Origin of the sequence: Bartonella sp. TT119HLJHH, assembly GCF_042193385.1 — a bacterium.
GTDB lineage: Bacteria > Pseudomonadota > Alphaproteobacteria > Rhizobiales > Rhizobiaceae > Bartonella.
On the sequence record NZ_JBHILS010000009.1, the window covers coordinates 1 to 57,671 of the forward strand.

Annotated in this window: 44 protein-coding genes, 2 tRNA genes and 1 pseudogene; 34 read left to right on the forward strand and 13 right to left on the reverse strand. The window is 37.8% G+C overall.

Annotated elements, in window-relative coordinates:
• Together ACFIJL_RS06015 and ACFIJL_RS06020 are read left to right on the forward strand one after the other, a co-directional pair.
• A pseudogene (locus ACFIJL_RS06015) lies at positions 1 to 179 on the forward strand (exonuclease); the annotation flags it as partial.
• A gap of 72 nt (positions 180 to 251) precedes the next feature.
• On the forward strand, positions 252 to 455 hold the full coding sequence (locus ACFIJL_RS06020) for an AlpA family transcriptional regulator (protein WP_273790351.1): 204 nt from the start codon (positions 252 to 254) through the stop codon (positions 453 to 455).
• Between the two features lie 99 nt (positions 456 to 554).
• On the opposite strand, the gene ACFIJL_RS06025 is transcribed toward ACFIJL_RS06020, so the two are convergent.
• A tRNA-Phe gene (locus ACFIJL_RS06025) sits at positions 555 to 630 on the reverse strand.
• Between the two features lie 399 nt (positions 631 to 1,029).
• Here ACFIJL_RS06025 and ACFIJL_RS06030 point away from each other — a divergent pair.
• The 3 genes from ACFIJL_RS06030 (at position 1,030) to ACFIJL_RS06040 (ending at position 5,493) form a co-directional block, all read left to right on the forward strand.
• Positions 1,030 to 2,193: a phosphoserine transaminase gene (locus ACFIJL_RS06030; protein WP_375623464.1), complete on the forward strand. Its 1,164-nt coding sequence runs from the start codon at positions 1,030 to 1,032 to the stop codon at positions 2,191 to 2,193.
• A gap of 353 nt (positions 2,194 to 2,546) precedes the next feature.
• Complete coding sequence (locus tag ACFIJL_RS06035) at positions 2,547 to 3,836, forward strand: adenylosuccinate synthase (protein ID WP_375623466.1); 1,290 nt, start codon at positions 2,547 to 2,549, stop codon at positions 3,834 to 3,836.
• Positions 3,837 to 4,071: 235 nt separating this feature from the next.
• Positions 4,072 to 5,493, forward strand: coding sequence for a hypothetical protein (locus ACFIJL_RS06040; protein ID WP_375623468.1), 1,422 nt, complete (start codon positions 4,072 to 4,074; stop codon positions 5,491 to 5,493).
• A 197-nt stretch (positions 5,494 to 5,690) separates the two neighbouring features.
• Here ACFIJL_RS06040 and rpoH read toward each other — a convergent pair whose 3' ends face one another.
• The 3 genes from rpoH to ACFIJL_RS06055 form a co-directional block, all read right to left on the reverse strand.
• The gene (gene rpoH, locus ACFIJL_RS06045) at positions 5,691 to 6,575 is read right to left on the reverse strand and encodes an RNA polymerase sigma factor RpoH (protein WP_375623470.1); all 885 of its coding nucleotides are present in this window, start codon (positions 6,573 to 6,575) and stop codon (positions 5,691 to 5,693) included.
• Between the two features lie 148 nt (positions 6,576 to 6,723).
• A complete protein-coding gene (locus ACFIJL_RS06050; RefSeq protein ID WP_375623472.1) occupies positions 6,724 to 7,728 on the reverse strand; it encodes an RluA family pseudouridine synthase in 1,005 nt (334 codons plus the stop codon).
• Between the two features lie 29 nt (positions 7,729 to 7,757).
• A complete protein-coding gene (locus tag ACFIJL_RS06055; RefSeq protein ID WP_375623474.1) occupies positions 7,758 to 9,188 on the reverse strand; it encodes an aldehyde dehydrogenase family protein in 1,431 nt (476 codons plus the stop codon).
• Positions 9,189 to 9,648: 460 nt separating this feature from the next.
• Here ACFIJL_RS06055 and ACFIJL_RS06060 point away from each other — a divergent pair, with 460 nt between their 5' ends.
• Entirely contained in the window at positions 9,649 to 12,216 is a 2,568-nt protein-coding gene (locus tag ACFIJL_RS06060) for a DNA translocase FtsK (protein WP_375623476.1), read from the forward strand.
• 823 nt (positions 12,217 to 13,039) lie between these two features.
• Complete coding sequence (locus tag ACFIJL_RS06065; RefSeq protein ID WP_375623478.1) at positions 13,040 to 14,746, forward strand: ATP-binding protein; 1,707 nt, start codon at positions 13,040 to 13,042, stop codon at positions 14,744 to 14,746.
• Positions 14,747 to 14,764: 18 nt separating this feature from the next.
• On the opposite strand, the gene mscL is transcribed toward ACFIJL_RS06065, so the two are convergent.
• Positions 14,765 to 15,172: a large conductance mechanosensitive channel protein MscL gene (gene mscL / locus ACFIJL_RS06070; RefSeq protein WP_026500234.1), complete on the reverse strand. Its 408-nt coding sequence runs from the start codon at positions 15,170 to 15,172 to the stop codon at positions 14,765 to 14,767.
• Between the two features lie 1,307 nt (positions 15,173 to 16,479).
• Between mscL and ACFIJL_RS06075 the strand changes: the two genes are divergently transcribed.
• From ACFIJL_RS06075 to ACFIJL_RS06125, 11 genes are all read left to right on the forward strand, one after another.
• Entirely contained in the window at positions 16,480 to 17,562 is a 1,083-nt protein-coding gene (locus ACFIJL_RS06075) for a quinone-dependent dihydroorotate dehydrogenase (protein ID WP_375623480.1), read from the forward strand.
• A gap of 138 nt (positions 17,563 to 17,700) precedes the next feature.
• Positions 17,701 to 17,777: transfer RNA gene (locus ACFIJL_RS06080), tRNA-His, on the forward strand.
• A gap of 706 nt (positions 17,778 to 18,483) precedes the next feature.
• Complete coding sequence (locus ACFIJL_RS06085; RefSeq protein ID WP_375623482.1) at positions 18,484 to 18,987, forward strand: DUF6622 family protein; 504 nt, start codon at positions 18,484 to 18,486, stop codon at positions 18,985 to 18,987.
• Between the two features lie 855 nt (positions 18,988 to 19,842).
• Entirely contained in the window at positions 19,843 to 20,157 is a 315-nt protein-coding gene (locus tag ACFIJL_RS06090; protein WP_375623484.1) for a hypothetical protein, read from the forward strand.
• A gap of 199 nt (positions 20,158 to 20,356) precedes the next feature.
• Positions 20,357 to 21,148, forward strand: a complete 792-nt coding sequence (locus ACFIJL_RS06095) for a hypothetical protein (protein ID WP_375623486.1) — start codon at positions 20,357 to 20,359, stop codon at positions 21,146 to 21,148.
• 591 nt (positions 21,149 to 21,739) lie between these two features.
• Positions 21,740 to 22,051, forward strand: a complete 312-nt coding sequence (locus tag ACFIJL_RS06100; RefSeq protein WP_375623488.1) for a hypothetical protein — start codon at positions 21,740 to 21,742, stop codon at positions 22,049 to 22,051.
• Positions 22,038 to 22,277, forward strand: a complete 240-nt coding sequence (locus ACFIJL_RS06105; protein ID WP_375623490.1) for a hypothetical protein — start codon at positions 22,038 to 22,040, stop codon at positions 22,275 to 22,277. The genes ACFIJL_RS06100 and ACFIJL_RS06105 overlap by 14 nt, the downstream gene beginning before the upstream one ends.
• On the forward strand, positions 22,270 to 23,157 hold the full coding sequence (locus ACFIJL_RS06110; RefSeq protein WP_375623492.1) for a hypothetical protein: 888 nt from the start codon (positions 22,270 to 22,272) through the stop codon (positions 23,155 to 23,157). The genes ACFIJL_RS06105 and ACFIJL_RS06110 overlap by 8 nt, the downstream gene beginning before the upstream one ends.
• A 2-nt stretch (positions 23,158 to 23,159) precedes the next feature.
• Entirely contained in the window at positions 23,160 to 24,074 is a 915-nt protein-coding gene (locus ACFIJL_RS06115; protein WP_375623494.1) for a hypothetical protein, read from the forward strand.
• 271 nt (positions 24,075 to 24,345) lie between these two features.
• Positions 24,346 to 25,659, forward strand: coding sequence for a DEAD/DEAH box helicase family protein (locus ACFIJL_RS06120; protein WP_375623496.1), 1,314 nt, complete (start codon positions 24,346 to 24,348; stop codon positions 25,657 to 25,659).
• Positions 25,660 to 25,722: 63 nt separating this feature from the next.
• Positions 25,723 to 27,540: a hypothetical protein gene (locus tag ACFIJL_RS06125; protein WP_375623498.1), complete on the forward strand. Its 1,818-nt coding sequence runs from the start codon at positions 25,723 to 25,725 to the stop codon at positions 27,538 to 27,540.
• A gap of 27 nt (positions 27,541 to 27,567) precedes the next feature.
• Here the strand turns inward: ACFIJL_RS06125 and ACFIJL_RS06130 are convergent, their stop codons facing one another.
• The 4 genes from ACFIJL_RS06130 to ACFIJL_RS06145 all read right to left on the reverse strand — a co-directional run bounded on the left by ACFIJL_RS06130 (position 27,568) and on the right by ACFIJL_RS06145 (position 31,148).
• Positions 27,568 to 27,714 (reverse strand): hypothetical protein, encoded by a 147-nt coding sequence (locus ACFIJL_RS06130; protein WP_375623500.1) that lies wholly within the window; start codon positions 27,712 to 27,714, stop codon positions 27,568 to 27,570.
• A 406-nt stretch (positions 27,715 to 28,120) separates the two neighbouring features.
• Complete coding sequence (locus ACFIJL_RS06135) at positions 28,121 to 28,492, reverse strand: DNA-processing protein DprA (RefSeq protein WP_375623582.1); 372 nt, start codon at positions 28,490 to 28,492, stop codon at positions 28,121 to 28,123.
• Between the two features lie 3 nt (positions 28,493 to 28,495).
• A complete protein-coding gene (locus ACFIJL_RS06140; RefSeq protein WP_375623502.1) occupies positions 28,496 to 29,716 on the reverse strand; it encodes an MFS transporter in 1,221 nt (406 codons plus the stop codon).
• A 10-nt stretch (positions 29,717 to 29,726) separates the two neighbouring features.
• Positions 29,727 to 31,148 carry a coproporphyrinogen-III oxidase family protein gene (locus tag ACFIJL_RS06145; protein WP_375623504.1) on the reverse strand — a complete coding sequence of 474 codons (1,422 nt, stop codon included), beginning with the start codon at positions 31,146 to 31,148 and terminating at the stop codon, positions 29,727 to 29,729.
• 544 nt (positions 31,149 to 31,692) lie between these two features.
• Between ACFIJL_RS06145 and ACFIJL_RS06150 the strand changes: the two genes are divergently transcribed.
• The 9 genes from ACFIJL_RS06150 (at position 31,693) to edd (ending at position 42,613) form a co-directional block, all read left to right on the forward strand.
• A complete protein-coding gene (locus ACFIJL_RS06150) occupies positions 31,693 to 32,337 on the forward strand; it encodes a hypothetical protein (RefSeq protein ID WP_375623506.1) in 645 nt (214 codons plus the stop codon).
• 666 nt (positions 32,338 to 33,003) lie between these two features.
• Positions 33,004 to 33,195, forward strand: a complete 192-nt coding sequence (locus ACFIJL_RS06155) for a hypothetical protein (protein ID WP_375623508.1) — start codon at positions 33,004 to 33,006, stop codon at positions 33,193 to 33,195.
• A 13-nt stretch (positions 33,196 to 33,208) separates the two neighbouring features.
• The gene (locus tag ACFIJL_RS06160; protein ID WP_375623510.1) at positions 33,209 to 33,700 is read left to right on the forward strand and encodes a hypothetical protein; all 492 of its coding nucleotides are present in this window, start codon (positions 33,209 to 33,211) and stop codon (positions 33,698 to 33,700) included.
• Positions 33,685 to 34,917: an MATE family efflux transporter gene (locus tag ACFIJL_RS06165; RefSeq protein WP_375623512.1), complete on the forward strand. Its 1,233-nt coding sequence runs from the start codon at positions 33,685 to 33,687 to the stop codon at positions 34,915 to 34,917. The genes ACFIJL_RS06160 and ACFIJL_RS06165 overlap by 16 nt, the downstream gene beginning before the upstream one ends.
• Before the next feature lie 737 nt (positions 34,918 to 35,654).
• Positions 35,655 to 37,082 (forward strand): glutamine synthetase family protein, encoded by a 1,428-nt coding sequence (locus ACFIJL_RS06170; RefSeq protein ID WP_375623514.1) that lies wholly within the window; start codon positions 35,655 to 35,657, stop codon positions 37,080 to 37,082.
• 11 nt (positions 37,083 to 37,093) lie between these two features.
• On the forward strand, positions 37,094 to 38,377 hold the full coding sequence (locus tag ACFIJL_RS06175) for an NAD(P)/FAD-dependent oxidoreductase (RefSeq protein WP_375623584.1): 1,284 nt from the start codon (positions 37,094 to 37,096) through the stop codon (positions 38,375 to 38,377).
• Between the two features lie 120 nt (positions 38,378 to 38,497).
• A complete protein-coding gene (gene zwf, locus ACFIJL_RS06180) occupies positions 38,498 to 39,970 on the forward strand; it encodes a glucose-6-phosphate dehydrogenase (protein WP_375623516.1) in 1,473 nt (490 codons plus the stop codon).
• Between the two features lie 10 nt (positions 39,971 to 39,980).
• Positions 39,981 to 40,733, forward strand: coding sequence for a 6-phosphogluconolactonase (gene pgl, locus ACFIJL_RS06185; RefSeq protein WP_375623519.1), 753 nt, complete (start codon positions 39,981 to 39,983; stop codon positions 40,731 to 40,733).
• 56 nt (positions 40,734 to 40,789) lie between these two features.
• Positions 40,790 to 42,613 carry a phosphogluconate dehydratase gene (gene edd, locus ACFIJL_RS06190; RefSeq protein ID WP_375623521.1) on the forward strand — a complete coding sequence of 608 codons (1,824 nt, stop codon included), beginning with the start codon at positions 40,790 to 40,792 and terminating at the stop codon, positions 42,611 to 42,613.
• A gap of 65 nt (positions 42,614 to 42,678) precedes the next feature.
• Here the strand turns inward: edd and folD are convergent, their stop codons facing one another.
• On the reverse strand, positions 42,679 to 43,578 hold the full coding sequence (folD, locus tag ACFIJL_RS06195; protein ID WP_375623523.1) for a bifunctional methylenetetrahydrofolate dehydrogenase/methenyltetrahydrofolate cyclohydrolase FolD: 900 nt from the start codon (positions 43,576 to 43,578) through the stop codon (positions 42,679 to 42,681).
• Positions 43,579 to 43,893: 315 nt separating this feature from the next.
• Here folD and ACFIJL_RS06200 point away from each other — a divergent pair, with 315 nt between their 5' ends.
• Positions 43,894 to 45,774 carry an AsmA family protein gene (locus tag ACFIJL_RS06200; protein WP_375623525.1) on the forward strand — a complete coding sequence of 627 codons (1,881 nt, stop codon included), beginning with the start codon at positions 43,894 to 43,896 and terminating at the stop codon, positions 45,772 to 45,774.
• 314 nt (positions 45,775 to 46,088) lie between these two features.
• Here the strand turns inward: ACFIJL_RS06200 and ACFIJL_RS06205 are convergent, their stop codons facing one another.
• A complete protein-coding gene (locus tag ACFIJL_RS06205; RefSeq protein ID WP_273790383.1) occupies positions 46,089 to 46,232 on the reverse strand; it encodes a hypothetical protein in 144 nt (47 codons plus the stop codon).
• Between the two features lie 236 nt (positions 46,233 to 46,468).
• On the opposite strand from ACFIJL_RS06205, the gene ACFIJL_RS06210 reads away from it, so the two are divergent.
• The 3 genes from ACFIJL_RS06210 (at position 46,469) to ACFIJL_RS06220 (ending at position 52,074) form a co-directional block, all read left to right on the forward strand.
• Complete coding sequence (locus ACFIJL_RS06210) at positions 46,469 to 47,212, forward strand: 16S rRNA (uracil(1498)-N(3))-methyltransferase (RefSeq protein WP_375623527.1); 744 nt, start codon at positions 46,469 to 46,471, stop codon at positions 47,210 to 47,212.
• Positions 47,213 to 47,280: 68 nt separating this feature from the next.
• Positions 47,281 to 48,654 (forward strand): glutamate--cysteine ligase, encoded by a 1,374-nt coding sequence (locus ACFIJL_RS06215; RefSeq protein ID WP_375623529.1) that lies wholly within the window; start codon positions 47,281 to 47,283, stop codon positions 48,652 to 48,654.
• Between the two features lie 2,064 nt (positions 48,655 to 50,718).
• Positions 50,719 to 52,074 carry an L-cystine transporter gene (locus ACFIJL_RS06220; protein ID WP_375623531.1) on the forward strand — a complete coding sequence of 452 codons (1,356 nt, stop codon included), beginning with the start codon at positions 50,719 to 50,721 and terminating at the stop codon, positions 52,072 to 52,074.
• A 7-nt stretch (positions 52,075 to 52,081) separates the two neighbouring features.
• Here the strand turns inward: ACFIJL_RS06220 and ACFIJL_RS06225 are convergent, their stop codons facing one another.
• Positions 52,082 to 52,960: a methyltransferase gene (locus tag ACFIJL_RS06225; protein ID WP_375623533.1), complete on the reverse strand. Its 879-nt coding sequence runs from the start codon at positions 52,958 to 52,960 to the stop codon at positions 52,082 to 52,084.
• A 196-nt stretch (positions 52,961 to 53,156) separates the two neighbouring features.
• Between ACFIJL_RS06225 and ACFIJL_RS06230 the strand changes: the two genes are divergently transcribed.
• Both ACFIJL_RS06230 and grxC read left to right on the forward strand, forming a co-directional pair.
• On the forward strand, positions 53,157 to 53,942 hold the full coding sequence (locus tag ACFIJL_RS06230; protein WP_375623535.1) for a ComF family protein: 786 nt from the start codon (positions 53,157 to 53,159) through the stop codon (positions 53,940 to 53,942).
• Between the two features lie 47 nt (positions 53,943 to 53,989).
• On the forward strand, positions 53,990 to 54,247 hold the full coding sequence (gene grxC / locus ACFIJL_RS06235; RefSeq protein ID WP_375623537.1) for a glutaredoxin 3: 258 nt from the start codon (positions 53,990 to 53,992) through the stop codon (positions 54,245 to 54,247).
• A 17-nt stretch (positions 54,248 to 54,264) separates the two neighbouring features.
• On the opposite strand, the gene ubiG is transcribed toward grxC, so the two are convergent.
• Entirely contained in the window at positions 54,265 to 55,008 is a 744-nt protein-coding gene (gene ubiG, locus ACFIJL_RS06240; protein ID WP_375623539.1) for a bifunctional 2-polyprenyl-6-hydroxyphenol methylase/3-demethylubiquinol 3-O-methyltransferase UbiG, read from the reverse strand.
• Between the two features lie 189 nt (positions 55,009 to 55,197).
• Between ubiG and ACFIJL_RS06245 the strand changes: the two genes are divergently transcribed.
• On the forward strand, positions 55,198 to 56,454 hold the full coding sequence (locus ACFIJL_RS06245) for an aspartate kinase (protein ID WP_375623541.1): 1,257 nt from the start codon (positions 55,198 to 55,200) through the stop codon (positions 56,452 to 56,454).
• Positions 56,455 to 57,671 lie beyond the last annotated feature (1,217 nt).

Sequence of the window (57,671 nt, forward strand, 5' to 3'; positions counted from 1 at the left end):
AATGGTGTGATTTCATGAGCTATAATCCAAACTTTGTAGGCAAATCTACTGGTTTGAGAATGAAAATCAAACGCGTCAACCGCGATGAGAAACACATTGAAGAGATCAATAAAGCTGTCGAAATCTTTTTAGGGGAAATAGAACAAGAAATGCAAAAGATTTTGACAAAAGCTGCTTGAACCTATGGGGGTGCTCTCTCCTCCCAGCACCCCCGCCCATTTAATTAATATAAAAAAGAGAAAGGTAATGAGATGATATTTGATGATGGAGATAGATATGTAACGACACGTGAGTGTGCACAGCTTTTTAGTGTATCCACAACAACGATTCGCAATTGGGTGCTTCAGGGGTTGTTTCCGGAGCCATATAAGCTAGGGAGAGCAGTGAGATGGAGAAAAAAAGAGATCTTAGACTTCACTCCAAAGAAAAATAAGGAGCAAATAAGAACAAATTAGATAAAATTATATAAACCGTAGAAGGTGGTCTGAAAGGTGGTCTGAAAATGGCGGTTTAAAGAAAAAATCTATATATTTCAATATGTTAAAGATACAAAATGGTGCCCAGACGCGGATTCGAACCACGGACACGCGGATTTTCAGTCCGCTGCTCTACCTACTGAGCTATCTGGGCATGTTTCATAAAACATGTAAATTGTTTGTGGTTATAACATTAAAATTTTCTCTGTCCAGTCATCAAAAGAAAAATAATTGATTTTTTAATAAGTTTATCTCCCTATTCTAGAGAGTGATCAATGAATTTTTATTATAAAATAAACTTGATAGGTATGTTATGATACGTTAGTGTGTTGTTATCAGAATGCTATTCTTATCGTGGTGGTGATACGAAAAAAATAAAAGAATCGATCTAACAGCATGATTAAAAAAGATTTTTTTACAAAGTTTCCGTGAATTTTAAGCTTACGAAATAAAGAGAAAACATTTTTGATTTTTTTTAAAGACTATTGAGTAGTCTTTATAGTGATTTGTTTTTCTTTATAAAGAAAAACAAACATCCAAAAGGGGAGAAATAATGATAATGTTACAAAAACCAAGCCGTCGTCCCAATAATACTAATTTTTCTTCAGGCCCTTGTAGCAAACGGCCTGGTTGGACTCTTGATGTTCTTAAAAATGCATTAGTTGGGCGTTCACATAGATCGAGAGAAGCAGAATTAAAACTTGCTGAAGTTGTTAATTTAACTCGTGAGATCCTTGAGGTTCCTTCTGATCATCGTATAGGAATTATGCCAGGTTCAGATACCGGTGCTGTTGAGGCGGCTCTATGGTCTCTATTAGGTGAGCGTGGCATTGATATGGCAGCGTGGGAAAGTTTTGGATTTGGGTGGAATAAAGATGTTGTCGAGCAATTAAAGCTTTCTGATGTGCGTCGTTTCGAAGCTCCTTATGGTGAAATACCAGATTTAACACAACTTGACTTTGATCGTGATGTTGTTTTTACATGGAATGGCACAACTTCTGGGGTGCGTATTCCTAATGCGGATTTCATTCCGCATAAGCGGGCTGGATTAACCATTTGTGATGCAACATCTGCAGCTTTTGCGCAATATCTTGATTTTTCAAAATTAGATGTTGTCACTTTTTCATGGCAGAAAGTTTTGGGAGGTGAGGCTGCACATGGTATGGTGATTTTAAGTCCTCGTGCTGTTGAGAGGCTTGAGAATCATATTCCAGTTTGGCCGATGCCCCAACTTTTCTGTATGACGAAAAATGGAAAGTTGAACGAAGATATTTTTAAAGGAAAGATAATCAATACGCCTTCTATGCTTTGTGTTGAGGATTTTCTTGATGGGTTGAAGTGGGCAAAGTCTCTAGGAGGTGCCGCGGCATTAAGAGCACGGGTTGAGAAAAACTTTTCTGTACTTGATGCTTTTGTTCGCAAAACGCCATGGTTAGAATATTTGGCAAAAGATCCTGAAGTACGTTCTAACACCGCTATTTGTTTAGATATTGTGGATCCAGTGATTACTGCTTTGGATACGGAAAAGCGAGTATCTTTTATAAAAGCGGTTGTGAAACGTCTTGATGAGGAAGGGGTCGCTTATGATATCGGTTCATATCGCAACGCTCCTCCTGGGCTTCGAATTTGGGCGGGTATAACAATTGAAGCTTCCGATCTTGAAATTTTAACAGAATGGCTTGAATGGGCGTTCCAAGTTGAAAAAGCACAGCTTTAAATAATTATTGGCGATTTTCACAACGCGTTTTTAAACAGAAAAAATACGAGAGATTATGATAATCTTTCGTATTCTTGTATTAGACAAACAGCCTTTAAGTATTACATTAATTGTAAAAGATTAAGAGGGGGAATGAATGCTTTGTCAGGTGTTAGGTAAAGCACAAATTAAAATCTCTATTTTTTCGCTTTTTGTGGCAAAAATGACAAATTTATATCATAAATTAAAAAATTTAATCACTTAAAGATTGAGAAAAATCTGAAATGAGGAGTCGCACTTGCTCTAAGGTTTCGTTATAAAGAAGCATTTGTTTTTGAATGCTGGTTTTTTTGACCAAACAGACGGAGAAAGTTATGGCCAATGTAGTTGTTGTCGGTACACAATGGGGTGATGAAGGCAAAGGTAAAATTGTAGATTGGTTATCTGAGCGAGCAGATATTGTGGTGAGATATCAAGGGGGGCATAATGCTGGCCACACATTGGTTATTGATGGAGTGAGTTATAAATTATCACTTTTACCGTCTGGTTTAGTGCGTGGAAAGTTATCAATCATTGGTAATGGTGTTGTTGTTGATCCTCATCATTTTGTTGCAGAATTAAAAAAACTATATGATCAGGGTATAAAAATTACACCAGAAATTTTACGTATTGCTGAAAATGCTCCTTTGATTCTTTCTTTGCATCGTGATCTTGATGCGATTCGAGAAAGCGGTTTATCTGGTTTAAAGATTGGTACAACAAAGCGTGGTATTGGACCGGCTTATGAAGATAAGGTGGGACGGCGTGCTATTCGAGTGATGGATTTAGCAGAAAAAGATACGCTTATGGCTAAGATTGAGCGGCTTTTGAGGCATCATAATGCTTTGCGTCGTGGAATGGGTGTTGAAGAGATTGATTCTCAAGCGCTTTATGATGAATTGATGCAAGTAGCGGATAAAATTTTGCCCTTTATGGATTGTACGTGGCGTCTTTTAGATGAAGGGTATCGGGGAGGAAAACACATTCTTTTTGAAGGTGCGCAAGGTGCTTTACTCGATAATGATTTTGGAACTTATCCTTATGTAACGTCATCGAATACAGTCGCTGGGCAGGCATGTACAGGTTCAGGGATGGGGCCTAGTGCAATTCATTATGTGTTGGGTATTGCAAAAGCTTATACCACACGCGTTGGAGAGGGTCCGTTTCCGACAGAACAGATAAATGATATTGGTGAATTTCTAGGAGTGCGTGGACATGAATTTGGTGTTGTAACGGGTCGAAAGCGTCGATGTGGTTGGTTTGATGCTATCTTAGTCCGTCAGATGGTAACAATTTGCGGTGTTCAAGGTATAGCATTGACAAAACTTGATGTTTTAGATGGTTTGGATGAAATAAAAATTTGTATTGGTTATGAGCTTGATGGTAGAAGGATTGATTATTTACCTTCTTCCATGGGGGCTCAGGCTCGGGTGAAGCCTATTTATGAAACATTAGAAGGCTGGAAGGAAAAAACAGCACATGTATTGAGGTGGGAAGATTTACCAGTGCAGGCTGTTAAATATATACGCTATATTGAAGAATTGATTAATACGAAAGTGGCTTTATTATCCACGAGTCCAGAGCGTGAAGATACTATTCTCATTACAGATCCCTTTGCAAATTGATTATTGTTTTTAGATTTCTATATGTGTTCTTTGTTCGTTTCTGTATTTTTTACAAAGAAAATTTTTTAGAGCGTGTGAGAGAAAGGTGCAAAATAGCATTGTTTATTTTTTATATTCATTTTACACTATTATAATAGTTGTACCAGTATAAATGACAATCAATTTAGAAGGCTAAAATAAAGTTTTTTAGCTTTACTGCTGTTTTTTTCTCAGTTTAAGAGAGATTATAGAGGAAATGGTAGATTTCGTTGGAATCTTAAAAAAGGCGATTAATGCACAAAATAATGTTACACCGCAAGTGCGTAAGCGGATTTATAAGCGGGCTACTGAAACACTAGAACATCAATTTTTAACAGCAAAAATACCACAAATAATAGCGGATGAACAAAGAAAGATTCTTCAAAGTTCTATTGCAACTGTTGAGGAAGAATATTTAGCAGTTGAAAAGAAGTTGCTTGCTTCAGTTATTGGGTGGAATCCCACAAATATAAATGAAGATAAGAAAGTTACAAAAAAAAACCTATGGTCAAAGAATAATGAATTTTCAGTGGTCAACATAAAAAGAAATCAGGATTTTGTTATACGTTCAATGGATAACAAGATATTTGATGAGCCTTGTGTATCAGATATACCAGATGCAGAGCCTGTTAATATGGAGGCTTATTTGCCTTCTCAGCATGTTAATAGCGGTGTGTTAAAGGTTTCTTCTTCGCAGGAAGATAATCCGCATATTGTTTCGCATATTTTTTCTCAAGCTTTACGTCGTACTAATAAATCATTGGTGCAAAGACGTATTGTGATAAGTGCTATTTCTGTTGTTGGTTTTGTTGTTTTAACTGTTGGTATTTTTTTTGTTGGTGGGCGTGTATTTATATCAAATGATCATCAGTTGTTAGGAGAAAATCTTCAAGCTTCTCATAGAGTACCAAAGGCATTTTCAATTAAAAGGAAGTTAACACAACGCTTATTAGAGGATGGAAGTGAAATTGATGTTGGTTTAAAAAAAGCGACAGATTCTTCAGATGAGGAAGGAATCTCAACAGTTGTTGCCAGCAATTTGCAATTGCTTGAAAAATCAGGTGAAGCTGTTTTCTATCAAGCACGTACAAATTATGATGCAGAAAAGATAGCAACGGGAAGTGCTCGCTGGACGCTTATAAAAGAGTCTCAAGTGAAGGGGGCTCCAGAAGAAACAACTATACAAGGTGATATAACAATTCCTGATGAAGGGATATCATTACGGTTAATTTTACGTCGTAATACCGATCAGTCATTTCCTGCTTCATATATTATGGACCTTATTTTTATTCTTTCGGATAAATTTTTAGGTAAAGCTATAAGCAATGTTCAAGCATTAACCTTTAAAGCAAGTGAACAATCCATTGGACAGGCTTTAACAAGAACCATTGCTGCAAAGATTAACGATGACTTTTTTCTTGTCGCATTGAGTGGTAATCATCCATTTCTTGATCGAAATTTACAATTGATGCGAGAATTAGATTGGATGCGTTTGGTGTTAACGGATAAAAACGGGCGTATAAGTGAATTAACCTTTGCAAAAGGACCAACAGGTAAGTCTATTTTTAATGAAGTTATTGGACAATGGCTTGCACAACAAGATAAGTTAACAGTTCTTGGTCAAAAAAATAAAACATAGATGCAAAAAAATAAAAGGCTGTGGAGATTTCTCTACAGCCGTTTTTATCAATTATACTAAACGTACTCAATAAAGTTCACATATCAATATCTCAAAGAATTCTATAGGTTAATTTACCAGTATAAAGTCAATATATGCTTTTTTCATTTTCACCTTAGAATGCGCAAACAATTGACTTTATACTTAATTCTAGAATTTTATACTTGACTTTGAGATAAAGCAAAATCTTTGATAGAGTTTTGCACTTTTTCAAAAGCACGCATTTCAATTTGCCTTACTCGTTCTCGACTGATGTTAAATTCACCAGAGAGTTCTTCTAGGGTTAGTGGTACATCGCTTAAACGACGCGCTTTGAATATACGTTTTTCGCGTTCATTGAGATTGTCCATGGCATTTATGAGCATGGAACGGCGTTTTTCTAATTCACTTTTTTCAATTAAAATTTGTTCTTGATCGTTAGATTCATCCACCAACCAATCTTGTAACTCGCTGTTTTCCCCTTCTTTTGTCCGAATTGGTGCGTTGAGTGAAGTGTCACCACCAAGCCTACGATTCATTGATACAACTTCATCTTCTGTGACATTCAACTGGGTTGCAATTTCTTTCACTTGTTCTGCATTGAGATCGCCGCTATCAAGTGCTTGAAGTTTACTTTTTAATTTACGAAGGTTGAAAAACAAGCGCTTTTGATTAGCTGTTGTCCCCATTTTCACCAAGCTCCAAGACCGTAATACATATTCTTGGATTGATGCTTTAATCCACCATATTGCATAGGTTGCAAGACGAAAACCCCGTTCTGGTTCGAAACGTTTAACCGCTTGCATGAGTCCAATATTTCCTTCTGAAATAACTTCCCCAATGGGGAGTCCATAGCCTCGATATCCCATAGCGATTTTAGCTACGAGACGCAAATGACTGGTGACCAACCTATGCGCAGCTTTTAGATCATTATGCTCACGGTAACGCTGAGCTAACATATATTCTTCTTTTGGCTCAAGCATTGGAAAACGACGGACTTCTTCCAAGTAACGGTTTAAACCACCATCACCTGTCATTACTGATAACAAATTCATATGGGCCATATAGCACCCTCCTTTTGTTTGAATTCCCTAATAAGGCAAATTCTCTGTTTCAGATAGCTAACTATCCTCATAACCTCACTCTAGCATATTTTTCAATTTTGTTCAAAAAAAGATATTTTATTATGAAATCTTGAGAAGGGGAAAAGTTTCAATTCATTTTTTTAAAAAGCTTAATAAGTTTAGCCATATCTTGAGGCAATGGTGTAGAAAACGACATAACTTTACCGATAGAAGGATGTTCAAAAGTAAGACTGGTAGCATGGAGTGCATGTCGGTTGAATTGATCGATTGCATTTCTAATAGTGGGGTTGAATGTGTTTGATTTTGTTTTAAAAGCGTTTCCATAAACTGTATCGCCTATGAGTGGATGCCCAATATGAGACATATGAACACGGATTTGATGGGTGCGTCCAGTTTCTAGGCGACATTCCAGAAGGCTAGCAAAAGATGTAGAGTCAGCATGAGAACCATATTTTTCAAGTAGAGAAACATGTGTAACCGCATGACGAGCATAAGGGTTTTGGCTATGGATGACAGCTTGCTTTGTCCGGTTATGGGGCGAACGGCCAAGTGATGCATCAATTGTCCAGACGTTGCGCTGAGGTATTCCCCAAATCAAGGCATGGTAGCGTCGATCTAATGCGCAGGTACGTCCATGATCAGAAAATTGAGCACTGAGACTTTTATGAGCCAGATCATTTTTTGCAATAACCATAACACCGCTTGTATTTTTGTCGAGACGATGGACAATGCCAGGGCGTTTAACACCACCTATACCAGATAAACTATTCCCACAGTGGTAAATAAGGGCATTAACCAATGTACCGGTCCAATTGCCATTGCCAGGATGAACAACAAGACCAGCTGGTTTGTTAATAACAATGATATGATCATCTTCAAAAAGAATGTCCAATGCAATAGCTTCAGCACTAGGTTCTGCATCACGAAGGTCAGGCATTGCCAATTCAATGATTTGGTTAGGTTTTAATTTTGTTTTTGGTTCCTTTATGAATTGACCATCAATTTTAAGATAGCCTTCACGGATGAGGGTTTGCAAACGCGAACGTGAGAGCACATTATGATATTGTTTTGCAAACCACTGATCAAGACGTTGCCCAAGAGCACCTTCATCCGTTATTTTCTGTATTACCATACGATTCCTATTAAGTTTTTAATAAGATTTTACCAGTACGAAATTGCTTTACTATCGAGAAATTCTTTAATTCCCCAATGTCCTCCTTCACGAGCGCGCCCAGAAAATTTTACACCTCCAAAGTAGCTTCCACTGGGTAACCCATGCCCATTAACTTCTACCATTCCAGAACGTACTTGTGCCGCAATACGACGACATTTGTTGCGATCTTGCGATTGAATATAGTTTGTAAGACCATACTCAGTTTCATTCGCTAAAGCGACAGCTTCTTCTTCTGTACTAAAAGAAAGAATCGAGAGAACTGGACCAAAGATTTCTTCTTTAAAAATACGCATATGAGGTTTTACATCAGCAAAGACTGTTGGACGGACATAATAACCGCGTTCCATTCCTTTTGGTAAACCAGTCCCGCCTGCAACAAGAGTTGCACCTTCATCAATTCCCGATTGGATAAGATCTTGAATTTTATCATATTGTTTTTTTGAAACGACAGGTCCAATATGATTTCCTTCTTGGCAGTTTGGTCCTACTTTTGTTGTTTCTGCAATATCTTTGGCTATTTTCACGGCTTTGTCATAGATGCTCTGTTCTACAAGCATACGAGTCGGTGCATTACAACTTTGTCCACTATTATAAAAGCAATGTCGTGCACCACGTTGAATAGCATCTGAGTCGGCATCAGCAAAGATAATATTCGCTCCTTTTCCTCCAAGTTCCAGACAGACTCTTTTTAAAGTAGCACTGGCATTTTTAGAAATATCTTTTCCTGCTCTGGTTGAACCCGTAAAGCTGATCATTTCTAGATCTGGATGTGCTGAGAGGTAAGAGCCGACAGTTGCACCATCACCATTGATTAAATTAAAAACACCGGCTGGAAGTCTGGCTTCTTCTACAATTTCAGCAAAAAGCATAGCAGAAAGAGGCGCAATTTCAGAAGGCTTTAACACCATAGTACAGCCAGCCAAGAGAGCAGGGATAACTTTAAGCGTTACTTGATTCATGGGCCAATTCCATGGCGTAATTAATCCTACAACGCCGATAGGGTCGTAGTGAAGGATTGCTTGCTCATTTCCCTTTATTAAAGTTTTTTGGAACGAAAACTCTTTATAAGCTTCAATAAAATTGCGAATATGGGAACCTCCTGCTGCAGTTTGCGCATTAAGCGCCATATCAATCGGTGCTCCCATTTCCATTGAAATGGTTTTTGCCATGTCTTTGGAACGTTTTTCATAGATCTCTAGAATTTTTTCAACGAATCCAAGACGCTCGCTTGGTGATGTTGTTTTCCATTTTTGAAACGCTTCTTTAGCCGCGTTAATTGCCTTATCAGCATCTTTTGTACTTCCAAGGCTAATGACAGCACAAGCCTCTTCTGTTGATGGATTAATGACGTCAAAGTCGTGAGGAGTGCTTGGATCATCCCATAGACCATTGATATAAAATTTCCGTTTGTTAAACATAATTCGCTCCCTTTTTTCTATTTGTATTTATGTCATTATGATTGTCTTAGTCTAAGCCTTTTTAAACGAGGATAACAAGGGTAATCTTATAAAAACGCGAGAAACTAGATTATATTATGGTAATTGAGCATGAAGAATTTAATAGAGCAATGCTTATATAACTATTTGTATTATTGAGACTAATTTCTTTTATGAAAAGGGAGGGAAAGAGAGGTATAGACAATTTTCTTGAATCTTTTTTCTCATGAAGTTTTCTTCAAAACGAATGGAATACGCGCTATACGGCACCATAAACTGGGCAATTTACGTCGTAAATAAGGAGAATAAATATGCATTATGGCATTATTTTTTTCATTAAAAAGTAACCATCAGCAAAAGGTTATTAACCTTCATATGATAGTCTCTATGAATTCTTTTTGAAAAGATTATTTTTCTCATTGCTATAAATTTGTTGGGTGCCATGCATAATTCGAAAACAAAATCTATTCCTACCTCTTCTTTTTCTGATGATGGTACAGAAGGTGCATCAAGAGAAGATTTATCTATTAAGATTACTGAGATATTTCCTTATCCGGAAGTATGGAAAAAGGCATTTACCCTCGGAAAAAATGTCCGTTTTACGAGAACCCCAGAAGTTGAGATTTTGCGTCGTCGTATAGAAACAGATCCAGTTTTTGCAAAACAATTTAAAATTTTTACGAAGCAAGATCAAAAACAAATGACAGATATTGTACGCTGTAACAAGAAAACGAAAAATGTTCTATCGACAAAAAAAGTCATTAATCCTCAATCAATAGAGAATAAAACGTCAGTTTGTCATTCAACAGTTTTACAGCAGTTGTCACGACAAATTACTGGTATGTCACCAGCAAATATTCCGCTTAAGGAGGATAAACAAGAACATAAATTACCAGGAGAAAATGTGCTACAAAAAATAAAACCTGCTTTGCATCTTTCCGATGATGCATTTTTTGAGTGTGAATCTTTGATATTTGAACATGTGGAGACTCAAACTTCAAAAGAGGATGGAATATCAATTGACACGACAAATGAAATTACACCGGATATTCCCACAGCCTTTGATGAGTCAATAACTGCTCTTTACCGTGTTCTTGAATACCGCTTTCCACAACTCTATGATTCAATTACATCAGAATCTCCAGCGGAAAGGATGCGAGGTGTTGAGAAAATTTCTGATTTAATGCATACAAATAATGATACTACTAAAGAGTGTCATTCTAAGCTTTCTGTTGAAGATTCTGCTCATACGTTAAGTAATACAGGGGCGTTAAGTGATGCAGGGGCTAGTATAGAGACTGAAAATACCAATAATATTGTCGCCAATAATACTGTTGATTGTATAAACAAAGCCGTCACAAAGAATTCAAAAGATTTTTCTGTGATGCAAGCAAACAGTAAAACTAAAACATTGCAATCTACTCGTATGCCATTAGGTAATTATGATTCTGCTTTTATGCAAAATATTCAATCTATTGACTGTGATGTTTATGAATTTCCTCCGATCAACTTATTACAGGAACCTGTTTTTCATGAAGGTACGATGATTCCTCAAGAAACATTAGAACGTGGTGCTGGACTTTTGGAAAGTGTGTTGGAAGATTTTGGCATTAAGGGTGAAGTTATCCATGTTCATCCAGGGCCAGTGGTAACAATGTATGAATTTGAACCCGCCGCGGGCGTAAAGTCATCGCGCGTTATTAATCTTTCTGATGATATTGCGCGTTCTATGTCTGCTATTTCTACACGCGTTGCTGTCATTCCTGGACGTAATGTTATCGGGATTGAGTTACCCAATGCGGTTCGTGAAACCGTTTATTTACGGGAATTAATCCAAACACGTTCTTTTCGTGAAAGTGAGTTTAAACTTGCTCTTGCTTTAGGGAAGGGGATTAATGGTGAACCGGTCATTGCAGAATTAGCAAAAATGCCTCATTTATTGGTTGCGGGAACAACAGGATCAGGAAAGTCTGTTGCAATTAATACAATGATTTTGTCGATTCTTTATCGTATGACACCAAAGCAGTGTCGTTTGATCATGGTTGATCCTAAAATGTTAGAGCTCTCTGTTTATGATGGCATACCACATCTTTTAACACCTGTTGTAACAGATCCCAAAAAAGCGGTAACAGCTTTAAAATGGGCTGTTCGTGAAATGGAAGAACGTTATCGCAAAATGGCTAAGTTGGGTGTGCGTAATATTGATGGTTTTAATGCACGCGTTGCACTTGCGGCTCAAAAAGGCGAAACGATCATGTGTACTGTTCAGTCGGGTTTTGATAAGGAAACAGGGGAAATGCTTTATCATGAAGAAGCCATGGATCTCACGCAGCTTCCTTATATTGTTGTGATTGTTGATGAGATGGCTGATCTTATGATGGTGGCAGGAAAAGAAATAGAGAATGCCATTCAGCGCTTAGCGCAAATGGCGCGTGCGGCAGGTATTCATCTTATTATGGCAACGCAACGTCCTTCTGTTGATGTTATCACCGGTACAATTAAAGCAAACTTTCCTACCCGCATTTCTTTTCAAGTAACGTCAAAAATTGATAGTCGTACGATCTTGGGTGAACAAGGTGCTGAAACGCTTTTAGGTCAGGGGGATATGCTTCATATGGCAGGTGGTGGACGCATTGTGCGTGTTCATGGACCTTTTGTCTCTGATGAAGAAGTTGAATCCATCGTTGCACATCTTAAAATGCAAGGTAAACCTGATTATTTAGCAACGGTAACTGATAATGAAGACGATAACAAAGAGGATACTTCTGCTGATTCAGTTGCTGGAATTTCTGAGGAAGAAAATTTTGATGAAGAGGGTGAGGAACTTTATAACCAAGCTGTAAAAATTGTTATGCGTGATAAAAAATGTTCAACTTCTTATATTCAGCGCCGTCTTTCAATCGGCTATAATAAAGCAGCTTCTCTCGTCGAGCGGATGGAAGAAAAAGGCATTGTTGGAGCCGCTAATCATGTTGGAAAACGTGAAATTTTACTCAATGAAGGAAAATAAACAAACGCATTTAAAAATATGCAATTTTTTAAATATCTGACAGTTATTATTTAAATGTGCTTGTTTTATTTTTTTATATAATATTAAAAATTTAAATGGAGAGTAATAAAGCAAAAGCGATCTTTTGTATTAAGACCTCTGATGAGGTAAACAAGCTGATATCAAAGGAGATTATGAGATGTTTTTAACATTTCTAAATGATCTGGAATATAAAGAAATTAAACAAATCTTTATATGAAAACAGATAATTTGTGTTCTCTTTTTTACAGAGAAATTTTTTAATAAAATAGTGCGGTGGCATATTTTTTGTTTTTTCTTTTGTAGCGATTCTAATGAAAGAAAGATCTTTGTATGAATGCCTTCAAATGCCAAGAACTATTGGTAACATTAGAGGCTGAAATTAGTATAATGATGGTGCTAACCAGCTCTTTTATAAGTATAAAAATGGTAATGCACGATGCCTTGATATCCTCTATAGGGACTTTTACATTACACCATTTACAGATGACGTCGTAAAATAAGCTTGGGGATCTTGGGAGATATCTTTTCAAAACAGGCGCATGAATGTGTAAAATAAGTGTATTCTTTTTGAGTACTATTTATGCGAGGGAGATGTTACCATTATTGTAACAAGATTTATTACATAATGGGTGAATAAGCAACAAGAGCTGGAAGCTTCTTTTTATTCTTGTTTTGTTGATGAAACAGTCAAAATTTTGCTACAGACAATTTATATGAGATATCAAGTTATTTTAACCAGAACAGATAATTGTAAACAAATTAGCATTATTCATTTGAGAGTAAATCCAACATTGTTTTAATTATGCCATTAAAAGCGGATGAGTTAAAGTTAAATACAAATGAATTAAAATGTCAGCAAGAAGCTTTTCGTTTTACACCAGAGCTTTTGCCACGGCCTTTTACGTGGGAAATCGATCAGAATGGTTTGTTTTGTGAAGTCTCAAAAGAGCTAGCTGAAGTTGTTGGTCCTCTCTCTTCTTCTATTTTAGGGTGTAGTTTTCATGAGCTTGCTCATCAATTTAATGATGATCGATATCTGGTTCTCAGTCGTTTTATTGAAGCGGCTATGCCTTGGAGTAAAGAGATTGTTCAATGGCCTGTTGATGGTTGCTTACAATGGCTTGATGTTGAATTATCGGCTTTGCCAATTTTTGATGTTAAAAAGCAGCTTAAGGGGTTTCGTGGCTTTGGCGTTTTAAAAATACAAAAAAAAGTCCAAGAAAAAAGAAATGAAAAGCTAGCAACAGAAATGCCATGTCTTACGGAGATAGAACGCTTAGCTTTTCGTGAAATTGCAGAGCACTTGCGTGATGAATTGAATTCATCGGTAAAAGAAGAAAATTTAGTTGAAGAAACAGCTATTCAGTTACCATATGCACAAACATTGCCGGTCAATGCTATAGAACAAGCTCTCATAAAAGAGCCAGCTGCAGTTTTATCATTGTTGGATACAGCAACTGATGGTGTTTTATGGTTGGATGAAGAGGGCTTTATTCAATCAGCGAGTAGGGCAGCCTTAGCATTAATGGGTTATGAAATAAATGAACTACGAGGACAGCCATTCTCTTCATTATTTACTTTGCAAAGCCGACTTTTGGTTGAAAAATATTTTAAATCAATCCGTATAGAGGAGAAAAATCAGGTTTTAAATCGCAGTGAAACCGCTGATTTAATGACAAAAAATCATAAAAATATAACCGTTTTGATAACGATTGTATTTTTGGCAAAGCAAGGCAATTATGCTGTTATGTTGCGTGATAGGACACAAACAGTTCCATCAGGAGAAAAAAAAGCAGAAGAGGATAAAATCGTTGGAGTTGTTCATGAAATACGAACACCTTTGAATGCTCTTATTGGTTTTGCAGAAATTATGAGAGAAGGCCGTTTTGGTTCGATAGAAAATGAGCGCTATCATGGATATTTACGCGATATTATTTCCTCTGGAAAACATATATTATTGCTGATTAATCAATTACTAGAGTGCTCAAAGATAAATTATTCTGGTTCCAATAACCAGATTGATTCTTCCCTTATTTCTGAAACATTTGATGTGATATCTTGTTTACGTGCGACGATAGCTTTTCTTGAAACTCAAGCCAATCAGAACGGCATTATCATGCGTATTGTTGCTCCACCTCACGTTCCATTTATTCCTGTATCACAACAAGTGTTTCGCCAGATTATATGGAATCTTCTTTCCAATGCTATTCGTTTTACACCTTTGGGTGGACAGATTATTGTTCACGTTTCTTATAGAAAAGAACGTGTAAAAATTTCAGTGAGTGATAATGGTATAGGGATGAACGAAGAAGAAATTATACAGGCACTGCAACCTTATGGTCAAGTAGAGCGCAAAGATGGCCGATCTGGTGATAGCGCTTTTATGGGAACAGGCCTAGGCCTCCCAATGTGTAAGGCAATGGTGGAAGAAAGAGGGGGGCAATTTTTACTGTTCTCAAAACCCAATTATGGAACAACTGTGGAAATGTTTTTTCCTCGTGTTCCATGATGTAAATCTTGTATAAAATTATTTTTTCTTAGCCAAAAGATCTCTAATTTCTGTTAAAAGTTGTTCTTCTGAAGACGTTTTTTTGGGGCTTTCTTCTTCTTTTCTACGAATTTTATTCATAGCCTTAACGAATAAAAAAAGAACCCAAGCAATAATGAGAAAATTGATAAGTAAAGTAATAAAGTGTCCATAGCTAATGGTTGCTCCAGCTGCTTTGGCGGCACTCAATGTTGCTTGTTTTTCGCCAGCAAGTTGAATAAACATATTAGAAAAATCAATCCCACCTGTAATCAGCCCAATGATTGGCATAAAAATATCATTGACAATTGAGTTGACCAAGCTACCAAAAGCACCCCCTATAATCACACCGATAGCAAGATCAATCATATTACCTTTTAGGGCAAATTCTTTGAATTCTTTAAGCATTGCGTTTTCCCCTTATATAAGCGATATACGGTAATTTACTTACCGCTTTTGATGAAAAAGGAAAGGGCAGATTTTATTTTTAGGATTATATTACAATATTAATATTATTTTCAAAGAACTTTATAAGGTTTAATAAAGAGCTTTAGAGTTCTATTTGAATGTATATAGAACATTTCCTAGAAAAAAGCTTTTTTGATAAAAACTATATCTGCTTTTTGCAACAGAAAGTAGAAAACTATAGCTTAATTTATATAATTGCCTCAAGATCTTTATGATGACATTAAAAAGAGAGATTTTTACACAATACCACAAGTGAGTAGTGTTGAAAGTTGAGCTATCAGAAAGCTTCTCAAATGAAGTACATATATTGGCATAACGTATTGTTATAAAAAGAGAATTTAGGAATAAAAAATATATTTCAGCACTGATGGAAGAAATAGATAGATGAGACAGGAGTAAAACTTATAATTTAACTCCTCTTAATTCAGTAAGCGATAATAGCAATTAGAGGGCATTATGGCTTAGCTATTTGTATTGGGTTGCATGAGCTAAAATGGCGATAATTCCGATGGAAGAGACACATTTCATCTGCTGGAAGATTGTATCAGTTTGTAAATAGCAGAGCTCTAGGGTTTGCAAGATCGTTTTGGTTTGGAAGTCGTTGGTATGATGTTTGAGTTCAATAATCAACTGTCATTACTTAAAATATATGTTAGGCAGAGCACTTAATAGATGCAAAATTGTATTTAATACATCAGAAATGGCAAAGAAAACAACGCAGATTATCAATAGAGTACAAATTGATTGAGCATTCTGTTGCTCATAAATGGTGCAACAATAGTATGAATTTAGATGATTTTATGAACCATGTATCCTATAAATGCTAGGAAAAAATAGCTTTATAGAACAAGCTTTGTTTCTATTGAAAACAATATTATACAAAGGAACTTTGGGAATAGAGATAATTTTCCTGCATTTTTAAGAAAATTATGAGCTTTCCTGCATAAGACGTCATAAAACCATGACTATGGTAAGAGCCATTGATGTTTCAATTCATGCTGAATTTTATAAGATTAGGATTCATATTTTAATCTTTAAAAAATGTCGAAAAAGAGAAACATTTTTTAAGAATAAAAAGTTCTTTACATAGTATAACCAATATAAATATGTATGGCTATTATGTGATGAGTTTTCTTTTAGAAGAGGAATATTATTTGGATAATATGCTCTCTTTGATTGGTAATCTTTTGTGTTAAAAGGTAGAGGTGAGGTGCGATGGATCATTTTTATGTTGTGGAGAAGAATTGATGAGTTTTTTTCGTTGTATTGGCCGTTCTGCCTTATTTATGTTGGATCCAGAGCAAGCACACGGTTTAGCGATTCTCGGGCTGAAAAGTGGATTTAATGGCTGTCAAAAGGTTATCGACAAACGTTTGTGTGTAACTGTTTCTGGGCTTGAGTTTGAAAATTTTATTGGTCTTGCAGCGGGGTTTGATAAAAATGCAGAGGTTGTGGATGGTATTTTTCGTTTAGGATTTGGTTTTACTGAAATTGGGACAGTGACACCAAAGCCTCAGATTGGAAATCCTAAACCACGGCTTTTTCGTTTAAAAGAAGATGAAGCAATTATTAATAGAATGGGTTTTAATAATGACGGACATCAAGTTGTTTACAACAGATTGCGTGCATGTAAAAAAACTGGTGTTGTAGGAGTCAACATTGGAGCCAATAAGGATACAGTTAATAAGATTGATGATTATACTGTTGGTATTGCTCATTTTTATGATGTTGCTGATTATTTTACGGTTAATATTTCTTCTCCCAATACACCAGGTTTACGTGATTTACAGGCCCGTGACAGTTTACATCTTTTGTTGAGTGCAATTTCGCAAGCGCGAAATGAGCAAGAGAACAAACATGGATTCTCCATTCCCATTTTTTTAAAAATTGCTCCCGATTTATCAGAGAAAGAATTAGATGATGTTGCTGAAGAAATAAAACTTTCTGATTTTAATGGACTGATTGTTTCCAATACGACTCTTTCACGCCAAGGTCTTAGCAATAGTCACTTCAGTAATGAAGAGGGAGGGCTTTCTGGACGTCCACTTTTTGAACGTTCTACTATTGTGCTTGCAAAAATGCGTCAAAAATTAGGGAAGGAGATTGCAATTATCGGTGTTGGCGGTGTAAAGGATGCACAGACGGCTTTGGAAAAAGTAAAAGCTGGTGCAGATTTGATTCAATTATACAGTGGGATGGTTTATGAAGGTTCAAATCTTGTCATAACTATTCTGCAAGAGATTTTGCAGATGATGCAACAAGATGGCGTTGATAACATAAAAGGCTATCGTGATCATAGTCTTGAGCAGTGGGCAAAATTTCCTTTGTAAAAAACGCTTTTTTCTTCACAAAAAATTGCGAGATTTTTTTAAAGGGGCTTGCAAACTTTGTTGATCTTCCTTATGTCACATAAGCAAAGAATAAATGTTTACGAAATCGTGAACAGTTATGATACATTTGCTTTTTATGCGGTTGTAGCTCAGTTGGTTAGAGCGCTGGTTTGTGGCACCAGAGGTCGTAGGTTCAAATCCCACCAACCGTACCATTGATTTCCTTACAACTTTTCTCATTCTCCTTTCCAGTGTTTTGTAAAGCGGTTAAGAGACGCAGTTTTCGGCGTTTTTTGCCTTTGACTGATAACAGAGCCGAGGCCTTGCGCGGGTGTATTTTCCTCTTTTTCGCCCAAAATGGCCAAAACGTCTCATTGAGCGGAGACTTTTTTAAAAAGGTCTCCGCTCAATTTATATTTATTTTTCAATATGTTATAAAATTGCTCATTTTATGGTCGGTATGCATCTTGTGGGTGGCACGCGTGATACAAACCTAAGGCCTCTGTTTAAGTAGAATCGCTATAATTTCCCTATAAGGTTTTGTTTTTTTACAGTAAGCTTGCAATATGCATGAAAATAAATATTCTATTCTTCTATACTGAGCATAAGGGGAAATGCAGTGATGAGTATAATAGCGGGTGAAGATAAAATTGATTAGCTTTTTACTAAAGAAACCCTTTACTATTTTTTATGCCAGTGCTGGTGTTGGTGAGGAAAAACGTAGACATATTATGTTGTATCTCATCAATAAATATATTACATGGATTTGGGTTATCATATTTTTTGCTAATGGGCTGCCCAATGTTTTTTTGAAGGGACTCCCCAGCTTTGGTGGATCAATATGGGTTTAGCTTGTGTTGGTATCCTTTTTTTCTAACATGATGCGATATTTTTATCGCATCAAACATCATGGAGCATAATATGTCATTGTTTAACATTCTGACTGGAACCCCTTTATGGGCCTGGATTTTGCTCATTTTTCTCATTGCGAGGGGAATAATCGCATTGAAAGATAGGGAAATGAAGGTTAACCGCCTTTTTCTATTGCCGTTAGTCTTTCTTTTTTTGGGCGCAAGCGATGTGATTAAAGAGCTGGCGTTCCTGCGCTGGGGAGCAGTCTCAATGTTGGCAGGGCTGATGATCGGCGTTGGCGTTGGCTGGTTGCTCTGGCGTGCTACTGCGCGTTTAAAAATCAAAGAAGGAACGGATTTCATTATTCTGCCTGGTACGCCGTTGACGCTGATATTTATTCTTATCGCTTTTGTCATCAAATTCACATTGATTGTTTTTCTCAAGATTGAACCTGATTTGAAATATGCATTTGATTTTAATCTTCTTTTTGGTCTTTTAAGTGGGTTCACTGATGGTGTGTTTTGGGGCGGCACATTAAATTTATATATAGCATTTCGAAAGAATCCAAATTAGTTCCTATATCCTTAGCTGTTGATGCTTCTGTCAAGTATTATGATACAGAAGCGTCCGCTATTTTACGTTGAAACTGCGGCTGCTATACGACTAAGTGGCCTTACGCCTGAGTATGCAAGAGCGGCAGAGTTTGTACAGTCTACGCCATAATATGTGGAGCATTCTTGCGGGAATGAGTGCATTATTATTGCGATATACATGTAACCCTCTAGCTAATATTATATTAGTAAGGCTGTTTTTTGAAGCCGCTTGTAATTACGGTGTGTTTTTAAAGAGAACGTTCGAACCGATGTATCGCTTGCAGTACCATTTATCTTGTTACAACTTTTCTAATTCTTATTTTTGGCGTTTTGTGAGGCGGTTAAAAGCCGTGCTTGGCAGGCTTTTTTGCGTTTGAGCCGTCATGGAGCAGAGACCTTGCGCGGATGATTTTCCTCAAATTTTGCTCAAAACGGAATGATACGATCAATAATCGCTTGAAATATAAACGGGTTAACTAAATCTATGATTCTGATTGCAATTGCCACAATAAATATCTCTATCAGTATATTTGTATACTTTTAGTATATTTTGTAAACCAAAAGAATCTTATTTGACTTTCATTATTATTGCTCATAATACAAACCATTAAGTTTGAACACATAAAATAAGTAAGCATAAATTTACTAAAATATGCCATATTTTTGACGCAATTCCCTTGGTTTTGTCAACTATATATTATAAATATGAATTTGCATGAAAGTGCATTCATATCTCCAGCGGTGTTTCGGTGGTTGATTATGGGTAGGCCATTTTGGCGCGGGGACATAAGTAACCTTGGGGGAGTTTATCTATACACTAAATTGGAGAAAATAAATGAGATTTTCAAGTAGTTCGTACGATTATTGCAGTGCCGATAATTTTAGTAGCAAATATAACTCTGGTACTGTGTTTGGTAGCAAGTATGGTGGTAAGGTTGGCCTTGCGGGTGGTTTCGTCATAGGATGGGCAGCGGGGCGTAATCCTATGGCTGGCGTGGGCGTAGCAAGCTTTGGGCAAGCTGTAGGCAATGAATTCGGAGACACCATAGGCGGTTATCTTGGTTATGGTATGGCTGCTGCCCAGTGTGGCACACAGTTTTTGGGTCAATCTTTTGCTAATTCAGGTGGTGGGATGTTGATGCACTTTTGATGTAGTTCTTTGGGTTATCCTAAAGCCTAGAACGGTGGTACTGTAAAAGGTGCCACCTTTATGTTTGAAATATTGTACAGGAGGAGCTATGGGCGCGTTTGGTTTAGTGCTCGTTTATTTTTGTCTGTGGTTTGGCATGTTGTATCTATTCCTCAAAACTATTGCTATTAATGGAAAAAGCATGTTAGGCAGGGAGAACATGGTTACATTCATAGTGGCGGCATTGGTTGTTCCTCCCCTCATGTATGTCTTTGAGGATATAGGCGGTGTGCCGATAACATCTCCTCATGTTGCTATAATTATGTTCTTTCTTTCTTTTTGCATTGAATTTATACCCAATATAGTAAACAATATAAAATGCTTTAGTTTGGCCATTATCGCAAGTTGCCCCATTTTTTTCATCGCAGCTGGTTTTATTGTTATGAGTGATGACCTTCTGTTAGATTTTTTTGATCTGCAGCTTTCGAGCTATATTTATCTGCTTTTCATTATTCCGTTGATGATAGGGGGGGCTCGCTATGTCCTAATTGCTAAAGCTTTGAAGGAAAAATCTATGTCAGTGCTAGATTTAAGCATTTGCATTGGCTGTGGGTTTGCCATAGGCGTCTTTTTTGTATCATCATTGCTTTTATCAGACCTTCGAGAAATCTATCAACAGATAGGTTTTGCAAACGGGGAGGCAGTGAAAAAAATGTTTGATTATGCGGTGTTTGGTTTTGCTATTCTAACGGGCCAAGTTTTTTTGACATTTTTGATGGTTCTCTTTGTTACTACAAAGAAATATTATTGGTTGGTCCTTGATGTTCTTGCAGAGCTGTTTTTTAGCCTCTTTGTTTCTTATTATGTAGCGTTTGTTCATACAGATGATGACTATAGAATGGTTATAAGGTGGATTTGTTTGCTGTATGTTGTTTATGTGTACGCGCGTTACATTAAATCAAAGAATGTGAAGCTTAGCGTGATTAACCCGTTTAAAAGGAAAACTGAGTGAGAAGACAGGAGGCTATAGTTCTTTGGGTTTATCCTAACAGCCTAGAGCAGCCAACCTAGGAGGGGCAGTTTCTGGAGCAATAGTAGGCGGGGTCCCGTGGTGCATCCGCGAGTATTGCTAAAGCTGGTTGGGATTGTGTTCGCTCTAAGTGGTGAAATTGTTGTTTGACCTGGCTTTTTTAACAAGGTAAAGGCCTTGCTAAGGGGTACGCTATCAGCCTCTTAGCAGGGAGTTTTTCTCCCGCAATAATATCTTGGTATGCTTGGGAGGGCAAGGCGCTTTAAGGAAATTATATGTCTGACTTAATTTTTGGAATGCTGCTTAGTTTTGGGATAAGTTCCAGCACTCGTCTCCTTAAAAACAATGGCTTGTTGGGCGAGCGCGTCATTTTGGGGGGGGCTAGCTGGCCTTTCCTGCGCTATCATCTTCGCTTATCCACATAGTGAACGTGGGCTTCCAGACTTATCTTTGCTTTTGGTATGTTATCTTGGCATTCTTTTAATTCTGCACGAGCACTACTTATATAAATATTTAGTTCTTGGGTTCTGTGGTGCAGTTGCTACCTTGTGTATTGGGGCAGGTTTTATATATTTGAGTTCTTTGTTGCCATTGCCTGCTTTGTCTGCTGCTAATAATAGCCAGCAGCAGGTGGTGCATTACATGAGTTTGGTTGCTGCAAACTATCCCTTTTTTATCCTTTTGATATCAGTTTTAACTGCGGAGCTTTTGCGTTTGTGGTTGCTTCGCGTATATAAGCCAGAATTAGCTGCGCGTGAGGTCCTTTATTTCGGGCTGGGCTGGGGTGTTCTAGACTTATGCTATAAGACCCTCCCAGCTCTTTTTCTTTACTTGAATTACCGTGTTGATAGGGCGCCACAAATGGTGGGCTATGTCCGCATTTGAATCTTGTCCACAAGCGATCAGCTATCTTATTGCCGCGGGCATGATTGTATTGATGCATGTTGTAAATACGCGTTTTATGTATCTTGGTTTCCAAGATAAGCGCAAGGTCTATTTCTATCTGCCTTTTGTAATTCATTTTGCGGTTGGTCTTTTGTTTATGTTTGACATTTCTTCAGGCTATGCAATATTAATAAATTCTATTTTTGAGGCTTGCAATAATGCTTGACAAATTGACATTATCTGTTATCGGCGCCGTTTTTTGTCTGGTGCTGATTATTTTTCCTTTGATGAAGAAAAAAACATTGGTTGAACATTTGGTTTTCTTGCTCGTTGTTTTGTGTCTTGTTTTTCTTTATGTTTATGGCGCTGTGAGTTATTTTCCTTATTATGTTTTGGCGCTTTCGCTTATATTGGGGTACCGCTGGTTACTCTCTTTGGTTAAAACGTTTAAAGGCACGAAGGCAATTATTGGGTCAAGCGCTGGTTGTTATGTGCTTTTGATTTTTTTTCTATACGGCTTTATGCGTATGATAGGCAGTTTGATTTTAGATTTTTCTGCTTATAGTACGCCTAATATTGTTTTTGCTGTTGGTCTATTCCCTATAGGCATGGCGATTATGCAGTTTTTTTTGCTCTCTCATTGGGTGGCAGAAGATAATGGCAATGGTGTAGAGGCAGGACTGGGCGTGGGAATGGGGATTTGGGGGGCTGCTATAGGGCTTGCACTGCTTACATCTCTACCAGAAGCTGTGAAAATCCTAAAAGGGGCCTTTAGTCTTGATAGGGACGCCTTACTTTCTTTACTTGAGACGGTAATATATTATGCGTTTATTATAGGTCTGAATCTTTTATCAACTTTCTTAATGCTTGTGGTTTGCCTTGACAAGAAATGGCGTTTTTTTGTTCTTATCCTGCTTTTACAATGCTTGGCGGCTTGGGCGCGCTTTTCATGGCAGGCCGCTGAGCCAGAACTTCTTGCAATTGGGCATTATACAATCGCTACTATTCTTATGTTTGCTCTTATGCGGCAAATTTATGATTTTGTGCAAGACAGATTATCCATGAAGAAAAATAGCAGTTACGCTGTAGTAAATGAGGGGGCATAATAATGTTGGTTTTATTTATTACTTCGCTTCTCGCAGGCCTTATTTATGGTGTTGTCATTTATAATTTTTTTCGCTCTACGTTTAGTTGGATAAATGTGCTGTTGAGCGGCATAGTTTTTGGGGTGATTGTTCTGTTAGTATGGCGTTACTCGGAAACAGAACATAAACTTGATGCCTTACGTTTACTGCAAGTGCTTGGCGTTGTTTTTCTTCTATGTGTGCTTCATCATTTTCTGAAGTTCAAATTGGTTGTCGCTGGTGCTGTGGGATGGTTTGTTGCTAGCTGCATTGTTTTCGGGCTTATTGCTTTTTGGGAGCAATCTGTAATAAAAACGCTTTATATGATGAGTATTGTTGAAACCAAGAGTCGTGCAGAGCAGGGGCTGGCGCTTGTTTTTTTATTTTTAACATTTACGGTTTTTTTTGTTGTAGCAGAAGAAGCCATGCGTCGTTGGTTAGTTACTAAGTTTTATCGGTGCTCGCCTAGTTTGTTGTGGCGTTTGCCGCTGAATATTGGCATAGGCTGGGGTTTATGCGAATTAGTTTATAAGGCGCTAGGACCTTTCCTTGTTTATAATGGCTGGCCTATTCGATCTAGGTTATTAGCCAGTGAGTATGTAATTTTTTATTCCTGGACGCAAGCGAGTATTTTTTTGTGTGCTTTAATGAGCGTTATACTCATGCATATTTTCAATACATGCTTGGCGTATCGTGGTGTTGTTACGCGCTCTAAATTTTATGCGTGTGCGCCTTTTTTTGTCCACGCTATTGTTAATTGTTTCGGTGCAACAGTGATGGTTACAGAGAAGGTTTGGTTTAATGTTGGGGGCAGCTTGTTTATTCTACTTTGTGTGATGTTGTTCGTATATTTTGAAAGCAAAAATCCTTTAATACAAAACATAAAACTGCGCGCTTAAAGTGTTTTAGAGTGATGAATAACTTTGCATACTCTAAGTATGGCTAGAGAGCCTGATACGCCTTTCTGTTCTGCAAAAAATAAGAGAAGGTTAGCACCGACGTAACGCGTCCAGTACCAAGAGCGACGTCATTTCTGCACTAATTGGGGGGAGGGTGTGCTACTGTCCACGCGCATATGGGAGCCTAAAAATATGCTATCATGTAACTTTCTAGTGTCCTCCTTTCTATTATCCTCCATGAGATTGAAGATGGGAATCTTGGGGCGGCGATATGAAACTTAAATTTAAACAACAAGAATTTCAAAATGATGCCGTTAAAAGCGTCATTGATTTATTTAAAGGCCAACCACGACGAGATTCTTCTATTTTCTTGTGTTCAGAACAAGGACAATTAGCGCTAAATGAATTTGGTTATGGTAATCAATTATTGATCAGTGATGAAAGCATATTAGCAAATTTACAAGAGGTGCAACAGAACAATAAACTCTTGGCGAGTAAGACGCTAGAGCAAAAGCAGTTTTCTATTGAGATGGAAACGGGAACAGGCAAAACTTATGTCTATAGCAAGACGATTTTTGAGTTAAATCAACGCTATGGCTTTACCAAATTTATTATCGTCGTACCAAGTGTTGCTATTCGCGAAGGGGTGTATAAATCACTTCAGGTAACAAGGGAGCATTTTCAAGCAGAGTTTGATAATCTGCCCTATCGTTATTTTATTTATAATTCAAAAGATCTTTCGCAAATTCGCCAATTTGCAAGCTCTACCAATATTGAAATTATGATTATCAATATTGATGCATTTAAAAAAGCAGAAAATATTATCAACCTTCCGCAAGATAGACTGAATGGCGAAAGTGCTATGCGCTATATCCAAGATACAAATCCGATTGTGATCATAGATGAACCGCAATCGGTGGATAGTACAGCAAAAGCGAAAGAGGCTATTGCGAGCCTTAACCCGCTTTGTGTTTTCCGCTATAGTGCCACGCATAAAGAGGAGATTAATCTTTTATATCGTTTAACACCTGTTGATGCTTATCAAAAAGGACTGGTAAAGCAAATTTGTGTCTCTTCTAATCAGATAGAGCAAGATTTTAACCGTCCCTATATTGCCTTGAAATCCGTATCACACAAACATGGCTTTAAGGCGCGCTTAGAGTTGGATATTGCGGGAAAGAATGGCACTGTGAGCCGCAAAACAGTTACAGTGAGACAAGGCGATGATCTGTATCGCGTTACGGGCGGGCGTGAGCTTTATAGGGGTTATATTGTTTCGGGTATCAATTGCATGGCGGGGGATGAAGCTGTTGAGTTTTCTGATACTGAAGTTGTCAAATTTGGCCACGCACTTGGTGATGTAAATACAATAGAGCTTAAACGCGCGCAAATTTATCGCACTATAGAAACACATTTAGATAAAGAATTGCGGCTTGCGCCTTTAGGGATTAAAGTTTTATCACTTTTTTTTATTGATGAGGTGGCTAAATATCGTAGCTCTGATGAAGAGCCAGCACTTTATGAGCGTATGTTTGAAGAATGTTATGAAGAGCTGTTGGCGAAAAAGAAATATGCCTCCTTGTGAGCTAAGTTTGCGCAAAATGTTCGAAATGTGCACGGCGGTTATTTCTCGCAAGACAAGAAAGGCGTGTATAAGGATACAAAGGGCGACAGCCAAGCTGATGATGACACTTATAACACGATTATGCGTGATAAGGAGTGGTTATTATCTTTTGCATGCCCCTTGCGTTTTATCTTTTCACATTCGGCTTTGAGAGAAGGCTGGGATAATCCGAATGTGTTTCAAGTGTGTATGTTGATTGAGCAAAAATCGAATTTTACCGCACGGCAAAAGATTGGTCGCGGTTTGCGCTTGTGCGTAAATCAACAAGGTGAACAGGTAGAAGATAAAGATATAAATGTGCTGCATGTCATGGTGAATGAAAGCTTTGCTGAGTTTGTGAGTACATTGCAAAAAGAATTAGAAGCGGATATTGGTTATAAACTTGGTACATTGCAGATGGAGCAGTTGGTTGGCCGTATTTATGAAGATGTAAAATATGTGGCCGCTAAAGTGGAAGTATCGCAAGCACAAAAAATTGTTAAAATACTTGTTGCAAAAGATTTTATTGATGAGGCGGGTGTCGTTAAAGTAGATCAAGATTTAGTAGCGAGCGAATTTGATGCTATAGGGGCGGAGGAAATGCCACGCGAATTGCGTCAAGAAATTGTGAAAAAAACTAATGCGGGCGCGCTTATTAATGTTGAGATGCTGCAAGATCTGATTTATATGACAGCTGTGACGGAAACAAAGATTCTGTCTTCGCAAGAGGCTGCTGATATATTGGTTGAGTTACGTGAAAAAGCTTTGCTTACATCAGCAGGAAAAATCACAGATACATTAAAAGCGCAATGGGCGACTGGGACGTTGGATTTAAGTGAACGTTTTAGTAAAGGGCAAAAGCAGGCTGTGCTGCAGGCGCTAGAAGCGAGCCAAGCCATGCCGATTATTCGTAATGCTACGCGCGAGGTGCGGGTTAAGCTTAAAAAGCAAACAGTGGCTTCACCAGAGTTTTTGGCCTTGTGGGAGAAGATCAATAAAAAGACCACTTATCGTGCAAAGCTTGATCGCACAGAGTTTGTTGCCAAAGCAGTGGATGCAGTGGAAAAAATGGCGCCAGTTGCGCCCGCGCATTTGGTTTATCAGACAGCCGAGATAGAACTGGATAGTGCTGGTGTGACCTATGAAGAGCAGTTATTAAAGCAGAGTGCGCTTGATTATAGTTTTTGTGCACTGCCGAACATTGTACATTATTTGACCTTAAAGCTGAAATTAACAGCAAAGACAATTATTGGTATTTTGACAAAGAGTGGTCGTGAGCGTGAGTTTGTGAAAAATCCACAAGCTTTTTTAGAGCGCATAGAAGAAATACTCAATAAAACCTATGTTAATCTTACAATTGATGGCATTAAATATTTAAAGCTGGTCGGGCAAGAATATAGTGTGCAAGAGCTTTTTACCAGTGAAGAGCTTGTGGCGAATTTAGAGCGTACAGCTGTTGTGAGTGAGAAGAGTGTGTATGATCATGTGGTTTATGAAAGCAGTGTGGAGAAAGAGTTTGCACAAAGTCTTGAAAATGATCCAGAAGTCAGATTGTTTTTTAAACTGCCAAGAAGTTTTAAAATAGCCACTCCCATTGGTTCTTATACGCCTGATTGGGCGGTTTTTTTAGAGCGGGATGGCGAACAAAAGCTTTACTTTGTGCTGGAAACAAAAGGAACGAATAGCGAGTTTGATTTGCGCCTTAAAGAAATGCTGAAGATTAAATGCGGCAAGGCGCATTTTACCGCCCTTGAGACTGGTGTGGTGTTTAACGAAGCTCCTGTGATGAGTTGGCGCGATTCTAAGCGGGGGATGGTGGTAGAGAGAGTGGGGGGCTGTGGTAGGAGTGGGTGGCACGAATAACGCTGTCTTTAGTTGCTTACCGCCAAGCTAATTTTGTGCTTTGCGAAATTCGCCAAGGCTTTTGGACGTACCGCGTTTATCGCATAATAAAATCTTATGAATATCATGCAGAAGGCGCGCAGAAACGGGTGATTGCGTGTCTAGCTTCCCAATGCCGTAATTAAGTACAGCCACATAATGAGATAGCTCTTCAATATCATCAGTCGCACTGATACTTTTTTTTATTTTCAAACAATAATAGGTCAGACGGTAATGATTATGTCTTTTCTATCTAAGAAAAGAGTAGCACCGCTTGCATATATGCACGAGTAAAAGTCAATCAACATTGGTCTGAGGTAAAAACCGCCAATTATTTCTAATACACCTAAGGATTTCATAGCTTGCTCTAACGGTTTATATAAAGTCGCCCTTTTAAAAGGTGGATTGGGCGGCAAATTTATTGGGATATAGGCTTTATGAATCTTTCGAACTAAGCTTTCTACTATGCAGGTCCTAAGGCGTGATTGCATATATGGTCGCATCTGTTGCTGCATTGTGTAGGCAGAGATCCTAAATGAGGAAAGGAGGGCTGCTCTTTTAATTACAAAGGAAGAATACGGCGTGTAAATGCAGCAAATGTATTTTGAGGAGCAGTAAAGGGGTGAGGTATTTGATGTCCAGCGAGTGACGGATTAACTGAAGTATAAGTGGGCATTGCTAGGGCGGAGTTTTTAGTTAAGAATCGCGCTCCGTACGCTATAAGCTCTCTGCATTCTTTATATAGGGCGTTGAGATCATCGCCCAATGCAACGTAAAGGGGCTGTTTTGTCTTTAGCGCTTGTTTGGCTGCTTCTATAATGCCGCTGTCTCTATCAGCCATTATGGTGATAATTTCCTCGTCCAAAGAACAGATCAATCGATTGCGTAATAGGGTATGTGTGCCTTTTTCGACCGTGTCTTTTTTAAAAAGCAGCTGTTACCTTGTGGCAAGGTTGGGTGTGTCTATATGATCAGCCTGCCAAAGAAATGGAAGCGTTATCGCGATAGCCACCAATAGTAGTCCAGCGATAAAGATGGCAGCAAACTGCAATGATATAAAAGAACCAAGGACGCCGACCAAAAAGCTTCCGACCGGCGTTCCAGCATAGCCTATCACTCGAAAAGCAGAATTAGCTCGCCCGAGAAGTTGCTTTGGTGTGAGGCGCTGCCTGAAGGCGGTAACACCAATAAACCATAAGCTTGCTCCAACACCAGCGATAAAGGTGACGCTCCATACGATGACAGCACTTTTTGAAAAGGCTGGAATCAGCAGCAAGACAACCGTTCCTAAACCGTCAGTGAGAACAGCTAGGCGCACCGGTGCATAACGTATACGCGGTGCAAATAGGGCACCTGCCATTGTTCCAAGCGCGTAGGCTGCAAACATCACGCCATATTGGCTGCTATGTAGGCCCAGATACCGACTGTCGGTAACGAAGAAGATGAACGAGGTTAGGAATGCTCCAAATACCACCGATAGAAAAAATGTGAGTAATGTAAGGGAGGTAAGATGCCGATTTGAAAAAATGAAATGAAAGCCGGCAATGATATAACGGAAAGTGATGTTTTCTTTATCAGGTGTTGGCGATGTCGGAACAGCACGGCGAGCGGTAAAAATCAATGTGATAAAAAGCACGATTAAAAGGCCGAGAAATAGCAGTGTGCTATGCGCTAAAATGCTGCTTGTTATGACAGGGGCAAGAAAATAGGAGACCCCGAAATCTAAAAACAAGACAATAGAGTAGAAGGTCATCAATCGCTCTCCCTCCATGATAAGTGGTGGAATCGTCATTATATAAGCTTCGGCAGAAACGACGATGAATCCAGCAATGGTTGCATAGAAGAAAATTTGTTCGGCTGGAGCAATCTGTATCATGAGCAGTACGAACAGGACAATATGCAGTAGCGTGAAGATGAGGAGAGCCGAGGTGGCAAGTTTTATTTTGTCGCAGCGATCAAGTAAAGCGCCTGCAAGGATGCCGAAAATTGGCCACGCTAATGAAAAGAGACCTTGCGCCCAACTTACTCCGACTACGCCATATCCAGATTGTCTTGCTAATAGCGGGATGGCAGTGCGCAAAGCACCGCTGAGTAAGGCGAGCAGACTAACGGTTAGGCAAAAATAGCGTATGTTCTTGTTGACAAAAAGCGTGAACATTCTTTTCTCCTTAAGATGCCACACAGGTTTCCGCTGGTCCATCAAGTACGGCGGTTGTATTCAGCATGTTTGCGACATAGTCGTCCAAGATATTCCTGTCTTCCTGAGGTAGAAGAAAATACATAAGGTTGGAATACCATTGCCAACCACGTTGAGTCAGCTGGAGATTGTTATCACTTTCTGCGGTGAGACCTGCACCTATGGGCTGTTGTAGGTTATTGTATACGAAAGAGGGGAGTGCGATCCAGTCAATTCTTTCTTTTTTGGCATAGCCGTTATAAGGTAGCCGCATACACAAAGCCGTGGAGGCTTGTTGCTCCGCTGATACCCAATTGTAGTATACTTTGGATTTGCCTTTAAGTTGTATGTCGGTAATGTATCCGCTTCGATAGGGATTGGCTCGTGTGACGAGTGAGCCAAGAATCGACATTGCTGACGCCCCGAAGCCAACCACATAATCGTCATGATAACCATACAAATATTTGTGATAGCGGAAATAATTAGCTGAACTCGTTTTAGCGAGCGTTAGAGGAGTGTTATTGGCAATTTTGATATAGGAATGCCCATTACACGGCGCATAGCCGCAGCTGCGCATAACGATATCGCTAAATAATCGAAGCATCTGTCGATGCTGTAGGCTGGATGGCTTTAGCCCTTTTTGTGCGTAAGACTTATGCAGTTGCGACGTGATAGCCAGATTGTTAATTGCATAGAGGTTGATGGTTTCAGGGTGAAGCTCGCTGGCTTGCTTCAAATCGTATAATAGTTCTTCGGCTTGCTGGCTGTGCATGCCATATAGTAGGTCGAAACCCACATGTCCAATTATCTCTTGTGACAAAGCCACGGTATTGTTGATTTGTTCACGTGTTGAGGTGAGGTTAAACAATGATCGGAAACGCTCAATGAAACTCTGTACACCGAAGTTTATCCGGTTAACGCCGATCTCACGGGCAGCATAAAGTTTATCACGTGTGACGCTTTTCGGTTCGCTTTCCAGTGTAAATTCGGTTAAGGAAGAGAGCTCAAATTCGGCATGCAATACTTTTCCGATGTGTCGGATATTATCTGCCGACAAAAGCGATGGTGTGCCGCCCCCTATATAGATGCTGCGGATGGGCCCTCTAAGCGAGCGAATGAAATTTCCTTTGTTTCTGGTCTCTGTGGTAAGCGCTGACATATAAGATTCGATTTGTTTAACGTGCTTGTAGTCCCCTTTCTGAAAGGGACAAAAGGAACAGATGGTTTCACAAAAGGGAATATGCAAATAAAGAGAAATGGTACGCGCTTGTGGAATCTGCTTACTGTGCGCTAGTTTATTAAAGTCTAGGTAATCGTAAAATTCATTTGAAATAGTGCGAAATAACGGATATGTGAAGTTGTAAATCGGCTTGAGTTGATCGAACTTCACAAAAGGATGATCCACGAGTTGCATAGCTTACTTCCCCCAATTTCTTAACGCGCACTATATTATTGACGGGCGACTGGTGACCCAATCACCCGAGTGTATTACCAAAGATTTTCACGGAACATAATGAATCCTCCTTTTGTAGAAGTTATATGTATTATACATATAACTTCTTATATGAACAGGCTAGCTTGTTTAAGAGGCAATGGAAAGATAAAAATATAAAAAAACTTTCTCTTGCAGTCTTATGGTCTGATATTGTAATTGGTATCCTGTTTTACGTGGTCGGGCTATGAATGCCTAGAGCGAGAAAAAGCAGGGTATTTTAATGGACGTGCGGGGCATTCTTGTTATGTTACTGGGACTTGGAATTTGCGTCTGGTTATGAAATATCATTAGCACAAAAAGATGGTTTTAAAGGTAGAGATACATTTTTTATATCCCTGTAAAACTTCGAGAAGAGATAGAATTATCTATTAGAAAACATATAAATGTCCAGTGTGATAATATTATCGAATGACATGACATCATCGCTCTTGCCCGCCATTTTGACATATTACCTAAAATCTCATTGAGATTGTGCCATGTACTGGCAAACGGGGATAGATCGCGTTTTGGTATGACTGCGGCGAAGTTACGTGCCGCATTATCTTTGCTAGAATCCAATAGGATTAGGCTTAATGGGGTGCATTTACATGTGGGCTCTAATTTGAATTCGACTGAGTTAATAGTATCCACCTTAACTAAGGCTGGAAAGGATATTTACGCATTGAAGGATCAGATAAGTTTTTATATCAGTCTAGGTGAGGGATATCCGACTTCCACAGCGTTCTGCGATGCCGTGACGGTCAATGACGAATACTCTCGTAAAATTTATGAGGCATTGTCACAATTGGGTTGTGATTTACATAAGCTTACGGTAATTATTGAATCTAGGCGTATTATATCTGAAGATTATGGTTATTTATTTTCAAATATTAGCTCTATAAAAGAGCGGAATGGTATGAACTTAATTACAATCTTGGCTCTGGGGATGTGTGCTCGGTCTGCACAGTATCACGAGAATAGAGTGCCACAAATTTTGTCTTTTCGAGATATGAGCGGTGAATTTAGTTTAGCGGATGTCGTTGGTTCAAATTGTTATGAGTATGATATTCTTGTAAGAGATGTATCTATTAAGAGATATATCTATCCCATTGGATTTATCCTTAGATGACAAATTTATGCTGTCGGCATGTAGGAGCTATGATATCATAAATGCGCCAGATTGGATTCGAATGCGGACTCAAATTATTATTTTTTGAAGAAAATGACTATTCGTATGGAGTTTATCGCTTTGCTTATTAGGTATTGTACTTTGTTGGAGTGCATCTAGTCATAAAGTGCTTTCTGGTTTATGGTGAATCTTTAGTTGCGAGTGGGTAGCTTGGTAGGAGGTTATTCCAAAGTGTGGTCGTTTTAGGGGCGCTGCAATAGCTGCTGTCGAATAAAGGAGATATTCTGCAGCTATATAAAACCTAGTGCGGAGCAAAATGTTCGTGCTTATTTGTAAAATATATTTAATTTGATGCGTCGATCTTTTATACTAGTCAAAAGTTAGCACCGATGTATCATCTGTAGTACCATTTTCATTTTTACAACTGTTTTAATTCTCATTTCCCTTGTTTTTTCCTTCAGAAACCTGTGCATCTCGGACTTTTTTGCGTATGAATGATAATAAAGCAAAGACCTTTCTCTCGTGATTTTTTTCTCAAAAGAGCCAAATGGTTTCAATGAGCAGAGATTTTATCTAAAAAAGCTTCTTGTCAATTTATTGTTTGTTTTTAATAAGATAAAATTACCCTTTTGGGGTTAGTAAACGCATTTTTTAGGTAGCGCGTATATGCTGTCCAGGGGCATTTCTGTAGATATCGATTCTAATTTGTCATTAAATGATGATGTCTTAGTAACTCATAATGCTTGTCAGCTAAAATCACAAGCTTTATGGAAAAATTTCATGTCCACCGCCACAGATCTATTTTGGCTATCGATTGAAGGACGTGTGCGTCCTCTCCAGTTAAAAGACAGCGTTTGACATTCAGATTGTTTTGGATCTGCATCTTGATTTTGAAGTTGATTGCGTTGTACAAAATTTTCAAGCAGGACGACTAGTCCCTCGTTTGTTTTTTATATTTTTCAACAGTTCTTTATTGCCAAGAATTGGTTTTTTAGGGGGAGCATATCAAGTTTTGTACCAAGAAGTCTTTCAAAAAATTTTATTAAAAATACTGAAAATGGATGTGCCAGATGAACAAACGCTTGCTGAGGATATTTTATCAACGATTGTAATTGCTTGGGGGCATAATGTTGTACAAAAAAACGCATGGCATGAAGTCCAAAAAACCAATAAAGGTGCATTACGCTTTTCCTTTAAGACCTGGGCTTCTCCTCTTAAGCTTATGCGTTCTCATTATGCATTCTTTGTGCAAGATTTGCGATGGACAGATTTTACGGAAAAAATCAATGAGTTTTGTTTAAAAGGTCTAGGCTTAATACGCCCTTCAATATGGAAAGATATTTCACAATGTTTGTTGTGCTGAAGCAATTGCTCTCTCTTGGCATGCCTCTGGCTGTTGGGTTTATTTCTCAGATGATGATTTCTTTCACAGATGCAGCGTTTGTGGCGCATTTAGGTATTCAAGCTTTGAGTGGTATAATGTTGGCTCTGAGTATGTTTAGTTTTGTTATGTTGTTTGGGCTAGGTATTATTACCGCGGTTGCACCAAAACTTGCGGAAAGCTTTCGCAGACAAGATAGATATGCATTAAAGGCATGGTTTGATCAAGGAATATGGCTTTCCCTTTTGATTGGAATGATGAGCACGATCATTTTACTCAATACGAGGAATATTTTGTGTTTTTTTGGTCAAGATGAGGCAATTGCTGCTATAGCGCAGGAATATAATCGTGGCGCTGCTATAGGGGTGATATTTTTTTATCTTTATGTGAATAGCCGCGGATTACTGTCCGCAATTGGTAATCCAAAGCCCTTAACTTTTGTTATGCTTGCAGCTATCCCTATAAATTTTCTTATCTCTTGGCTGCTTATTTTTGGTATAGGTTCTGCAAGCGGATTAGGTGTCTTTGGTGCTGGAATTGCGAGCAGTTTGATCCGTATTTTGATTGTTATTGCAGTAGCAATAATTTTGTCCCGCAATTCTGCTTTTCATTATTTTCGCTTTAATTATTTGAGGCCAAAGTTAGAGATTTCACGAATAATAAAATTGCTGCGAGTAGGGCTACCCATTGGTATACGTATTCTTATTGCGGAAGGCTTTCCTTCTGTCATTGCATTTATGATTATGGCTTATGGGGTCCAAGCTTTGGCTGCGCATACGATAGGAATGCGTCTCGATATGCTTATTTCTGTGGTGGCTTTGGGGATTTCCAGCGCAGCTGCGACAATAGCAGCGTGGTATAGAGCGGATAGGAATAATATGGCTCTAAAACAGTTGCGTATGAGTGTCACAGTTTTTGCTGTAGTTTATGTCTTGTTTTTATCAGGGATTGTTTATTTCTCTTATGAATTTATCCTTACAACCATCTTTGATATTTCTTCAGCCCGTGTTGTTGTTTTCTCTTGGGAGTTGCTTCCGTTCATCTTATTGTCTTTTGCTTTTGGCACTTTAGGAGCTATGCTCAATGGCATACTTGTGGGATTGCTTGATACGTTTTGGTCCACAATTGTTGTAGCAATAAGTTATTGGGGGGTAGGACTATTTGGGGGAGCATTCGCTTGCACATACATTTTCGTGTAGGTTGAGATTGAGCGGTTGGCCTTCTTACCGGAACCTCTGCGTATTGTTCATGTTTTTGGTTCTAATGTAGAGGATAAAGTAATCTCTGGATATGCGCATCACAATAAGATTGATTCTACATCTGTAAAATTATGTGGGAAAAAGCGAACAAATGGCTTGCGGTGGCTTACGTAGCAGGAAATAAATAGGACTTGGGAACTATTCATGAACGCGGGGAAGATCCAAGCTACACAAGTTTCAGGAAAAAATTTGCCAATCATCTCTAATTCCCCTAAAGCTTTCATGGCTTACTCTAGCGGTTTGTATAGCTCTCCCATTTCTAAAGAAGAATTTGGCGGAAAGTCTATAGGAGTATAGGCTTTATACGTATCAACAGTTAAATTACTTTCTACATAGGTTTTTGTGATGATATTTTAAATTCTGTTTTTTAGCCAAAAGGAAATTAAATATCTCGCCAATGTTTGTTTATATATGATTATTTGAATCGGAATTAGGTTACTTTCCCTATGGTATTTCTCACTGTTTTATATAAGGAGAAGGTTCGCACCGATGTATCGCGTGAAATATCAATTTTTTCACTATGGTGATAGGATAGCTTTTTGAGCGTAAAGTTCTTTTACCTTGATGGATCTTATAGTATTCTTCAAAAATATCAGTTGATAAATTTTTTTCGTGTCGTTTATGCAGGGGCTGATACAATAAGAATAGGGCTTGATTGTTTTTAAAGTTGGTATGTTATGGCTGTAAAAAATGTTAAACAAACGAAAAGTAAGAATTTTAAACCTGTCTCTCGTTTTCTCAAAAGTTTACGTGGTGTGCGCAATTGGGAACAAGTTTCACAATGGCTTGCTTTCCGTAAGGTAGAGGATATTGAATGTATTACGCCTGATCAAGCAGGGGTACCACGGGGCAAGATGATGCTTTCTAAAAAATTTACATCGGAAACATCATTGGCATTGCCTTCAGCAGTTTTTATGGCAACAATTTCAGGGGATTATCCTGAAGATGGTCATGGTTTTGAATATCCTAAAGCAGATGGTGATTTACGCCTTGAGCCTGATCTTTCTACATTAAGCATTGTTCCATGGGAAGATGCGCCTACGGCACAGGTGATTTGTGATCTTGTGTATCAAAATGGTCAGGTTGTAGATTACACACCACGCAATGTTTTACGAACGGTGGTTCATTTTTACACAAAAATGGGTTTAAGCCCTGTTGTTTCCCCAGAAATTGAGTTTTATTTGGTACAAAAAAATCCCGATCCTGATTATCCGTTAGTTCCACCAGTTGGTCGTTCTGGGCGTTCAATTGGTGGTGGACAGGGGTACTCCATTGCCGGTGTGAATGAATTTGATGATTTGATTGATGATATTTATCATTTTTCAGAGGCACAAGGATTGGAAATTGATACCCTCATTCATGAAGAAGGAGCAGGACAGTTTGAAATTAATTTACGTCATGGTGATCCTATTGAGTTAGCGGATCAAGTTTTTATGTTTAAACGAACAATTCGTGAAGCAGCACTAAAACATGATATGTATGCAACTTTTATGGCAAAACCCATTCAAGGGCAGCCGGGTTCTGCGATGCATATTCACCAATCGGTTGTTGATAAGAAAACGGGTGTGAACATTTTTACACAGGAGAATGGTGAAGAAAGTGTCAGTTTTCGGCATTTTATTGGTGGATTGCAAAAACATATGCCAGGGGTACTTGTGATGCTTGCGCCTTATGTGAATTCTTATCGACGTCTTGTCCCTGATAATTCGGCTCCTGTTAATTTGCGATGGGGATATGATAATCGTACTACAGCTTTTCGAGTTCCCCGTTCTGCTCCTCAAGCACGGCGTGTTGAGAATAGACTTCCTTCATCAGATGCAAATCCTTATTTAGCCCTTGCGGCTTCTTTAGCGTGTGGTCTTATTGGTTTGCAACAAAAAATTGAGCCGGATGAGCCAGCGACAAATAATGTAAACGCTGATAATATTGAGTTACCACGTGGACTCATTGAGGCAGTCAATTTGTTTGAACAAGATACAGTGATACGTGCTATTTTAGGGGATGTGTTTGTCAGTACTTATGCTGCAATCAAACGACAAGAGTTTGAAACTTTTATGGAAGTAATTAGTCCGTGGGAGCGTGAATATCTCCTGCTGAATGTTTAAATTTTATGACGATGATTGGTTATAATTCAATTTCTCCAGGAATTTCTTGGTATGAATATGCTTTAAGAGAACGTCCCTCTTATCCTTCTTTTTGTGAAAACAGACAGTGTGATGTTGCCATTATTGGAGGCGGATTTACGGGTCTTTCGGCTGCTTATCATTTAGCCAAGGCTGGAGTAGATGTTGTTTTATTTGAAGCATCACGTTTTGGTGATGGTGCTTCAGGGCGCAATGGTGGACAGCTGGGAACAGGGCAACGGCAATGGGTAGAAACATTAGAAAAAAAGTATGGTTTTGAGCGCAGTAAGGCTCTATTTGATTTAGCAGAAGAAGCTAAAAGAGATATTTTATCTTTATGCGCAATGCCTAATTGTTCGTGTGATTTGATAGGAGGACAGCTTTCTGTGACGCATAAAAGGCGTGAGCTTCTCTCTTATCAACGGCATATTGAGGCGATGCAGCGTTATGGCTATCACGCGCTTACTTTTATGGATAAGGCTGAAACATCTGAGCGACTTGGATCAACTTTTTATTGTGGTGGTATTTATGATGCGGATACCGGCCATATAAATCCCTTAAAATTGATTGTTGGGTTGGCAAAAAGAGCTCAAGATGCTGGTGCTAAGCTTTATGAGAAGTCACAAGTAACGACCGTAAGGTGCAAGGGAGCTCATTGGAAAGTGATAACAGAAAAAGGCAGTGTAACAGCAGAGCATGTTTTACTTGCAACAAATGGGTATAAACTTGGTCTGGAGCGTTTTATTGAAAAAAATATTGTTTCTATTCGCTCTTATATTGGAGCAACGGCCCCATTACCAAAGCATAGTTCAATTCTTATAGGGGGGGAATCGGTTGATGATTCCCGTTTTATGGTTCGCTATTTTCGCAAAAGTATTGATAATCGTCTCTTATTTGGTGGTGTAGAAAGTTATGATAATAAGCATCCTCTAAATTTAGATGAACGTATAAAACGGCAAATTGTTGAAATTTATCCTCAATTACATTCTATCAATCTCAGTCATCGGTGGGGAGCAACGGTTGCCATTACAGTTGAGCGCATGCCCTATGTTCGACAACTTTTCTCAAGGATAACTTATTGTGGTGGTTATTCAGGGCATGGCGTTATGCTGGCTCCTTTCGTGGGAAAATTATACGCAGAATGGTTGACTGGGAATCATGAACGTTTTGCCTCTTTCCAAGACTTAAAGATTTCATCTTTTCCGGGGGGACGCGTTTTGCGTTATCCGCTTATATTTTTAGCAATGCGTTGGTTTTCTTTATTGGATCGCCTTTAATGGAAACATTGCTTGAAATGAAGAAAATTAATGGCTTATTTAGGATCTGTCTGCTTTAATGATGGAAGCTTTTATAAGTGATATGGGATTTCATAATCGAATGGAAAAATAAACAAGTTCATGGTGCGTAAAATTATTCCAGTTTCTTCCTTTGATTGTATTGTTTTTGGTGGCAATGGTGATTTGGCTTCGCGCAAACTTTTGCCGGCTTTGTATCATTGTCAGTGTGCTGGGCAATTCAGTGAGCCAACACGTATTATTGGGGTTTCGCGCACTTCCTTAAGTCGTGAAGAATATCAAAGTTTTGTCCGCATTTCTTTAGAAAAACATATCCATCCAAAAGATCTAAATTCAACAGAACTCAATCGTTTTCTTGCACGTTTAACTTACGTTTCTGTTGATGTTTCCTCAAATCGAGGATGGGAGGATTTAGCCCTCCTTCTATCACAAGATTCAGCGGATATTCGAGCTTTTTATTTGGCTGTTGGTTCGTCACTTTTTACTGATATTGCGATGAAGTTGGAAAAAAATGATTTGGTGACACCACAAACACGGATTATCATTGAAAAGCCAATTGGTTGTGATGTAAAAACAGCTGTTTCACTTAATGATGTATTTGCAAGCACCTTTAATGAAGAGCAGATTTTTCGTATTGATCATTATCTTGGGAAGGAAACTGTTCAAAATTTAATGGCATTGCGGTTTGTTAATACACTTTATGAACCGCTATGGAACTCCAATTATATTGATCATGTTCAAATAACCGTTGCTGAATCTTTGGGGTTAGAGGGGCGTACAGAATATTATGAAAGCACTGGTGCTCTCCGCGATATGGTTCAAAACCATATGCTACAATTACTTTGTTTGGTCGCGATGGAAATACCATTTACCAACAGTGCTAATGCTGTGCGCGATGAAAAACTTAAAGTTTTGCAGTCTTTAACACCGCTTGATGTCCATAATGTAGGGCAGCATACTGTACGTGGACAGTATCTTGCTGGTCTATCAAATGGTATATCTGTAAAGTCTTATTTCGATGATTTGGGAAGAGTGAGTAAGAGTGAAACATTTGTAGCGCTTAAGGTTAAGATTGATAACTGGCGCTGGGCCAATACGCCTTTTTATTTACGAACAGGTAAGCGCATGTTCACGCGAATGTCTGAAATTGTTGTGGTTTTTAAACCTATTCCTCATAATATTTTTAATGTGGATTTAGATGAAATTTTTTCTAATCGGCTTGTGATTCGTCTCCAACCTGATGAAGGTGTAAAACAATGGTTGATGATTAAGGATCCAAGTTATGGCGGTATGCGGTTTCGTCACATTCCATTAGACATGAGTTTTGCTTCCGCATTTTCTGAACGTAATCCTGATGCTTATGAACGTTTATTAATGGATGTTATTCGTGGAGATCAAACACTGTTTATGCGTCGTGATGAAGTTGAGGCTGCTTGGCGTTGGATTGATCCAATCATTGAGGGATGGGAAGAAATAAAACAGCCTGTTCACAGTTATAACGCTGGTTCATGGGGCCCATCTGCTTCGACGAGCCTCATAGAACGTGATGGGCGTATATGGAACAATTTAGTTTAGAGCAATAAGTATGTATAGAATGAATATTGACCGTTTAGATTTTGAAACTCCTCAGACTTTAGCCTTGGCATTAGCAGATCGAGTAGCAGCAGAGCTTAGTGTATCTGTTCTTGAGCGCAAGAGAGCCGTTTTAGCGGTGTCTGGTGGTAAAACACCAGAATTGTTTTTTCATTATTTGTCAAAAGCGGATATTGATTGGCAAAAGATTATTATCACTTTGGTCGATGAACGTTTTGTCCCTACACACGATGAACGTTCAAATGAACATATGGTACGGTGTCATTTGTTACAAAATTTTGCCGAAAAAGCGCGTTTTGTAGGGCTTTATCATAAAGCAATTACTGCTGAACTTGCTGCTTTTTCAGCGGCAAATCGTGTTAATACTTTGCCTAAACCCTTTGATGTTGTTGTTTTAGGAATGGGAATTGATGGACATACAGCTTCCTTTTTTCCTGATGCTGATCGTTTAAAGCAAGCGCTTGATCTTCGAACACAAGCACTTGTTTTACCCCTTCATGCCAAGAGCGCTGTTGAGCCAAGACTCTCACTAACTTTGCCAGTTATTATGCAATCTCGTTGTATTATTCTCCATTTTGAAGGTTTTCAGAAACGCGATTGTTTTGAAGAAGCGTGTCAAGATGGATCTGAAATAGAAATGCCTATTCGGGCAATTTTGCGTAATTCCCCTCATCTTGTACAGGTTTATTGGTCGCCTGCAGAAAATGAAATAGGTGAATCAGAATATGCGACACAAGGTGAATAAAAACGTAATCTCTCTCAATGAATGAGGGGAAGAAACAATGAAAGGGGGAGAGAAATATGGCACTTTCCAAGACAATTTCCACAGTTACACGAAGGATTTATGAACGTTCTCGATCAACACGAGAAATTTACTTAGATCGTATTGCAAAAGCACAAGTCCATCGCCCCAAACGGAGTTTTTTAGGATGTGCCAATCAGGCTCATGGCTTTGCTGCTTGTGGTACAATAGATAAAGAGCGTTTGAAGGGAAATATCGTTGGGAATATTGGCATTATCACGGCATATAACGATATACTTTCAGCGCATCAACCTTTTGAAAAATTTCCTCACTTAATTAAAGAGTCGGCTCGTATGGTTGGTGGTGTTGCACAGGTTGCAGGTGGTGTTCCCGCGATGTGCGATGGTGTTACGCAGGGAAATGCGGGGATGGAACTTTCTCTTTTTTCGCGTGAAGTAATTGCAATGGCAACAGCTATAAGCTTATCACACGATGTCTTTGATGCAGCATTGTATCTTGGGGTGTGTGATAAAATTGTACCAGGTTTATTGATTGGTGCACTAACATTTGGTCATTTACCAGGAATTTTTATACCAGCTGGTCCTATGACAAGTGGTCAAGGTAATGATGAAAAAGCGAAGATACGTCAACTTTACGCGGAAAATAAAATAGATCGCCAAACACTTTTAGCATCAGAAGCACGTTCTTATCATGGGCCAGGAACATGTACATTTTATGGAACCGCTAACTCAAATCAGGTGATACTGGAAATGATGGGGCTTCATATGCCTGGAGCTTCTTTTGTTAATGCGAATACACCGTTGCGTGATGCTTTAACAAAGGAAGCTACGAAGCGTGTACTTGAAATGACAAATCTTGGTGATCATTATAGACCACTTGGTATGATCATTGATGAGCGTTCTTTTGTAAATGCCATTGTAGGATTAAATGCAACAGGAGGCTCTACCAATCATACGATTCATTTGATTGCTATGGCTGCTGTTTGCGGTATTAAATTGACATGGCATGATATTGCAGAAATTTCATCCGTTGTGCCTCTTTTGGCGCGAATTTATCCAAATGGTTTAGCGGATATCAATCATTTTTATGCAGCTGGGGGGATGGGATTTATTATTCGCGAACTTATCGAGGCAGGTTTAGTACATGAAGATGTTTCTACGGTTTTTGGTAAAGATCTCAATGCTTATGCAATTGAAGCAAAGCTTTCTGCTGATGGTCATGTGGTGCGTGAAGCTGCTCTCAAGGAAAGTGGTGATCATAAGGTGTTAGTAGGGTGGAAAAAGCCATTTCAGCCTGACGGTGGTCTTCGTGTTTTATCAGGAGATTTGGGAACAGCTATTATAAAAGTTTCATCTGTTAAACCAGAGTATTGGCAGATTAAAGCTCCTGTCCTTGTTTTTAATGATCAAGAAGAACTACAAAAATCTTTTAAATCTGGAGCGTTGCATGATAAAGATTTTATCGCTGTCATTCGCTATCAAGGACCAAAAGCCAATGGTATGCCAGAGCTTCATAAATTAACGACCATTTTAGGCGTTTTACAAGATCGCGGTCAAAAGGTAGCATTGATAACCGATGGGCGTATGTCAGGAGCGTCAGGAAAAATTCCTGCTGCCCTCCATGTGACACCAGAAGCAGTGGATAATGGCCCCATTGCACGTTTGCAGGATGGTGACATTGTTTTCCTTGATGTTCATGGGGGTAAATTAACTCTTTTGGAGGATTTAGAAAAATTTAACGCGCGAACAATCACACCTCCTGATCTTTCAAAAAACGAACATGGCGTTGGACGTGAACTTTTTCATGTTTTTCGTCAATCCGTTAATCGTGCGGATCAAGGAGCATCTGTTTTTATGACATGAAAAATGCAAAAATGAACAAGATGAGTCTGCGCCATGAAACCATGCACAATGAACTGTTACGATTCTTAGAATTTTGGTATAGGAAGATTGTGTGATCGCGCGGCGGCTTTGAGTGTATTAACCATAAGCATGGCAATTGTCATTGGCCCAACGCCTCCTGGAACAGGGGTGATCGCAGCAGCTTTTTCTTTTACGTTTTCAAAATCAACATCACCAACAAGACGTGTTTTTCCTATCCCTTTTTCTGGTGCAGCAACGCGGTTAATACCGACATCAATAACAATTGCACCATCTTTTATCCAGTCTTTTTTAATCATTTGTGGGCGACCTACAGCTGCTACGAGAATATCAGCGCTTCGACACACATCATCAAGGTCACGGGTACGACTATGGGCAATTGTCACAGTGGCATTGGCTGCTGTTAAAAGGGCAGCCATAGGTTTTCCAACAATATTAGAGCGTCCAACAACGACAGCATCAAGTCCAGATAAATCTTGCCCACAGTGTTGTTCAATCATCATCATGGCACCAGCTGGTGTGCAGGGAATAATCGCATCTTCAAGTGCGTTTGCCGCGAGTTTTCCTACATTAATATAATGAAACCCATCAACATCTTTTTGGAAAGCAACGGCTTGTGTTATGCGATTTGTATTCATATGAGCAGGGAGAGGCAGCTGTACCAAAATACCATGAATTTTGGGATCAGAATTTAATGTTGCAATAAGTTGTAGGAGTTCTTTTTCTTGTGTTTCTTTGGAAACGGCATGTTTGATTGAAAGAAACCCACATTCTTCGGCTTTTTTATTTTTTGAGGCGACATATACTTGACTTGCTGGATCATCTCCAACGATAATAACAGCGATACTAGGTTGTATATTATAGTGATGGCGGAGCTTTGTTGTTTCGGCCTTAACTTTCACAATAATCTCTTCAGCAAGTTTTTTTCCGTCAATAATATTATTCATTCAGAGATCCTTTCGGTAAGGCTGTTTGTTTTTTTTGTAAAGCATTTTCTAATAATACGATAGAGTTTTATAGCAATATTCATATGAGAACAGTAAGAATGGTTTTATAATATTGTGGATTTATGATTTTGAAGACTTTTAAATAATTGCTTTATAAAGAAGCAGCAACATTGCTGTTTGAATAAATTTTGGATAAAGAACAAAAATAATGAAGATACAAAGTAGATATAGTGAATTATAGGGTTATAAAAACTTTTTATGATCATTTAAGTTTGTTTTTAATCTGTTATAGGGGGGGAAGTATAGAGGGATATTGTGCGCATCAGAATAATAAAATTTTTGAGCGGAGTTTTTATTACAATTATCTTTTTATTTGGAGTGGGGATTCTCGTTTTACCTTATCTTATCTCTACAGATGCGATTCGTATTCGTTTAGCGCAGGATTTGAGTGCATGGACGGGTTACAATGTGCAATTGCGTGATCCACCGCGGTTACATCTTTTTCCTTATCCTAAAGCATTTCTTTCTGGCGTTACTTTAACATCAAAAATGAATGATGTTGCGCCATTAATGGAAGCTGAATCAATAGAAGTTGATCTTTCTATCGTCGATCTTCTTTGGGGACATATTTCTTTTTCAGAGACGCGGATTATGCGTCCTCAATTTGTTATGGAAAAGCCTGTTAAAACAATAGCAGATTTTTTTGATCGGTTTTCTCGCTCACAAGGTGCATTAGGGTTGGCAATACGCAATGCGCGTGAAATATTAAAAAGTAATCCTGAACATCCAGAACTAGAGCACCTTTTAAAACAACCTTTTGGGCGGATTGTCATTGAAAATGGTGCTCTTGTTTATCACGATAGTTTTTCAGGAGTAACAGAAAAAATAACAGGATTAAATGCAACTTTAGATTGGGCAGAAGCGACTCAGGAAGTACGGTTGCGTGCAGATGCTCGTTGGCGCGGAGAATTTACAAAGTTATCAATTGATGCATCTCAAGCATTGCTGCTTCTTGCAGGAGGCAAAAGCCAGATTAAAGCAAGTCTCAATTCTGTACGTGGGGGAATAACTTTTACAGGGCAGGCTCGGTTATCTGAATATTATATTTTTGATGGAAAGGTATCGATGCGTTCTCCGGGATGGAATCAGACATTATCTTGGGTTGGTGGGAATCAATTTTGGGGACATAAATTAAAAATACCCATTGTATGGGAATCTCATTTTTTAGCGCAACCAATGCATATCCAAATGAACAATGTTACATTTACGATGGGGAAAACCAATGCACGTGGGGCTTTAGAAATTGATTTTCAAGATTATGTACCAAATGTCATGGGCTCTTTAGCCTTTGATAACCTAGACCTTAGCCTCTTGGGTTCAATGTTTTTTTCAGGTAAAAAGAAAAATACCTGCTTTGATATGAGAATTTTTGATCGTATTGGCGTGGATATACGACTTTCAGCACCACAAGCTAAAATAGGGAATATTGCATTCACAAATTTAGCTGCTGCGATACAAATAAGAAATGGGCATGGTATTTTTGATCTTGGGCATGCGAATATTTTTGGCGGATCCATTCAAAGTAATATTGAAGTTACGTCAGCTAGACAAAAAATGCATATTGGAGGAAATATTTCAGGTACTTCTATTGATACGCAGAGAGCTCTAGAAGCTTTAGGATTTATTCCATTTATACAAAGCAAAACAAATTTTACTGCAACGGTACGAACACTTGCTGATTCTTATCCAGAAATTTTTACGAAAATGCAAGGTGAATTAACATTAAAGATGTCTTCTGGTCGGCTATTAGGGTATGATCTGAATGAATTACAAACAAAACTTTCAAATAAACAACAATTTCTTTTAATGAATAATGATACTTTTTCAACAACATTTGATCATTGGGATATTCAGACAAGCTTTTCAGAAGGTACGATGAAGGTGACAGAGTCATTGATGCGTACAGCAGACTTGAGTTTATCCATTCAAGGAACCATTGCAACTGCTATTGCTCAAGGGAAGCAGAATGAATTGATACTACAGGCACAATTATGCAAAAATTATAGATCAGAAACTTTATGTAAAGATGTTCAATGTCTTGCTAACAGCCTTGCACAGCCTTTTACATTTACTCTGAGCTCTAAAGGGCAATATCTTGGTAATTTTTTGATTACAAAAGACATTGATACAGATTGAGTATTGTTTTTCATCTGTATAACATTCTATTTTATAATGATCATTCATCTATTTGCAATTTAAGGTTGTTTTTAAATTTAAATCAGAGCTCCCATTATCGAAAGATTCTTTCATTTTAAGTCCGTTCGTCGTGAAGCAGTAAAAACCGTCCTCTCCGTCATAATAAGTGTGGTTGATATAGATAAATGACTGAAGAGAAGAATAAAAATCCTTCTTATGGAATCTCTCAAATACAAGAGATTCATAATATTTATGCAAATCTTAGAAAAGTTGCTAAAAAACATTAAAATTTTAAGGAGGATGTTGGCCAGTGCTTATTGAATCGCAGAAGAAATACCATAGCCATCTTTGGTAATTGTATGCTTCCCGTCTGCTCCAACAGAACCAATTCCCACTGTAATCAAAATAAAGGCTAAGAGGGTTGTAATCGTAATAATTGTAGCTTTTTTAGCAGACATATTTTTCCTCCACGGATGCATCAATGACTGAATGCAAAGATGAATGGTGTATTATTTAAACTATTATGAAAGCAGAATCACTTAAAGATCTATTGGTTCCTATTATCATCTCATAAAGCTAAAAAAAACTCTATAATTCTTTAATATATTATAGTTCTATAGATATAATTTTTTCTTTTTGTTATATACTTTTCTTTATTTTCTCGATGACGATAGTGAGCTTTGATAAGATTTTTATGCGCATAAATTATAAACTTAAAAGATTGTTTATCCGACAGACATTGGCTTTGAATGAAGAAATAAAAATAGAGGGGGCACAAGCTTCTTATCTTGTGCATGTTTTGCGGATGAAAGCAGGAGCAGAAATTTTACTTTTTAATGGACAGGATGGTGAGTGGCTTGCTAAGCTTATCATTGTTAAAAAAAAATTTGTTGTAGCTCAGCTTATCCATCAAGAAAGATTACAAACGACGCATTCCAATCTTATTTATTGCTTTGCTCCACTCAAAAACGCGCGGTTAGATTATATGGTGCAGAAAGCTGTTGAAATGGGGGTGTCGATTTTGCAGCCTGTTATAACGCATCATACACAGGTTACGCGTATCAATATGGCGCGTATGGAAGCCAATGTTATTGAAGCTTCTGAACAGTGTGGCATTTTATCTCTTCCTGAATGCGTATCTGCTTTATCATTAGCAGAGCTTTTAGCACGTTGGGATGAGACACAGCCTTTATTCTTTTGTGATGAAGAGCATAAATCGCATAATCCATTGCCTTCTTTTAAGAAGTTTAAAGTTACAAAACCTGGTATTCTTATTGGACCGGAAGGTGGCTTTAGTGAAGAAGAGCGGAGCTTTTTAAAAAAACATCCTTTTGTGGTTCCAATATCATTAGGTCCGCGTATTTTACGCGCTGATACTGCCGCTGTCGCTGCTTTAGCTCTTCTTAATGCTACAGTGGGAGATTGGTCAATGGATTGAGAAGTCTGTAAAATCATTCTAAATAAGTCATTTAAGAAGATAATACCAATGATAGGATATGATAAGTTATGGCGCTTGATATAACCGATGAAAGTGAAATTTATAACTTAGATTCCTTGGTTAGCTATTTCCAAGGGGGGTATAAAGCAGAAGATGATTGGCGTATTGGTACAGAACATGAAAAATTTCCGTTTTATAGAGATGGTTTTCTTCCTGTTCCTTATGAAGGTGAGAGAGGAATCCGAGCGCTTTTAGAGGGGATGCAAAGCGCTTTAGGGTGGGAACCTATTTTAGATGAAGGGAATATTATTGGGCTCGTAGGATCAGTTGATCAGGGGGCTATTTCTTTGGAACCAGGGGGACAATTTGAATTATCTGGTGCACCATTAAAATCAGTAGGTCATACATATTACGAGTTGATGAAGCATTTAACTCTTCTCAAGAAAATTTCAGAACCATTAGGTATAGGTTTTCTAGGTCTTGGAGCTAGTCCAAAGTGGACTTTGGCTGAAACGCCGAAAATGCCTAAGTCACGTTACCAGATTATGACTGATTATATGCCGAAAGTGGGGCATAATGGTCTTAATATGATGTATCGCACATCAACAGTTCAGGTTAATCTTGATTTTTCATCTGAAAGTGATATGCGGCGAAAAATGCAAGTATCTATGAAGCTACAGTCTATTGCGACCGCATTATTTGCGAGTTCACCTTTTACAGAAGGACGCCCAAATGGCTTTTTATCTTGGCGTTCTGAAATTTGGCGTAATACGGATAATCAGAGGACAGGCGTTCTCCCCTTTATATTTTCTGAGCGTTTTGGTTTTGCTGATTACGTTGAATGGGCCCTTGATGTTCCAATGTATTTTGTTGTGCGGGATGGTCGTTATTATGATTGTACACATATAACATTTCGTCAGTTTATGAATGGAGCATTAAGAGGAGAAGTTGCAAATTCAATTCCAAACATGGGAGATTGGATTAATCACTTATCAACGTTATTTCCTGAAGTCCGCTTAAAAAGATTTTTAGAAATGAGAGGAGCTGATTGCGGTTCTTGGAAGCGTATTTGTGCGTTGTCAGCTTTTTGGGTTGGGCTTCTTTATGATAGAGAAGCACTTAATGAGGCAGAGGCTTTAACAAAAGATTGGTGTTTTGAAGAAGTTTTAGAGTTGCGCCAACATGTTCCCCAAAAAGGATTAAGAACCCCTTTTCGTCAAACCATTCTTTTAGAATTAGCACGTCAAGCTCTTGCTATTGCACGCAAGGGCTTAAAAAATCGCAAACAGTATGATGAGAATGGTTTTGATGAAACAAATTTTCTTAATCCTTTAGAAGAGGTTGTTGCAATGGGGCAAACAGATGCTGAAAAATTGTTGTCTTATTACTATTCTATTTGGAATGAGTCTGTAGAACCTGTATTTTTAGAATGTGCCTATTAAATTTTAGGCAAAGGCGCTTTGTACTTTTTAAAAAATGCATATCACTGTGGGAGGCATTCACCAACTTGTCTTAGAGAGAATATTGTCCCTTGCTTTCAACCTTTCTCATAAGGGGTACAATACAGAGCTCTTTTGGGCACTGTTATCTTTATATCCAGATTAATACTGTCACGATATCTCTGTAACCTCAATGTTGTATCTTTATCCTAAAGATAGATCATAGGAGATATATTTAGCTGGTTATCAAATATTTTTATCCACTTGGCTCATCACGCTGATGGATAGGTTTGAAAACAATATTTTTCACTTTTAAAAGGGATAAAAAAATATAATTTGCGTTTAATATCTTGCTTAATGTTAGAATAATAAATGATTATAACTCAATATACGATGCTTATATGAACACGAAGTATTTTGTTTTGTGGAAAAAATACAAAACCTTAGTTGTTGTGCTGGTAAGCTACAAACACTTCTTTTGTTCGTTAAAAACATAGAGTGTGCTGCGTAACTTTTTATTGCTTCCATTTTTTATTAGCCAGATCTCATGAGGATTCTTATTCTTTTTTTATCATTATACGATATAATTATACTGTCATCATGTAGACAATCGCTGTATTTTTAAAATGGGTAAGGGAATTACAATGTTATTAGTTTTTCTGAACACATCATTTGTTTTTTTCGGTTAATATCAGTTGGAGAATCTAAAAATTTTCTACATATTCAGCCATCAGATCATTAAAGTCTGTTTCAAGTTTTGCGAGAGAAGCATTTTTTCTCAATGAATCAAATTAGTATCATATTTAATTACTGAGCAGATCTTTGTCTTTGGATTATTTGCCAAACAACAGTATACAGTGTTCACAAAAGACAAGTATTGTGTGGTAATGCTTTAAAATATCCAATTATGAAGGTTCAATTTGTAGTTCCATTAAATATTTTTTTACGATACCTTATCATATTCTGTAGATGTAACAAGATATTGATTATAAAGATAATATGGCGTTATTTATATTGAATTAGACCCCCCAATACCATAAGATTCTCTTATTTCAAATCTGTTTATCTTGATCAATCAAAATCACTTGCTTGTACGTCACAAGTGGGGCTGGCGTGTGGAGAAAAAACTATAGAAGAAAGGACTAAAAATGCTGCTTATAAACCGTTTTAATACAAGGGCTGTCGGGCACATTGAGGGCTAAAATATAACGATGATGCCAGCTTGTGACAAATTTTATTGTACTCTGAAAGACTTCTATATATATATTCTTTTGCTATTTCCTCTTTTTCGCGATATTCTGAATCTCTATAGTTTTTATTGAGGTGTGATTGATAAAGTTCATTGTACAGATTCAGATCTATTCACTTTGATATATCCAAATGATATTAATACAGAAAACAAAGGTATTAGAGAAGCTAAAACAATAAATGTTACGGTACGCTTTTGAGTGATTTAATGCCTTATCTTCGATCAATAGTCGGATATTGAATATAGCTATTATGACGATTGATATCAGTTAATGTGGTTATATCAAATGAAATATATGATATTTTTGTTGGTATTACATTTCAATAGGCATTGTAGCTTTCAAAGCCCGCTACATTTACGATTTTTTTGTTATTGAGAGCGCAGTTCATAAAATTAGCAAAAGTAGCTTGTTGGTGTATTTTCTAGAAAAATCATGAATGTTCGATTGTTAATTCATCCTTGCTTGGAAAACTCTTTTTAATTCAAATAGCAAAAGAGAGTGATAAGGGCATTTATAGGATAAGATATGTTGGAACTATTCAGTATTAAGATGCAATGAATGTTGTTTATACTTCTCTTTTTTAATTATTTTTAATGAGAGTGTAAATTTAAATAATAGGAAAGTATTTTTATTTATTTTCTTTAAACCGTTATTAATAGATAAAAAATTCTCTTTTAAGCTATAAATTGAAAAAATAATGATCTTGTAAAAGCCTTGTAAGCTTTATACTTTAATTTCAGATATTATGCATTGATTTTGAATTATGCATGTTATTTACGTCATCATAACAATAGTGAATATGGACTGGGCATAGACAATGACATTTAATTTTTTCATCAATTTGTTTTTATTTGTTATTTTTTTACTGTGGGTTGCCCAAAGTAAGAGAATGCAATGGAGTCTTTCACTACGTGTTATGCTAGGGCTTATCCTTGGCTTGATTTTTGGAAGTGTTTTGCAGTTTATTTATGGAGAGGGTGAAAGCACTTTATTGAAATCCGTTGAATGGTTTAACATTGTCGGTGAGGGCTATATTTTATTGTTGCAAATGATTGTTATGCCATTGGTTTTTATCTCTATCGTTTCAGCAGTTGCTCATTTACATTCTGTTTATGCTGTTGGAAAGATGAGTATAATAACAATTTCAATATTGCTTTTTACAACGGCTCTTTCAGCATTGGTTGGTGTGCTTGTGGTTAATTTTTTTGGATTAACAACCGATGGTTTGGTGCATGAAGGGCAAAATGTTTCTGCTCTTCTTGAAGGTCATATTTCTAAACTTGGAGATATGAATATACCAAAGATGATTTTGTCTATGATTCCTAAAAATCCATTTGCTGAGTTGAGTGGAGCTAAACGTACGTCAATTATCAGTGTTGTTATTTTTGCATCATTTTTAGGTGCATCGGTTCTCCTTTTAAAGAAAGATGAGCCAGAAAAAGGAGAAAAAGCGCTTTTATTTATTCAAGTGGCACAAGCTTGGATTATGCGGTTAGTCCGTATTGTGATTGCTTTGACACCTTATGGTATTTTTGCACTTATGACAAAAGTAGGAGCAATATCGCGTATTGCAGATATTTTAAATTTACTGGTTTTTATTATTGCTTCTTATGTCGGTATTATTTTAATTTTTGGAATTCACGGTGTATTGCTTGGTATTTCTGGAGTTAATCCCTTTCGTTTTTTCAAAAAGGTTTTACCGGTTTTGACATTTGCTTTTAGCAGTCGTTCAAGTGCTGCAAGTATTCCTTTGAATATTGAAGCACAAACACAGTGGATAGGTGTACCACAATCCATTGCGAGTTTTGCAGCTTCTTTTGGGGCAACAATTGGACAAAATGGTTGTGCTGGTCTTTATCCAGCGATGCTTGCGACCATGATTGCACCCTCTATGGGTATTAATCCTCTTGATCCGACTTGGATTGCTACGCTTATTGGTGTTGTAACATTGAGTTCTATTGGTGTTGCTGGTGTGGGGGGAGGTGCTATTTTCGCTGCATTGATTGTGTTACCAATTATGGGGCTTCCTGTTACTTTGGTTGCTGTACTTATCTCTATTGAACCGCTAATTGATATGGGACGGACCGCTCTAAACGTGAGCGATTCAATGATAGCTGGAACGGTCACCAGTCAAATATTACGGACAACAGATAAAAGTATTTTTAAAAAATAATTTTAGATTATGTTTTTTTAGTTTTTAAAACATTCGTAAGAGATATTTGCGCTGAACCAGGTTGTAGGGGTTTTTGTTGGTTGGGATGAGGAGCCCAACCAGAGAGCCAGATAAAAGAAAAATGTGCACGAATACGTCCATCAGGATCACTAAATTGTTGTGCATAGATTTCAGCTGCGCGGAGAAAAAAACGTTTGGATACAGGGCGTCGTGAACGATTGATGAGTGCATTTTGCATTCCCATAGCTTTAAGATCGTGCATAAGGTCAAACATTGTATTATAACGTATTGTGATATCTTCAACGTCTGCTACAGGCAGGGCAAAGCCAACACGCTGTAAAAGAGCGCCTGCATCACGAATGTCGGCAAAAGGGTAGATCCTAGGGCTTGCTCCACCATAAATTTCACTTTCAGCTTGCAGCAGGCTTTCCCGCAATTCTCTTAATGTACCAGCTCCTGCCATAACAGCAAGAAATAAGCCATCTGGTTTAAGGGTATTTTTTATCTGGCTTAGAACACCAGGGGTATCATTGGTCAATTGTAATGAAAGAAGTGAAACAATAAGGTCACAGTAACTTTGAGGTAAATCAAGAAATTCTCGATGACGTAAATAGAATTTTTTATCATGGCTTTGATAAAGCGTATCGGTTTCAATGCGTTCTATGGAACAAACTTTTCCAGATTTCATTAAAGCTTGCGCAGCAAGGTCTGTATGGCTGTGTAAATCAAGAGCTAATGTAAAGAGGCGATCAACAGTGCTAAGACGTTTATAGAGATCTTCTGCCATGTGAGAGAGTAAAAAGTCATATCCTTTTTTTGCTTTTTGGAAAGCGCGTTTGCGGAATTGTTCAATGCGGTTATGATCAAAAATTAAAGGATGCGACATATTGTGGAACACTTTCGATCTATGAAAGAATATATTTTGAAAAGGTTCATTATTTGTGCAAGCTCTGTCAAGTTTATAATATGAAAGAAAATAAATTTATAGAAGGTAAGAGTTTTTAAAGGAATTAAAATTATAAATTGAGGAAATACAAAGGAACTTTTGTTCTGAGGGAAACTTGTAAAAGCCTAAATTTATAATGTTGTATTTTCGAGAAGCGGCGTTAAATAGCGGGGATATACTAAGTAAGTTCGTTGAACGCTTGAAAACGATGCTTTATCCACCAATTTGTCCTGGATGTAAGCAAAATGTTTCTACTTATGGTACGATTTGCCCTGAATGTTGGAAAGAACTTCAATTTATCACGAAACCTTATTGTCCTGTTATGGGGACTCCTTTTGTTTGTGATATGGGGGAGGGGTTTCTCAGTGGTGAAGCACTTCGTAATTCTTATCCTTTTTCACGTGTTCGCTCAGTCATTGTTCATAAAGGGCTTGCACGAACTTTAGTAACGCGCTTAAAATATGGTGATCATATAGAATTGGCATCATTTATGGCCAAGTGGATGATGTTTGCTGGACGCGAGGTTATTGATGATTGTGATGTTATTATTCCCATTCCATTGCATTTTCGTCGTTTTTGGGAGAGGCGTTATAATCAATCTGCTGAGCTTGCACGTTATATTGCAGCATCACAAAAAAAGCTTTTAAAACCGAGTTGGCTTGTTCGTTGTCGGCATACCCGTCCGCAGGTTAGTCTTTCTTCGAGAGAGAGAAAACTTAACGTAAAAAATGCTTTTAAGGTTTCGCATAAGGTTAAAAAATATCTCAAAGGATGTTCTGTTTTGCTGATTGATGATGTATTTACAACGGGTGCAACGGTTACGGCAGCAGCTGCTACATTAAAAGATGCAGGTGCACGACAGGTTGATGTGCTAACATTTTCGCGTGTTCTCAAAGAAGATTCTATTTTCCCCTCTTCTTAAGAGGAATTTAAAATGAATATTATTAAAAAATATTGGAGGATAATACTATGAAAGAGATAATAATTTATACACGCCCTAACTGTCCTTATTGTACAAAAGCACGTGATTTGCTTAATAAAAAAGGCGTAAAATATACAGATATTGATGCTTCTACATCCCTTCGCCAAGAAATGGTACAGCGCGCAAATGGACGTAATACATTTCCGCAAATTTTTATAGGTGATTATCACGTTGGCGGTTGTGATGATCTTTATGCTTTAGAGGCTGAGGGAAAGCTCAATTCTTTATTACAAGGCATACAATAGTTGTAAATGAGATATTCTTAAGACCGTTTTGCGAGAAGGAGGTAGTTAACGTCCATGTCTTTTGAGCGATTCCAGCTGTCTTTTAATGGGTTATAAGTAATACCTATCTCATCAGTGACAGTTAGAGCGTTTTGTGATAAGAATTTTTTAAGTTCTCGCGGTTTTAGGAATTTTTTATAATCATGTGTTCCTTTAGGAAGCCAACGTAGGATATACTCAGCACCTACAATAGCAAGTCCCCATGCTTTCCACGTGCGGTTGAGTGTTGCAACAAACATCAACCCTTGTGGTTTCAGCATTTTTGCTGTAGCTGCTATGAAGAGATTAACGTCAGCGACATGTTCAACAACTTCCATATTAAGGATGATATCAAATTTTTCTCCTTCATTGGCGAGTGCTTCTGCCGTAGTGGTACGGTAGTCAATTAAAAGATCATTTTGGGCTGCATGAATTTTTGCGACTTCAATATTCGTTTGTGAAGCATCAACGCCTACGACCATAGCACCAAGACGTGCCATTGGTTCAGATACCAAGCCTCCTCCACAGCCAATATCAAGAATTTTCAAATTGTCAAAGGGTGTAAGTGAAGCAGGGTCACGATTAAACTCTAAACAAATTTTTTCTCTGATGTAAGCAAGGCGTGTTGGGTTAAATTGATGAAGAGGTCGAAATTTTCCTTGTGGATTCCACCATTCTGTAGCAATACGTGAAAAGTGATCAATTTCACTTTGATCAATAGTTGTCGGCGTTTTATCTATCATTTTGCTTTCCTTTTATTTTTAATGATCAGGTCAAGTAGATTTTATACAAAGTCAAGAGAAATTAATATAATCATAATGAAACTTGCACAAATGATAGATATTCGCTATGTCGAGAAAATGGTTAGTTGATACAGCATCTAATTCTCATTACTGTTTGAGATAAAAGATGTAAAGGTAAGAGTGTTATTAATGGCGCGCATTGTCATGAAATTTGGTGGAACATCTGTAGCAAACATGGAATGTATTCATAATGTTGCACGGCATGTCAAAAGAGAGGTTGATGCAGGCAATGAGGTTGCCGTTGTCGTATCTGCGATGGCTGGTAAAACAAATGAACTTGTTCAGTGGACGAGAGATGCTTCCTCCATGCATAGAGATGCTCGTGAATATGATGTTGTGGTTGCTTCAGGCGAACAGGTTACTTCAGGTTTGTTGGCTTTGACACTTCAAGAAATGGGGGTGAATGCACGTTCATGGCTTGGTTGGCAAATTCCTATTCATACAGACAATGCGCATAGTCGTGCACGTATTACTAATATTGATGGATCTTTTTTAATCGAGTGTTTTCAGGAAGGTCAGGTTGCCGTTATTGCTGGTTTTCAGGGGTTAGCTCCGGATAACCGGATTTCTACCTTAGGGCGAGGGGGATCAGATACAAGTGCTGTTGCTATAGCAGCGGCTGTAAAAGCTGATCGCTGTGATATTTATACAGATGTGGATGGTGTTTATACAACCGATCCACGTATAGAACCGAAAGCGCGTCGTTTACCAAAAGTAGCTTTTGAAGAAATGTTGGAAATGGCTTCTCTTGGTGCAAAAGTTTTACAGGTTCGTTCTGTTGAATTGGCTATGGTTCATAAGGTTCGTACCTTTGTGCGTTCAAGTTTTGAGGATCCTGATGCTTTAGGCATGGAGGATCCAATGAGTTCTTCTGGAACACTTATTTGCGATGAGGATGAAATCGTGGAACAACAAAATGTTACTGGTATTGCTTTTGCTAAGGATGAAGCACAAATTTCCCTTCGTCGGCTTGCCGATCGCCCAGGGATTTCGGCAGCAATTTTTGGCCCCTTGGCTGAAGAACGCATTAATGTTGATATGATTGTGCAAAATATTTCTGAAGATGGCTCAAAAACTGATATGACTTTTACTGTACCGTCATCAGATGTAGAAAAAGCTGTTGCACTTCTTGAGAAAAATCGTAAAGAAATTGGATTTGATGTTCTCCAATTTGAAAGCGATCTTGCTAAGGTTTCTGTGATTGGTATTGGAATGCGCAGCCATGCAGGTGTTGCAGCTACAGCTTTTAAGGCTTTGGCTGAAAAGGGTATTAATATTCAAGCAATCACAACCTCAGAAATTAAAATTTCTATTTTGATTGATAGTGCTTACACTGAACTTGCGGTTAGAACATTACATGCTGTTTATGCTCTTGATAAGGGATGAGCATTTTTTTAGTTCCAACAAAGCTTTAATATATATTAATAATTTTTGTTAAGGACAATTTATATTTTCAACTTAAATAGAATATTTAATACAGCAAAACTCTCTCATTTTAAACTTATTCATGATGAATTTAAAAATGGTCACTTATATATTACAAGAGAAAGATGTTTGGGTAAAAAACTGTTTAAGAAGGGATATAAAATATGCCGTCTACAAACGTCTTAGAGCCTATAGAGAGGGATCGAGAAGTCTTTACGATAAGCCTTAATAGAATAAGAAGCAATGTAGTGCGTTTATTCAAAGGATGCATGTTGCATGAGGGACAGCCTCGTCAATACAGATTTAATATTATAAATCTTAGAGAAATTGGAGCTCATTAGATTCGTGATGGAATTACCAAAAATAAAATTGATGATGTATTTTCTAGAGATGTTTAGTTTGTCTTCAAATGATTGTTTATGACTTTATGTGTATCTTGCAAATTTAATTTTTTCCGTATTATGAGGCAATAAAAAATCTATCTCTATAGACAATATTTATGTTTACGCTATAAGTTACAAAATTACTATATCTTATGCGTTTATAGCTTCTTCAGAAGTACTTTTCATAAAATCATGTAACTATAGATCAAAATTAATGATAATGTTATAGTGTATTTCTTTTATGATTTTATTACTTAAATTTTTTTCATGTCTATTTCTCTTTTTTGAATTATGATTAAGATTTTCAAAGTTTTCGATACCTCCATATGTTCTTTAGGTTAACTTTCTTCCCTTAACTACTCTATTATAAGTATTTTCTGTGTGATACTGCCAATCATGCATGAAATACATTATTTCGTTTTTGCAGTATATCATGCTAGTTTTTTATCATGTTTACATATTTTGCAAATGGTGGTCTTTGTAAGTAAATCTCTTCTTGTGAGAAATATAGCCATATTATTTTACTCTTCTTGTATTTTATGTGGCGTTGTATAATTTGAAAGTCTCGGAAATATTGCTTTTTAAATTATCTATGAAGAGTATTTTATGGTATCAAGAAATATAGAGCGAGCTCTTTAAACAAAAAGAAAATAAATATCAAATAAGAGCGGGAAAAGGGGAGAACAACGATATATATGCTCTATTTTTCCACCAATCATATGTTTTAGAATAGCCTAAATGACTAGTTTTTTTCCCGCGAGTTAATTACGTAAACTAGAGTGCTCCCTATGGAAA

What these genes read in the sequence shown, in the direction of transcription:
- ACFIJL_RS06165 (WP_375623512.1), top strand. Translation starts at nt 33,685, where the DNA reads ATGTTTGTTGTGCTGAAGCAATTGCTCTCTCTTGGCATGCCTCTGGCT.
- ACFIJL_RS06055 (WP_375623474.1), bottom strand. Translation starts at nt 9,188, where the DNA reads ATGTTTAACAAACGGAAATTTTATATCAATGGTCTATGGGATGATCCA.
- ACFIJL_RS06230 (WP_375623535.1), top strand. Translation starts at nt 53,157, where the DNA reads ATGTTGTATTTTCGAGAAGCGGCGTTAAATAGCGGGGATATACTAAGT.
- ACFIJL_RS06140 (WP_375623502.1), bottom strand. Translation starts at nt 29,716, where the DNA reads ATGTTCACGCTTTTTGTCAACAAGAACATACGCTATTTTTGCCTAACC.
- mscL (WP_026500234.1), bottom strand. Translation starts at nt 15,172, where the DNA reads ATGCTTAAAGAATTCAAAGAATTTGCCCTAAAAGGTAATATGATTGAT.
- ACFIJL_RS06105 (WP_375623490.1), top strand. Translation starts at nt 22,038, where the DNA reads ATGTCCGCATTTGAATCTTGTCCACAAGCGATCAGCTATCTTATTGCC.
- ACFIJL_RS06120 (WP_375623496.1), top strand. Translation starts at nt 24,346, where the DNA reads ATGAAACTTAAATTTAAACAACAAGAATTTCAAAATGATGCCGTTAAA.
- ACFIJL_RS06210 (WP_375623527.1), top strand. Translation starts at nt 46,469, where the DNA reads ATGCGCATAAATTATAAACTTAAAAGATTGTTTATCCGACAGACATTG.
- ACFIJL_RS06065 (WP_375623478.1), top strand. Translation starts at nt 13,040, where the DNA reads ATGCCATTAAAAGCGGATGAGTTAAAGTTAAATACAAATGAATTAAAA.
- edd (WP_375623521.1), top strand. Translation starts at nt 40,790, where the DNA reads ATGGCACTTTCCAAGACAATTTCCACAGTTACACGAAGGATTTATGAA.
- ACFIJL_RS06175 (WP_375623584.1), top strand. Translation starts at nt 37,094, where the DNA reads ATGATTGGTTATAATTCAATTTCTCCAGGAATTTCTTGGTATGAATAT.
- ACFIJL_RS06030 (WP_375623464.1), top strand. Translation starts at nt 1,030, where the DNA reads ATGATAATGTTACAAAAACCAAGCCGTCGTCCCAATAATACTAATTTT.
- ACFIJL_RS06050 (WP_375623472.1), bottom strand. Translation starts at nt 7,728, where the DNA reads ATGGTAATACAGAAAATAACGGATGAAGGTGCTCTTGGGCAACGTCTT.
- rpoH (WP_375623470.1), bottom strand. Translation starts at nt 6,575, where the DNA reads ATGGCCCATATGAATTTGTTATCAGTAATGACAGGTGATGGTGGTTTA.
- ACFIJL_RS06035 (WP_375623466.1), top strand. Translation starts at nt 2,547, where the DNA reads ATGGCCAATGTAGTTGTTGTCGGTACACAATGGGGTGATGAAGGCAAA.
- ACFIJL_RS06115 (WP_375623494.1), top strand. Translation starts at nt 23,160, where the DNA reads ATGTTGGTTTTATTTATTACTTCGCTTCTCGCAGGCCTTATTTATGGT.
- ACFIJL_RS06090 (WP_375623484.1), top strand. Translation starts at nt 19,843, where the DNA reads ATGAGATTTTCAAGTAGTTCGTACGATTATTGCAGTGCCGATAATTTT.
- ubiG (WP_375623539.1), bottom strand. Translation starts at nt 55,008, where the DNA reads ATGATAGATAAAACGCCGACAACTATTGATCAAAGTGAAATTGATCAC.
- ACFIJL_RS06060 (WP_375623476.1), top strand. Translation starts at nt 9,649, where the DNA reads ATGCATAATTCGAAAACAAAATCTATTCCTACCTCTTCTTTTTCTGAT.
- ACFIJL_RS06225 (WP_375623533.1), bottom strand. Translation starts at nt 52,960, where the DNA reads ATGTCGCATCCTTTAATTTTTGATCATAACCGCATTGAACAATTCCGC.
- grxC (WP_375623537.1), top strand. Translation starts at nt 53,990, where the DNA reads ATGAAAGAGATAATAATTTATACACGCCCTAACTGTCCTTATTGTACA.
- ACFIJL_RS06020 (WP_273790351.1), top strand. Translation starts at nt 252, where the DNA reads ATGATATTTGATGATGGAGATAGATATGTAACGACACGTGAGTGTGCA.
- ACFIJL_RS06170 (WP_375623514.1), top strand. Translation starts at nt 35,655, where the DNA reads ATGGCTGTAAAAAATGTTAAACAAACGAAAAGTAAGAATTTTAAACCT.
- ACFIJL_RS06155 (WP_375623508.1), top strand. Translation starts at nt 33,004, where the DNA reads ATGCTGTCCAGGGGCATTTCTGTAGATATCGATTCTAATTTGTCATTA.
- folD (WP_375623523.1), bottom strand. Translation starts at nt 43,578, where the DNA reads ATGAATAATATTATTGACGGAAAAAAACTTGCTGAAGAGATTATTGTG.
- zwf (WP_375623516.1), top strand. Translation starts at nt 38,498, where the DNA reads ATGGTGCGTAAAATTATTCCAGTTTCTTCCTTTGATTGTATTGTTTTT.
- ACFIJL_RS06095 (WP_375623486.1), top strand. Translation starts at nt 20,357, where the DNA reads ATGGTTACATTCATAGTGGCGGCATTGGTTGTTCCTCCCCTCATGTAT.
- ACFIJL_RS06220 (WP_375623531.1), top strand. Translation starts at nt 50,719, where the DNA reads ATGACATTTAATTTTTTCATCAATTTGTTTTTATTTGTTATTTTTTTA.
- ACFIJL_RS06075 (WP_375623480.1), top strand. Translation starts at nt 16,480, where the DNA reads ATGAGTTTTTTTCGTTGTATTGGCCGTTCTGCCTTATTTATGTTGGAT.
- ACFIJL_RS06145 (WP_375623504.1), bottom strand. Translation starts at nt 31,148, where the DNA reads ATGCAACTCGTGGATCATCCTTTTGTGAAGTTCGATCAACTCAAGCCG.
- ACFIJL_RS06205 (WP_273790383.1), bottom strand. Translation starts at nt 46,232, where the DNA reads ATGTCTGCTAAAAAAGCTACAATTATTACGATTACAACCCTCTTAGCC.
- ACFIJL_RS06085 (WP_375623482.1), top strand. Translation starts at nt 18,484, where the DNA reads ATGTCATTGTTTAACATTCTGACTGGAACCCCTTTATGGGCCTGGATT.
- ACFIJL_RS06215 (WP_375623529.1), top strand. Translation starts at nt 47,281, where the DNA reads ATGGCGCTTGATATAACCGATGAAAGTGAAATTTATAACTTAGATTCC.
- pgl (WP_375623519.1), top strand. Translation starts at nt 39,981, where the DNA reads ATGTATAGAATGAATATTGACCGTTTAGATTTTGAAACTCCTCAGACT.
- ACFIJL_RS06040 (WP_375623468.1), top strand. Translation starts at nt 4,072, where the DNA reads ATGGTAGATTTCGTTGGAATCTTAAAAAAGGCGATTAATGCACAAAAT.
- ACFIJL_RS06110 (WP_375623492.1), top strand. Translation starts at nt 22,270, where the DNA reads ATGCTTGACAAATTGACATTATCTGTTATCGGCGCCGTTTTTTGTCTG.
- ACFIJL_RS06245 (WP_375623541.1), top strand. Translation starts at nt 55,198, where the DNA reads ATGGCGCGCATTGTCATGAAATTTGGTGGAACATCTGTAGCAAACATG.